The 56,954-nt window shown below is 48.8% G+C and carries 61 protein-coding genes, 1 other RNA gene and 1 pseudogene (1 of these 63 running past the window's edge); 56 read left to right on the top strand and 7 right to left on the bottom strand.

All coding sequences use genetic code 11. The features are described from left to right. The 3 genes from rnr to ssrA all read left to right on the top strand — a co-directional run. Positions 1-21, top strand: the end of a protein-coding gene (gene rnr, locus AAV90_RS08615; RefSeq protein ID WP_046497807.1) for a ribonuclease R. Its footprint begins 2,094 nt before the window's first position; only the last 21 of its 2,115 coding nucleotides appear in the window; its start codon lies beyond the left edge, outside the window; the stop codon is at positions 19-21. A gap of 199 nt (positions 22-220) precedes the next feature. Beyond that, positions 221-694 carry an SsrA-binding protein SmpB gene (smpB, locus tag AAV90_RS08610; protein ID WP_046497805.1) on the top strand — a complete coding sequence of 158 codons (474 nt, stop codon included), beginning with the start codon at positions 221-223 and terminating at the stop codon, positions 692-694. A 93-nt stretch (positions 695-787) separates the two neighbouring features. Further along, positions 788-1,139, top strand: a transfer-messenger RNA (tmRNA) gene (ssrA, locus tag AAV90_RS14470). A 315-nt stretch (positions 1,140-1,454) separates the two neighbouring features. Here the strand turns inward: ssrA and AAV90_RS08605 are convergent. Genes AAV90_RS08605 through AAV90_RS08590 form a run of 4 tightly spaced genes read right to left on the bottom strand, consistent with a single transcriptional unit; the run spans position 1,455 to position 10,866 of the window. Continuing rightward, complete coding sequence (locus AAV90_RS08605; protein ID WP_046497802.1) at positions 1,455-4,619, bottom strand: DEAD/DEAH box helicase family protein; 3,165 nt, start codon at positions 4,617-4,619, stop codon at positions 1,455-1,457. Between the two features lie 12 nt (positions 4,620-4,631). Beyond that, a complete protein-coding gene (locus AAV90_RS08600) occupies positions 4,632-7,757 on the bottom strand; it encodes a site-specific DNA-methyltransferase (RefSeq protein WP_046497800.1) in 3,126 nt (1,041 codons plus the stop codon). 1 nt (position 7,758) lies between these two features. Next, positions 7,759-10,605, bottom strand: coding sequence for an SNF2-related protein (locus AAV90_RS08595; RefSeq protein WP_046497797.1), 2,847 nt, complete (start codon positions 10,603-10,605; stop codon positions 7,759-7,761). A 51-nt stretch (positions 10,606-10,656) separates the two neighbouring features. Next, positions 10,657-10,866, bottom strand: coding sequence for a helix-turn-helix domain-containing protein (locus AAV90_RS08590; RefSeq protein ID WP_046497795.1), 210 nt, complete (start codon positions 10,864-10,866; stop codon positions 10,657-10,659). A gap of 165 nt (positions 10,867-11,031) precedes the next feature. Between AAV90_RS08590 and AAV90_RS08585 the strand changes: the two genes are divergently transcribed. The 12 genes from AAV90_RS08585 to AAV90_RS14465 all read left to right on the top strand — a co-directional run bounded on the left by AAV90_RS08585 (position 11,032) and on the right by AAV90_RS14465 (position 23,241). Next, the gene (locus AAV90_RS08585; protein ID WP_046497792.1) at positions 11,032-12,933 is read left to right on the top strand and encodes an ImmA/IrrE family metallo-endopeptidase; all 1,902 of its coding nucleotides are present in this window, start codon (positions 11,032-11,034) and stop codon (positions 12,931-12,933) included. Positions 12,934-13,158: 225 nt separating this feature from the next. Continuing rightward, the gene (locus AAV90_RS08580) at positions 13,159-14,607 is read left to right on the top strand and encodes a DEAD/DEAH box helicase (protein ID WP_046497790.1); all 1,449 of its coding nucleotides are present in this window, start codon (positions 13,159-13,161) and stop codon (positions 14,605-14,607) included. Further along, positions 14,607-15,023 carry a gp33 family protein gene (locus tag AAV90_RS08575; RefSeq protein WP_046497787.1) on the top strand — a complete coding sequence of 139 codons (417 nt, stop codon included), beginning with the start codon at positions 14,607-14,609 and terminating at the stop codon, positions 15,021-15,023. Before AAV90_RS08580 ends, AAV90_RS08575 begins: the two co-directional genes overlap by 1 nt. Positions 15,024-15,149: 126 nt before the next feature. Continuing rightward, entirely contained in the window at positions 15,150-15,908 is a 759-nt protein-coding gene (locus AAV90_RS08570) for a hypothetical protein (protein ID WP_046497785.1), read from the top strand. A gap of 67 nt (positions 15,909-15,975) precedes the next feature. Beyond that, positions 15,976-17,898 (top strand): bifunctional 3'-5' exonuclease/DNA polymerase, encoded by a 1,923-nt coding sequence (locus AAV90_RS08565; protein ID WP_046497782.1) that lies wholly within the window; start codon positions 15,976-15,978, stop codon positions 17,896-17,898. 17 nt (positions 17,899-17,915) lie between these two features. After that, on the top strand, positions 17,916-18,740 hold the full coding sequence (locus tag AAV90_RS08560; protein WP_046497780.1) for a phage antirepressor: 825 nt from the start codon (positions 17,916-17,918) through the stop codon (positions 18,738-18,740). Positions 18,741-18,779: 39 nt separating this feature from the next. Continuing rightward, positions 18,780-19,130: a DUF7768 domain-containing protein gene (locus AAV90_RS08555; RefSeq protein ID WP_046497777.1), complete on the top strand. Its 351-nt coding sequence runs from the start codon at positions 18,780-18,782 to the stop codon at positions 19,128-19,130. Then, positions 19,115-21,628, top strand: a complete 2,514-nt coding sequence (locus AAV90_RS08550) for a phage/plasmid primase, P4 family (protein WP_046497774.1) — start codon at positions 19,115-19,117, stop codon at positions 21,626-21,628. Before AAV90_RS08555 ends, AAV90_RS08550 begins: the two co-directional genes overlap by 16 nt. Before the next feature lie 211 nt (positions 21,629-21,839). After that, positions 21,840-22,124 carry a VRR-NUC domain-containing protein gene (locus AAV90_RS08545; protein WP_046497832.1) on the top strand — a complete coding sequence of 95 codons (285 nt, stop codon included), beginning with the start codon at positions 21,840-21,842 and terminating at the stop codon, positions 22,122-22,124. Positions 22,125-22,129: 5 nt separating this feature from the next. Then, positions 22,130-22,366, top strand: a complete 237-nt coding sequence (locus tag AAV90_RS08540) for a hypothetical protein (protein ID WP_046497772.1) — start codon at positions 22,130-22,132, stop codon at positions 22,364-22,366. Next, positions 22,356-22,808 carry a DUF1492 domain-containing protein gene (locus AAV90_RS08535; protein ID WP_046497769.1) on the top strand — a complete coding sequence of 151 codons (453 nt, stop codon included), beginning with the start codon at positions 22,356-22,358 and terminating at the stop codon, positions 22,806-22,808. Before AAV90_RS08540 ends, AAV90_RS08535 begins: the two co-directional genes overlap by 11 nt. A 79-nt stretch (positions 22,809-22,887) precedes the next feature. Next, positions 22,888-23,241, top strand: a complete 354-nt coding sequence (locus AAV90_RS14465; RefSeq protein ID WP_046497765.1) for an HNH endonuclease — start codon at positions 22,888-22,890, stop codon at positions 23,239-23,241. Between the two features lie 39 nt (positions 23,242-23,280). Here AAV90_RS14465 and AAV90_RS08525 read toward each other — a convergent pair whose 3' ends face one another. Further along, on the bottom strand, positions 23,281-23,571 hold the full coding sequence (locus tag AAV90_RS08525) for a type II toxin-antitoxin system RelE/ParE family toxin (RefSeq protein WP_046497762.1): 291 nt from the start codon (positions 23,569-23,571) through the stop codon (positions 23,281-23,283). Next, complete coding sequence (locus tag AAV90_RS08520) at positions 23,571-23,912, bottom strand: AbrB/MazE/SpoVT family DNA-binding domain-containing protein (protein ID WP_046497831.1); 342 nt, start codon at positions 23,910-23,912, stop codon at positions 23,571-23,573. Before AAV90_RS08520 ends, AAV90_RS08525 begins: the two co-directional genes overlap by 1 nt. Before the next feature lie 245 nt (positions 23,913-24,157). Between AAV90_RS08520 and AAV90_RS08515 the strand changes: the two genes are divergently transcribed. The 41 genes from AAV90_RS08515 (at position 24,158) to AAV90_RS08325 (ending at position 56,466) form a co-directional block, all read left to right on the top strand. Further along, positions 24,158-24,736, top strand: a complete 579-nt coding sequence (locus AAV90_RS08515; RefSeq protein WP_046497760.1) for a P27 family phage terminase small subunit — start codon at positions 24,158-24,160, stop codon at positions 24,734-24,736. Between the two features lie 6 nt (positions 24,737-24,742). Then, positions 24,743-25,978, top strand: coding sequence for a site-specific DNA-methyltransferase (locus tag AAV90_RS08510; RefSeq protein WP_046497757.1), 1,236 nt, complete (start codon positions 24,743-24,745; stop codon positions 25,976-25,978). Between the two features lie 66 nt (positions 25,979-26,044). Continuing rightward, positions 26,045-26,704: a hypothetical protein gene (locus tag AAV90_RS08505; protein WP_046497754.1), complete on the top strand. Its 660-nt coding sequence runs from the start codon at positions 26,045-26,047 to the stop codon at positions 26,702-26,704. Continuing rightward, positions 26,701-26,928, top strand: a complete 228-nt coding sequence (locus AAV90_RS08500) for a DUF4314 domain-containing protein (protein WP_046497750.1) — start codon at positions 26,701-26,703, stop codon at positions 26,926-26,928. The genes AAV90_RS08505 and AAV90_RS08500 overlap by 4 nt, the downstream gene beginning before the upstream one ends. A gap of 142 nt (positions 26,929-27,070) precedes the next feature. Next, a complete protein-coding gene (locus AAV90_RS08495) occupies positions 27,071-27,970 on the top strand; it encodes an amidoligase family protein (RefSeq protein ID WP_013843505.1) in 900 nt (299 codons plus the stop codon). A 38-nt stretch (positions 27,971-28,008) separates the two neighbouring features. Continuing rightward, positions 28,009-28,458 carry a gamma-glutamylcyclotransferase family protein gene (locus AAV90_RS08490; RefSeq protein ID WP_013843504.1) on the top strand — a complete coding sequence of 150 codons (450 nt, stop codon included), beginning with the start codon at positions 28,009-28,011 and terminating at the stop codon, positions 28,456-28,458. A 5-nt stretch (positions 28,459-28,463) separates the two neighbouring features. Next, positions 28,464-28,652 carry a DUF5049 domain-containing protein gene (locus AAV90_RS08485; protein ID WP_013843503.1) on the top strand — a complete coding sequence of 63 codons (189 nt, stop codon included), beginning with the start codon at positions 28,464-28,466 and terminating at the stop codon, positions 28,650-28,652. 84 nt (positions 28,653-28,736) lie between these two features. Continuing rightward, positions 28,737-30,338, top strand: coding sequence for a terminase TerL endonuclease subunit (locus AAV90_RS08480; protein ID WP_046497747.1), 1,602 nt, complete (start codon positions 28,737-28,739; stop codon positions 30,336-30,338). 81 nt (positions 30,339-30,419) lie between these two features. Continuing rightward, positions 30,420-31,028, top strand: coding sequence for a GIY-YIG nuclease family protein (locus tag AAV90_RS08475; RefSeq protein ID WP_046497744.1), 609 nt, complete (start codon positions 30,420-30,422; stop codon positions 31,026-31,028). Positions 31,029-31,225: 197 nt separating this feature from the next. Continuing rightward, entirely contained in the window at positions 31,226-31,585 is a 360-nt protein-coding gene (locus AAV90_RS08470; protein WP_046497741.1) for a DUF1413 domain-containing protein, read from the top strand. Then, the gene (locus tag AAV90_RS08465; RefSeq protein WP_046497738.1) at positions 31,585-31,953 is read left to right on the top strand and encodes a hypothetical protein; all 369 of its coding nucleotides are present in this window, start codon (positions 31,585-31,587) and stop codon (positions 31,951-31,953) included. Before AAV90_RS08470 ends, AAV90_RS08465 begins: the two co-directional genes overlap by 1 nt. 13 nt (positions 31,954-31,966) lie before the next feature. Further along, positions 31,967-32,482, top strand: coding sequence for a hypothetical protein (locus AAV90_RS08460; protein ID WP_046497737.1), 516 nt, complete (start codon positions 31,967-31,969; stop codon positions 32,480-32,482). Between the two features lie 67 nt (positions 32,483-32,549). Further along, positions 32,550-33,773 carry a phage portal protein gene (locus tag AAV90_RS08455; protein WP_157609526.1) on the top strand — a complete coding sequence of 408 codons (1,224 nt, stop codon included), beginning with the start codon at positions 32,550-32,552 and terminating at the stop codon, positions 33,771-33,773. Then, a complete protein-coding gene (locus AAV90_RS08450; protein WP_046497734.1) occupies positions 33,770-34,477 on the top strand; it encodes a head maturation protease, ClpP-related in 708 nt (235 codons plus the stop codon). The genes AAV90_RS08455 and AAV90_RS08450 overlap by 4 nt, the downstream gene beginning before the upstream one ends. Positions 34,478-34,493: 16 nt before the next feature. Beyond that, positions 34,494-35,693 carry a phage major capsid protein gene (locus AAV90_RS08445; RefSeq protein ID WP_046497732.1) on the top strand — a complete coding sequence of 400 codons (1,200 nt, stop codon included), beginning with the start codon at positions 34,494-34,496 and terminating at the stop codon, positions 35,691-35,693. 9 nt (positions 35,694-35,702) lie between these two features. After that, positions 35,703-36,032, top strand: a complete 330-nt coding sequence (locus AAV90_RS08440) for a head fiber protein (protein ID WP_046497729.1) — start codon at positions 35,703-35,705, stop codon at positions 36,030-36,032. A gap of 21 nt (positions 36,033-36,053) precedes the next feature. After that, positions 36,054-36,326, top strand: coding sequence for a head-tail connector protein (locus AAV90_RS08435; RefSeq protein WP_235811051.1), 273 nt, complete (start codon positions 36,054-36,056; stop codon positions 36,324-36,326). 2 nt (positions 36,327-36,328) lie between these two features. Then, complete coding sequence (locus AAV90_RS08430) at positions 36,329-36,667, top strand: phage head closure protein (RefSeq protein ID WP_046497724.1); 339 nt, start codon at positions 36,329-36,331, stop codon at positions 36,665-36,667. After that, entirely contained in the window at positions 36,657-37,040 is a 384-nt protein-coding gene (locus AAV90_RS08425) for an HK97-gp10 family putative phage morphogenesis protein (RefSeq protein WP_084691523.1), read from the top strand. Before AAV90_RS08430 ends, AAV90_RS08425 begins: the two co-directional genes overlap by 11 nt. Then, entirely contained in the window at positions 37,037-37,405 is a 369-nt protein-coding gene (gp17, locus tag AAV90_RS08420; protein ID WP_046497722.1) for a tail completion protein gp17, read from the top strand. The genes AAV90_RS08425 and gp17 overlap by 4 nt, the downstream gene beginning before the upstream one ends. Before the next feature lie 3 nt (positions 37,406-37,408). Then, positions 37,409-38,293, top strand: a complete 885-nt coding sequence (locus tag AAV90_RS14460) for a major tail protein (RefSeq protein ID WP_076982628.1) — start codon at positions 37,409-37,411, stop codon at positions 38,291-38,293. Between the two features lie 48 nt (positions 38,294-38,341). After that, a complete protein-coding gene (gene gpG, locus AAV90_RS08410; RefSeq protein ID WP_046497719.1) occupies positions 38,342-38,638 on the top strand; it encodes a phage tail assembly chaperone G in 297 nt (98 codons plus the stop codon). Positions 38,639-38,688: 50 nt separating this feature from the next. Continuing rightward, entirely contained in the window at positions 38,689-38,844 is a 156-nt protein-coding gene (locus AAV90_RS15265; RefSeq protein ID WP_207642054.1) for a hypothetical protein, read from the top strand. Positions 38,845-38,859: 15 nt separating this feature from the next. Further along, a complete protein-coding gene (locus AAV90_RS14115) occupies positions 38,860-42,003 on the top strand; it encodes a phage tail tape measure protein (RefSeq protein ID WP_052729691.1) in 3,144 nt (1,047 codons plus the stop codon). Then, positions 41,996-43,408, top strand: coding sequence for a hypothetical protein (locus tag AAV90_RS08400; protein WP_046497716.1), 1,413 nt, complete (start codon positions 41,996-41,998; stop codon positions 43,406-43,408). The genes AAV90_RS14115 and AAV90_RS08400 overlap by 8 nt, the downstream gene beginning before the upstream one ends. Positions 43,409-43,412: 4 nt before the next feature. Next, positions 43,413-44,024 (top strand): hypothetical protein, encoded by a 612-nt coding sequence (locus AAV90_RS08395; protein WP_046497713.1) that lies wholly within the window; start codon positions 43,413-43,415, stop codon positions 44,022-44,024. A gap of 11 nt (positions 44,025-44,035) precedes the next feature. Beyond that, entirely contained in the window at positions 44,036-44,377 is a 342-nt protein-coding gene (locus tag AAV90_RS08390; protein WP_046497709.1) for a hypothetical protein, read from the top strand. Position 44,378: 1 nt separating this feature from the next. After that, positions 44,379-44,789, top strand: a complete 411-nt coding sequence (locus AAV90_RS08385) for a hypothetical protein (protein WP_046497707.1) — start codon at positions 44,379-44,381, stop codon at positions 44,787-44,789. Positions 44,790-44,801: 12 nt separating this feature from the next. After that, entirely contained in the window at positions 44,802-45,533 is a 732-nt protein-coding gene (locus AAV90_RS08380; RefSeq protein ID WP_046497704.1) for a hypothetical protein, read from the top strand. Then, positions 45,533-46,057, top strand: coding sequence for a hypothetical protein (locus AAV90_RS08375; RefSeq protein WP_046497701.1), 525 nt, complete (start codon positions 45,533-45,535; stop codon positions 46,055-46,057). Before AAV90_RS08380 ends, AAV90_RS08375 begins: the two co-directional genes overlap by 1 nt. A gap of 20 nt (positions 46,058-46,077) precedes the next feature. Next, entirely contained in the window at positions 46,078-46,458 is a 381-nt protein-coding gene (locus tag AAV90_RS08370; protein WP_046497698.1) for a hypothetical protein, read from the top strand. 114 nt (positions 46,459-46,572) lie between these two features. Next, entirely contained in the window at positions 46,573-46,974 is a 402-nt protein-coding gene (locus tag AAV90_RS08365) for a phage holin family protein (RefSeq protein WP_046497695.1), read from the top strand. Beyond that, positions 46,967-47,680, top strand: coding sequence for an N-acetylmuramoyl-L-alanine amidase family protein (locus tag AAV90_RS08360; RefSeq protein ID WP_046497691.1), 714 nt, complete (start codon positions 46,967-46,969; stop codon positions 47,678-47,680). The genes AAV90_RS08365 and AAV90_RS08360 overlap by 8 nt, the downstream gene beginning before the upstream one ends. An 84-nt stretch (positions 47,681-47,764) precedes the next feature. Next, on the top strand, positions 47,765-48,211 hold the full coding sequence (locus AAV90_RS08355; RefSeq protein WP_046497688.1) for a helix-turn-helix domain-containing protein: 447 nt from the start codon (positions 47,765-47,767) through the stop codon (positions 48,209-48,211). Next, entirely contained in the window at positions 48,208-48,369 is a 162-nt protein-coding gene (locus AAV90_RS15140) for an SHOCT domain-containing protein (RefSeq protein WP_198142839.1), read from the top strand. The genes AAV90_RS08355 and AAV90_RS15140 overlap by 4 nt, the downstream gene beginning before the upstream one ends. Before the next feature lie 57 nt (positions 48,370-48,426). Beyond that, positions 48,427-49,737, top strand: coding sequence for a recombinase family protein (locus tag AAV90_RS08350; RefSeq protein WP_046497685.1), 1,311 nt, complete (start codon positions 48,427-48,429; stop codon positions 49,735-49,737). Further along, on the top strand, positions 49,734-51,332 hold the full coding sequence (locus tag AAV90_RS08345; protein ID WP_052729690.1) for a recombinase family protein: 1,599 nt from the start codon (positions 49,734-49,736) through the stop codon (positions 51,330-51,332). Before AAV90_RS08350 ends, AAV90_RS08345 begins: the two co-directional genes overlap by 4 nt. Then, the gene (locus tag AAV90_RS08340) at positions 51,329-52,531 is read left to right on the top strand and encodes a recombinase family protein (RefSeq protein WP_052729689.1); all 1,203 of its coding nucleotides are present in this window, start codon (positions 51,329-51,331) and stop codon (positions 52,529-52,531) included. The genes AAV90_RS08345 and AAV90_RS08340 overlap by 4 nt, the downstream gene beginning before the upstream one ends. Further along, positions 52,443-54,029: a recombinase family protein gene (locus tag AAV90_RS08335; RefSeq protein ID WP_052729688.1), complete on the top strand. Its 1,587-nt coding sequence runs from the start codon at positions 52,443-52,445 to the stop codon at positions 54,027-54,029. Before AAV90_RS08340 ends, AAV90_RS08335 begins: the two co-directional genes overlap by 89 nt. Positions 54,030-54,188: 159 nt before the next feature. Continuing rightward, positions 54,189-55,886, top strand: a complete 1,698-nt coding sequence (locus AAV90_RS08330) for a DUF262 domain-containing protein (protein WP_046497681.1) — start codon at positions 54,189-54,191, stop codon at positions 55,884-55,886. A 112-nt stretch (positions 55,887-55,998) separates the two neighbouring features. Further along, complete coding sequence (locus AAV90_RS08325) at positions 55,999-56,466, top strand: hypothetical protein (protein ID WP_046497813.1); 468 nt, start codon at positions 55,999-56,001, stop codon at positions 56,464-56,466. A 320-nt stretch (positions 56,467-56,786) separates the two neighbouring features. On the opposite strand, the pseudogene AAV90_RS14915 reads toward AAV90_RS08325, so the two are convergent. Continuing rightward, a pseudogene (locus tag AAV90_RS14915) lies at positions 56,787-56,954 on the bottom strand (IS5/IS1182 family transposase); the annotation flags it as partial.

Here is a 56,954-nt window from a genome sequence, read left to right as displayed (position 1 = left end):
ATCGACTTCGAACTAGCCTGAACAGAGGTACAAGGAAGGTCTTATAGACAGACATTTGACAAATAACTGGAACTGTTCTATAATGAAGACCGTTGCAAATGAAGATACACCCTGGCTTTGGAGTAATATTTATACCCGAGGCGAGGGTTTCTTTCACTAAAGCGTATTATTTTTTTCAGCTTCTATTGGTGGTCAATGACTACTGCGTTGAGGTGGTTAAATGGGCAAAAAAGCAGGGATCAAACCGGTAGTGGACAACCGCCGGGCCAGACATGATTATCATATAAAAGACGTTTATGAAGCCGGCATGGTTCTGGTCGGCACAGAGGTAAAGTCTCTGCGAGCCGGCAAAGCCAATTTAAAAGACGCCTATGCCGTGGTCAAAGGAGGGGAAGTGTGGGTAAACAACTTCCATATCAGCCCCTATGAGCAGGGCAACCGCTTTAACCATGAACCACTAAGGCCCAAGAAACTCTTGCTGCATAAAAGCGAAATCAATAAACTCCTGGGAATACAGAAGGAATCCGGCTATACCCTGATTCCGCTCAGGATATATTTCAAAAACGGCCTGGCTAAAATGGATCTGGCGGTGGCGGTCGGCAAGAAAAACTACGATAAACGTGAAGACATTGCCAACCGCGATGCCAAAAGAGATATAGAAAGAGCCATAAAGAGCCGCAACCAAGCATTTTAAACTGAGTAAAAAAGGCTGCGCAATAAATAAATACCTGCTGACAAAGCCAGCTAATGGTATTATTATAGTATGGCAGTTAATCATTTATATTTAGGGGGCGTAAAGGTTTCGACGGGGGCTAGGATGGGTCGAGTAGCGAGCCGAGTTGTCGCCAGCTCGTTAAAAAGGTGAAAAAATCAAATTAACTGCAGAAGATAATTTTGCACTAGCCGCTTAATGCGGCTCGTCCGGCCAGGTTTCCTAACGGCCTGGTGCAGGGCGTCACTTAGTTAGGGTACCCATAAGCCTTTTTTCTCGAGGGGTTAATGGGGAAATTAATCGGGGATAGCCGAAGGGAGCCTGTTCGTGGGCGCCCGGCTGGCGAAAATCAAAACACGCACTGCGCTCGGAGAGACTGGGCTGGTCTTACTTTCGGACGGGGGTTCGACTCCCCCCGCCTCCACCAAATAAGTACGCAAAGATTGATACAATGTAAAATCCCAGTATTAGCGGGGTTTGCGTAAAATTTGCGATAAGATAAAGCACCGTTTGCGGACGGTGTTTTTTGTTTTTGGCACACTTTCGTTAAAAGATGCACACCCCCTTTATGGGGGAAAAGGGGAATCGTTAAAAGGTTTAGGAATCGTTGAAAGGTTTGGGGTACACATCACATTACATCACATCAGCCCCACAACCTGTATCTATCTGGCGAATGGGCGAGATGTTCTCTTAAAATGGAAGAAAACGCCACTTTGCGGCTTTGGCAAAGCGGCATTTTGCTTTAGCGGATCTTTTTAAAAAGCTGGTCAATAAAGTCATCATCTTCCATGAAGATAACATTGCGATTATTCCAATCGGCTTTAGGGATATGCTTGTTAGCCATCTCCAGGTGCTTGGTAGGCGTTAGGATTAATGAATTTAAAATAATATCTGAGTTGGCCAGGGATGATTCGATGTCCTTAATTTTCTGGCAAAGCATTACCTTTTCGTCCTCAAATGACATATCCCTGGTTCCGTGCGGTTCAATAAAGGTTATATACTGCTTGCCGGCTGTCACCAGCCACATGATAAAATCGGGGTAAAAGCCGGCTTCCTCGAAGAAACCGATGCCCTTTTTGCTGACATTGCGGATTATATACAGTTCTTTATCAGCGAAAAAGGCTTTTTCCCGTCCCACATAAAGGCGCAAGGCCTGGATAAAATCAACCTCGCTTTCATTAAGGGGCACCGGCGAGATGGCGATATCGATGCTGTTTTTCGCCAGGTACATGACCGGATTATACAATGAAGCCGGGAAGGCTACCGCCATAAGCTCATCTTTTGACTTCACAAAGTCCACCAGGGAGCGGGCTTTTTTGGCCGCCTCCATCTCCTTGGCCAGGTTTTCGATAAATATTCTGGCCTCTTCATGCAGCTCCACATTACTAATACTGACCATATATTCGTCCTCTTTGATGAAGTTATCATTCTCATCATCCACCGGCTCATAGGTGAGGAGCGGCTTTTCCCAGGCACTTTTCTGTACATAGTAATAGCGCTCGCAGTATTTTTTCAAAAGGGCGATGGCAATTTTCGTCCAGCGTGAAAAATCGCTGTAATCGTTAAGCGTGAGTTCCTCCTGGGGGATAAGCAGCCTGTACCAGCTGTTGTCTTTAAGCAAGGGTTTAATATCATTCCTGGCTATATTCAGGTTGTACCAGGCTTTTTCGTTTTTATATCGCTGCAGTTCAAAGTAAATCTCCTCATAATCAAGCCCTTCCAGGTGTATTTCACTAAAATAGCCGGTCTGTTTGGTAATCTCGGACAGAGCAGCCTGCTTTTTGGAGGATTCAAACTGTACCTTGGCATAGCAGTCCAGGGTTATGACCCCGGTATACTTTTTCTCCGCTAAGGTAGGCTTGGGTCCATGTTTTTTATAGTTCAGATCGCCGCGCACTTTTAAGGCCAGAATTTTTGATCTTTTATACTGCTTATTGCGGATTACCGGCAGCTTGATTATATAAGGCGGCTCTTTATCGGTAGGCACCCCTTCCTCCTCAAGGTATTCCCTGAACTGCTTCATGTAATCGGCCCGTACGCCAAATATGTTCAGGGTCTCCAGTATGGAAATGTAGGGCGGCACCTTGACTGACGGATTGTCTTTTATATAAAAACTGCTACGCTTCAGCGACATGCCATAGCCTTTGAGACGAACGCCCCGGCCGAAAAGCTGGATTATTTCGCTGCCTTCGCTGCGTCCCACGTTCATCAGCCCCATGGTGGAAACCCGCCAGCAGTTCCAGCCCTCGGTGAATTTTTTCGAGCCGATCAAAAGGTTGATGGTCGAGTCGGGCCGGGTAATGTTTTGAAATAAGGATTGGGTAAAATCAACACTGGCCGTGTGCAGGCCGTTTTCAGCGCAGAGCTTGAGCAGGGCACTGTCATCACCGACATTGATCACCCCGAAGGGGTCGTTTTCCCCCAGGCGCAGGCGGATTTCACCCGGTATGCCTTTCAGGTTCTCAATGTGCATTGTCGCACCGCTTACCGGACAGTTGAACACCACTGATAAAAGGTCGGCGTAGACCGCCTCCGCCGGCATATGGAGACTGGACAAAAAAGTGAAGGCGTTTCTGAATATGTCGGCGTTGCGCTCGTTTGTTAATCCGGTATTCCCCGTTTGGATGCGGTTAATCATGGAAATTGTGGTGCTGCTTTTCGTGATAACGTCCGAGATGAACAGCAGTATATCCACAACGTCAGAAACCTCTCGTTTGTTTTCTTTCCTTACGGCATTGACGCTGCCGCCGACAAAGACCAGGAGCGGGTTTTCCACGTTGAACGGCTCAAACTGCTTCTTGCTGGCCAGATAGAGTTTCTTCTGCTGGTAATAGGTCAAGAGGCAGGCCGTAAGGTATAACTGCCGCTTGTGCTCATCACTGTCATCAGCCAGGTTGAGGATATTGTAATCCTTGCCGTAACCATCGCTGTAGAAGTATTTATAGGAATAGTCAAACAGGATGCATTTGGCGTATTCCTGGGTCAATTCTTTATTATTGGCGACCTTGACCGCCTGGCCGAAGGTGGCGGAATACTCGAAGGAAAAGCCGTTCTCACAGAGCATGTTGCGGTATTTGTACCAGGTATCGCCGGAAGCCCCGCGGTGGCCTTCATCCACAAAGACCACATTTTTATTGCCGAAACGCGCGGCGGCTACCGTTTTATCGCCGTCTTTGTCGCCTAGTTTGGTGTTCTCCAGGATAGCTATTTCATCAGCAGGGGCAAACATCCTGCTTCCGCCTTTTTGGTAGATGGCAGCCGGGATGCCGGAGGCTCTGAAATCGTCAACGTGCTGCAGGGATAAGCCTTCCTTCGGGGTTAAGAGGATAAACGAACTGTCCCCGCCGCGCAGTCTTCCCCGGGCATAATGACGGTACTGGTGGTAGTTGATATGCATAAGCAGGGTCTTGCCGCTGCCGGTGGCGTTCCAGAAGGCTATCTTGTTAAGGTCGCCTTCTTTGTATGGTTCTATCCGGTTTACCGGCTCCTGACGGCTGTTAAATTCCGCCACATAAGCGTTTAAAGCATCCACCAGGCGCTGGCGGTTATTGAAGTATTCGTCCAGGTAGTATTCCGTAAATAGCAGGGATAGGTACTGGAAATACTTTAAAGTAATCTTCTCATCGCGTTTTTCGTTGATTTTGCGGATATGACTGACGATATTCAAGTCATATTGGGCAAGCCGTTCTGCGGAAATCTTCAATGTGTCATGATACTCGGTAATCAGACGCTTATAAAAACCGCTTACGCCTTCGCTGTCGACCGCCTCATATTGGGGCGGCTTCAGCGTCCGGGAAAGCTCGTCGAATTTTTCTACCCCAAACTGTTTTAAGAGGTACTGGTTTAAAACCAGCTTTTTATAAAACTCCAGCGGGGGAGCAGCAGCTTTAGTTTTCTTCTTGGCCATTTTAGCTTCCCCCTATATGTTTTCAACGCTGAACATGCGTTTTTTCATTTCTTCCTCGATGAGGACGACTTTCCAGCTTTCCTCATCGGTTCGCAGGTTGGGCAGGTTGTTGTCGCCGTTGACATAGATTTTTTTATATTCAAAATCGGTGGTGCTGATCTTCTTGCGCTGGAAAAAGGCGTCCAGGACTGCGTTATCCTTGATTTTGTCCCCGGTGAGATCGCGCCAGATGACCAGCACCCGGTCGCCGCTCAAGGTAGTGCCTTCCACCATTTTGAAGCGGTAGGTGGAACCGCTTCTCAGCCTGGCGGTAACCGCGCCGTATTCGCCGGTGGTGAATTCGGCGTCAAAGCCCTGCCGGGCAAAGCTCCGCTCCACCTTCAAGCCGATCAGGTAGTTGAAGGTCTCCACCAAATCGATAACGGTCACTTTGCTTTCCTGGCGGCGGGTGATGTTCATGGCGTAGTCGAAGGGATGATCCAGCATGTCAATATTGAGCAGGCTCAGGCTGCCCCTGGTTTCATCGGGCAGTAGGTAATGGAGCATGTACTGCTCCTTGACCGCCGGGTTGGTGAGGAACTTCAGCGTGCCTTCCTCTATCTCGATATTGTTTAAAGTGTCCTCGTAGCTTTCCAGGCGCAGGTACTTGAAGGCGTGGCTTATGCCTTTGCGGGATACCGGCTTGCCGTCCTTCCAATCCTCGCTGTATATAACCTTTTGTACGCGCGGCTTTGTGACCGTGTCAAAATACTCACCCATCTCCACCAGGATGTATTTGCGATTGCCGCCGTCCTCGCGGTTGAGGTTGATGACGGCGTGGGCGGTAGTGCCGGAACCGGCGAAGTAGTCGAGTATTGTGGATATCTTATCTGTTGTTGCGCCCACTAATATCTCATAGAAAGAGACAGGATGGCAATAAGGAAATTCGACACCTAATTTATCAGTGTCAGCTTTTCCTTTCATTCCATTTTGTATAACTGAAGTCATTTGGCGTTTTGTATCAATTGATAGGAACATTTTTTGCCTAGGTTGCGTCGTTTCATCTTTTCCGAACAGAATTTCTCCTTTTTTTATCATGTCTTGTAGTGTTTCAGGTGTTCTTGAAAAACCATTAGGTGGGATAGCACAAGGCTTCTTGGTTATCGGATGAATAAGAGGCTGAAAAAACTTGGGATCAGTTCTTGGCTCCGGGGCACGTAAGCTTACACTCTGGTATATTCTACCCTCGTCGTCAATATATCTATATGCCTTTTCACCACCAGTTAAATTTGGGTTTTGATTAATCCAATTTGTGTATTCTTTACGTACATCTTCATTTACCTCACCATACTTTGATATAAGTTCTCTTACATAATCAACCATATTTTGAACGTTATCGTTATTAAGTCTCAATGTTACCGTATTTTTACTCCGCCATATAACATATTCATGTTGTGTAGCTAAACCAGTTCCTCCTGTCATTGGGTTTCGTTTATCCCAAACAACTGTTCCAACGTTAAGCAAAGACGATTTTTCAAAAACATTCCACAAACGTTCATATTCATTTTCATCAATATGACATGCAAATGATGCATTATCAGACATAATCGGTACCGAAAGATTAAGTCTGTCAAACATCATTGACATCCAACTCGAGTGCCTATAATTATTTTTATATAAAAAACCACTTGTTTCTGTGTTGTAAGGAGGATCAATATGGATAAAATCTATTGAATCCGCATACCTTTCCTGCAGCAGGTTTAACGCCTGGAAATTCTCGCTGTGGATCAACAGCCCGTCCAGGTTCTCGTCGAGATTGTCGATGCTATCAATAAGCTGTTCCTTGAATTCCGGAGGGAAAAAGCCGGTGTCCAGCACCAGGTAAGGATTTTGCTCCAGGAATTCAATGGTGAGCGGATCGGAGAAGCCGGCTTTGGGGGCTTCCACCAGATTGGGCTGACCCGGCGTTATTTCGTCAATGGCAAACAGCCGCACCCATTCCTCGACCTGGGCTTTATTCTCTATAATCTGCGGGTAGAGCTTTTTGGGCACCCGGTCCAGGGTAAGGCAGTAATTGGTCTCCACCACGAATTTCTTCTTCAGCCACAGCATCTTCTGGAAGTCCTCGATCTGGGCCAGGAAGGCGATGATCTTTTTGCCGATACTGCGGATTATTTTGGCTTTCAGCAGGTATTCTTTGGTTTTCCGTTCGTCCTGCTCGTCTATATCGTCCAGGAAGATGACCTCGTTCTTTATGTAAAAGTCCAGCTCCCGGTTTAAAAATTTGCCCAGATCTTTATGGATAAAATAGTCAAAGGTATTGCGGGCGGTGTAGCGGTTAAGCTGCCTTTCCAGGAGGCTCTTGCCATCGGTTACATTGAGCAGGGAGGCAAAGTCTGGATACTGCGCCGAAGCCTTGGTAAACTCCGCTATTACTGCCGCGTTGTAGTCGGCCTGCTTTTTCTTGTCCCCGGCCTTGTATTCAAAGTAGATAAAAAGCTCGCCGTTTTCCAGGGCAAAGGGCGTTTCCTGATGGAGCTGGAAAAAACGTTTTTCATTGCTTTTGTTGTTGTCCTTTTCCGTTTCCGCCTCCACGATCTTGAAGTGCACCGTCTGGCCGTAGGGGGTTTTAAAGGTATAGTCCTTAAAATACTCGCTGGTTTTTATATAATACTGGTCGGCGTTGGCCCAGTGCAGCTTCACTTCCTCGCCTTCATAAGGGATAGCGTATACCCCGTCTTTGTAGCGCCGCTGGGAGATAAAGTCCCCTTCGTCGTAGTAGCGGGAGAAGAACTCGGTGAGGTGGGAATAGATATCGGCTTCTACGGCGGCAATATCGGTATTGACGGTGTAAGCCGCCTTCTTTTCCCGCAGTTTTTCTATCATGCTGGCTTTGGTTTCCTCATCCAGATCTATGGCCTGGGCGTTTTTTATGTCCTTTTCGATCTTCTCCAGCTCGGCCTTGTTGCTGCTCCGGGCAAGCACCGCGAGCTTTTCTGAAATCTGGGACATTAAATCGTTTTCCAAAAAGCGCCTTATTTCATCGCGCTTGTAGTTCATGATCCGGTAGATGCCAAAATCCAAGTCGGCCTGGTCAAACTGGAACATTTCCGTCAGTTTGTCCATCAGCTTCTTCTGGTTCTCGGTTAAACTTGCCATTTTAAATGACCTCCCATTCTACGGTGAATAATTCCATCAGCTCGCACTGGGCCTCTGAACGCCGCTTGATATCATCAATCAAGGCCCGCCGCCGCTCTTCGATTTCTTCTTCGTTATCCTCCAGCCGCGCCCGCATATTGCGCTTCTTGCGGTTAAGTTCGCTTAGCTTTTCATTGAGTTCAGCGTGTTCCGCGGTGGTGGCAGCCAGGCGCAAGCGGCGTTCAGTTTCGCGGATTTGCAGCTTCACATTCTCCAGTTCCTTTTCCAGGGCCAGGACCATGTCCTTAGTCCATTTATCCAGGCGTTCCTCTTCCTCACGGATATAGACCAGGTTCTGCTGGTTGGCTCTTTCCAGGGTTGCGCCGGCATAGATATCAATTTCCGCTTTTAATTTCTTTTTAATGCCGGGCGGCACCTGGTAACTGGTATCGGCAAAACCTCCGCACTCAAAAAGTTTCTGGCATTGTTCGGCGGCAAGCGGGCTGCCGTCTTTAAGAAAACCCGCAAAGAGCAGAAATTCCTCGCTGTCAAATGATGATATTATGTATTTATAAAGGGTAAGATAACCGCCTTGTCCCTTTAACTGCTCCACCTGGCTGATGCGGTAGCCGGTATGGCGGGAGATGTCAAACGTCACTTTGCCGGAAAACACAGCTTCATTTAATGCCTGGTTTAATACATGCTGTCCCAGCGGGTGGGACATACGGTATAGTATTCCACTCGTTTCTTCCGTTCCCTTTTTTATCAGGCAGTATCGTCCCGGCGGGGAAGATGCGACTTCATCCAGCAGCTCAAACGTATGGCTTACGTTATCGAATACCGCCTGGGGGCCTAACTCAAACATGGTCAAGGACCAAAAATGCCTGGTATAACGGTCAAGATACTTATTTACGCTTAATTTGAGCCGTTCATGCACATCGGCGTCGAAGTTTTCAAAGAGCGTATCCCTCGCCTTTCGCAGGGAGCGCTGGATTTTATCCTCCAGTTCCTTTTGCAGCCGGTTAAACTCCTGCTCAATCTCCTCTACAGTACGGCACTGCTGATAGATTTCCAGAATGCGTTTTTCAAAATCGACCCCCGACTCGACTGTTCCCAGGACCTCGTCGGAAGAACCGAACACTCCCTTAAACAGGCTGAATTTCTCGTCCAAAAGCTCATGCACCCTGACATCGGCGTAATTCCGTTTGTTGATGAAGTTGATAACCACCACATCGTTTTTCTGGCCATAGCGGTGACAGCGCCCGATGCGCTGCTCTATACGCTGGGGATTCCAGGGCAGGTCATAGTTTATTACCAGGGAGCAGAACTGCAGGTTGACGCCTTCGGCGGCGGACTCCGTGGCGATCATAATGTCGGCGGCATCCCGGAAATATTCTATTAATGCGTTGCGTTTATCAGCCGTGGGAGAGCCGCTGATCCTACCGGTATATTTGTTTTTTTCCACCCATTCTTTGTAGATCCGCGTGGTTTCAGGGCCGGAATTGCTGCCGTTGAATAGAACAATCCTGCCGGCGTAACCGTTGGCTTCCAAGAAGCGTTTCAAATAGTCCTGGGTACGGCGGCTTTCGGTAAAAATCAGGGCTTTGCGGTTGGCGCCTTTTGACCGCATCTCTTCAAATCCGGTAGCAAGCGCCTCCAGCAGGGTAGTGGATTTGGTATCGGTATCAATGCTCCCGGCAATTGCAATAAAGGAGTTTAACTCGGCTATCTCTTCGTTTAACTGCTTAACGTCGAAATCCGGTTCGTTGTATGGGAGTGAGTCATCATCCTCAGTTTCATCTATTATTTCTTCAATAAGTGCATACTCATCCTCGTCAAAAAGGTTTGCGAGGTCGCTGTTGGCATCCAGCACGCCTTCACGAATGCTGACCAGCCGGTCCCTGATGGTTTCCAGGGTCTGCAATAAGGCCCAGGTGGACGAGGCCAGCAATTTGCGGATGATCAGGGTTGTAAGCTGTTTCTGCCGGTAAGGTATGGCGTAGGTATTATCCCTCTGCAGAAAGGCGGAAACCATATCATACAGCTTCTGCTCGGCATCGGAGGCGGTGAACTCCTTTACAATTGCCAATCGTTCGGTATATTTTACATATTCAACGACATCCTTGCGCAGGGTGCGTTTGCAGAAGTTAGACAGCCGCTCTTTCAGATCACCAAAATCCGGGTCGTTAATATAATTGTCCCGGAAGGATTTCAGGTCGCCGAATAAGTGCTCGTCAATCATGGTGGATAAGCCGTAAAGCTCCACCAGGTTATTCTGTAAAGGAGTGGCAGTCAGTAATAATTTTCTTCTTCCAGCGGTTGCTTGTTTAATTGCTTGTCCCATCTTGTTGCTTGACCGGTAAGAATTGCGCAGTTTATGGGCCTCGTCAATGACCACCATATCCCAACTTATCCCATTGATATCCGGATGCATTTTGCTGGCGTAATTGTAGGAAACAATTACAATAGTCGGCTGATCGAAAGGGTTTTGGGCCCCTAGCTTCTGGTATTCGTTATAGGTTCTGCTTTCCAGTATGGCCGAAGGGAGATTGAACTTTTCCAGCAATTCCAAGCTCCATTGTTTTCTCAAGGCCGCCGGGCAAATAACCAGCTGCTTGCGTTTGCGTTCGGCCCATAGCTGACACATGACCAAACCGGCCTCAATCGTTTTGCCCAGGCCGACTTCATCGGCTAGAATAACACCCTTTGATAGCGGGGATTTAAAGGCAAACAAAGCCGCGTCAATCTGATGAGGATTTATGGCCAGGGCAGCATCAAAAAGGGATGAGGATATCCGTTCATTACTGCTGTATGATTTTCTATGTAAAAGCTCGTTTGCGTAGTATTTAGCGTGGAAAGGGGTAATCATGACAAAACCTCTCCTCCGGGGGCTGTAAAAATGCTATTAGCCTGGACTCTACTATTTCGTCTCGTTTGTAATTTCCATAATATCCGAGATATCGCAATTCAAAGCTGTACATATCTTTGCGAGAATCTCGGTGTTGACGTTTTCATTTTTGCCCAGTTTCGTTATAGAGGCTGAGCTAATCCCTGCCAACTTCTGCAAATCTTTTTTCTTCAGGTCTTTATCAATCAAAAGTTTCCACAGTTTTTTATAACTGATAGCCACAGTGCTCACCTGCCTGGTAGATTGAATATGGTCAAAGCATAACAGACAAAAGCAAATATAACAAGAATTATTAATGCGATAGCAGGAGAAATTGGAGCGTTCTATTGAATTATATCATATCTATTGATATGATCCATATATTGGGTTGTATTGGGGAGGGGTGTTATGGCAGGACTAAATTCGTTCAGAGATGTCATCGAAGACATGTTTTATAACGATATCTTTAACGCTTTATCAGCATTTGTTGAAGACAACCCCAGCCGACTGGAAAACAATTCATACCGTGTCCAAAATCCAGATGAAGCCGCGTTATCTGATTTTAAAGTCCAATTTGTAAATATTACCGAATCCGAGGGAAACGAGGTTCTCTTTGACGTGGTGGTATCCGCGGAGGTCGAGATAGCGGAAACGGTCAGGAGAAACCGCGAGACCGACGGTATAGAGCAGTGGTTTCGGGTTTCCTGCACCGCCGAATTGGAAGACGGAATTCAGGATTTTCGGATATCCGACATACAGATATATAGCAAAAACAGGAGGAGCACACAGAACAACCTGTCCGAGTATTTAGTCCCCATTATCTATAAGGAGCACCTGGATAATGTCGCGGAGAAATTTCTTGCCAAATATTACCCGGAAGCGTTAACAGGGCCAATGCCCGTCCCCTCTCGTGAAGTCGCCAAGCGAATGGGGCTTGACGTTCAGGAAGTACATATTACAAAAACTTGTTCTGTTTTCGGGCAAATATACTTCTCTGATTGTGAAGCGCGGCATTATGACAGTGACACCAGGGAATATAAACCGTTGGCGGTCAAAAGAGGAACAATCCTGATTGACCCAAACGTGTTTTTTATGCGCAATGTGGGGTCCGTCAATAATACAATCATTCATGAGTGTGTTCACTGGGACCTGCACAAAAAGTTTTTTGAGCTGGAAAAGCTGTATAACAAAGAAGCGCGGTCCATAAGCTGCCAGGTTCAAGAAGGGATAAGACCGGAAAGGAACCGGACACCGCTGGACTGGATGGAATGGCAGGCCAACGCGTTAGCGCCAAGAATACTGATGCCTATAAGGCAGGCACGGCAAAAGATAGAAGAACTCATAGAGAAAAATAAGCGTGTATTGCAGACCGAAAACATGGCGGATATCATGGAATCCGTGGTTTTCGAATTATCCGATTTCTTCGAGGTGTCAAAGCAGGCCGCCAAAATCCGCATGATTGATCTGGGTTACACAGAGGCTATCGGCGTTTTCACTTACGTTGACGACCATTATATCTCCAATTATACTTTTGAGCGGTCCGCGCTGAAAAACAACCAGACTTTTACCATTGGGACACAGGATGCCCTTGTTGAATATGCTCTGAACCCGGATTTTCGCCAATTGATTGACTCAGGCAAATATGTCTATGTTGACGCCCACTTTTGCGTTAATGACACCAAGTATATCCGCCAAAACGAAAGCGGTTACGCGGAACTGACTGATTACGCGAGGCAGCACATTGATGAGTGCTGCCTTATTTTCGATATTAAGGCTCGCCGGAATGATAGATACGGCGCCAAGTACTATACGGAATGCGTGCTTTTTAGAAACATTGTATCCGATACGATAATTGAGGCGAAATACAGCAGCTCCCCTCAAAACCAGCGGACCGAGGCCAGGGCTGTTGAATTAAAGAAAATCAGCAACGAGGCCAAGCGAACGGCAAATATTATGCGCGGCCTCCCCGCCACCTTTTCTGATACTCTAGTGGCCCATATGGACCGATTGGAAATTACTGTGGAGAACCTGGAAGAGAAGTCGCTGGTAAATGCCAGGACGATACAGCGCATGAGAAACGATGAAAGATACCAGCCAAAGCTAGGAACGATAGTGGCGGTCTGCATAGGCCTGCAGCTAAACCCTGTGTTTAGCGCTGATATGATAAGGAAGTCCGGCAATACGTTCAGGGCCACCGAAGAACACATAATATATCAAATGCTGCTGAATTCGTACTACCAAAACTCCATTTATGAATGCAACGAGATCTTGCAGGCTAATAACTGCAAGCCGCTAACCAAAGAAGAATAAAAATTAAATTCCCGCCGGACATTTTTTGTCCGGTTTTCTATTGCCTAAAATAAAGGCTCCCTGTGGATGGCGATATCGTTTCGCAGCCCACAGGGGGCCTTTTTTGCTGTAAAAACGGACATTTCATGTCCGGGGCAAATGGGGATTTGAGCGGTAGCATAAAGCCATGGGTTGGCCAACCCCTGATCAAAGAACACCTAATCAATCGGCAAGGAGACAAAGGGAATGACAATCAACATGCCCATCAAGGTTACTCCATATCAACATCAAAAAAACGCTTTCCAATTTACCTGCGGCAATTTTGGATTGACAGCGCCATACAGAATCATCTCCCGCGGAACGGCTCTTTTAATTGAAATGGGGCTAGGAAAAACCCTAATCGCCATAGCTGTTGCCGGTGCCCTTGAACAGGCTGGAAAGATCAGACGTGTCCTAATCGTTGCCCCGCTCTCCATTCTTGGTGTGTGGCAGGAGGAGTTTGGCAAGTTCGCGGATTTTGATTTCGCACTGGCGGTTCTGACCGGCAGCACCGCCAAGAAGGCTGATACCCTGCGGCATATGCAGGGCTCCCCATTGCAGGTGGCGGTGGTGAATTACGAGTCAGCCTGGCGGCTGGAGAAGGATCTGCTGGTTTGGGACGCCGACCTGGTCATTGCGGACGAGGGACATAAAATAAAGACCCACAACATAGCGGCATCCAAAACCATGCACAAGCTCGGCGCAAAAGCGCGATACAAGCTGCTTCTTACCGGGACGGTTATCACCAACAAAGCCATCGATGTGTTCAGCCAGTACAAGTTCCTTAATCCGGAGATCTTCGGTCAGAGTTTCTATGTGTTCCGCAACCGCTACTTTGACATGGTGGGCTACGGCAATCATACCCCGGTGCTGAAAAAGTCCATGGAGCAAGATTTGATGCGTAAGCTTCACAGCATCGCCTTCCGGGCAACCAAAGCCGAATGCCTGGATTTGCCGGAGACTACCGATATCGTGCGGTATGTGGATCTGGAGCCGAGCGCCATGCGGGTTTACCGGGACCTGGTGCGGGACAGTTACGCCGAGCTGGGCAAGGGAGGGGTCACTGTAACCAATATTCTCACCCGGCTGCTTAGATTGTCACAGCTTACCGGAGGGTTCATCAGGGATGATGACGGCAGCGCCCCGCAGAGAATCAGTACCGCTAAACAGGCGGCGCTGGAGGATATTATCGAGGATGTTTTGCAGGGAGGCAAAAAGCTGGTAATTATCGCCCGCTTCATACCGGAGATCGACGCCATCTGCCGCATGCTGGACAAAAAAGACATCAAGTATTCCCTGGTCATTGGCAGCGTCAAAAACCGCGAGGAGCAGGTGGCGGCGTTTCAAAACGACCCGGAGGTGCAGGTATTTGTCGGCCAGATAGCGACCGCCGGTTTGGGTATCACTCTTACCGCCGCCAGCACCATGGTTTTTTATTCACTGGATTACTCCATGAGCAATTTTGAGCAGGCCAAAGCCCGGATCCATCGCGCCGGGCAGCGCGAGAACTGCACCTACATTTACCTAACCGCCAAAGGCACCGTTGATGAAAAGGTATTAAAAGCATTGCGGAGCAAGGCCGACCTGGCCAGGACACTGGTGGATGACTACCGCGGCGGCAGCAACCCGTTTGCGACGCGAGGAGGTGAAAAGTGATGAGCAGCGAGCGAATGTTTGAACTGGCGGACAGGCTTAAAGAGCTTAGGGAAGCCAAGCAGCGGGCCGAGCAGGAAGTCAAAAATTTAAACGCCCAGATCGACGAGGTTGATTATGAGCTGTCGGAACTGATGGCCGAAACCGAGACCCAAAACTTTACCCGCGGCGGGACTATGTTCTGCCTGACCACCACCACAAGAGCGTCGGCGGCCGCCGGCAAGAAGGACGAGCTTTACAGCCTGCTCAAGAGAAACGGCTACGGCGATCTGGTGTATGAGACAGTTAACGCCAACAGCCTGTCCGCCTTTGTCAAAGAGCAGATGGCGGAGAACAATGATTTATTACCCGATTGGCTTTCCGGACTGGTGAATGTCTACGAAAAGACCTCCGTCGGGGTCAGAAAAGCCGCGAGATAGGCTTATCTGATGCGAAGAACTACGAGCAATAAGCCAAGGACAAGGAAACTATGAGGAAGGAAACAAGGCACTAAGCTGCTTTGATATAGATTAACCTAAAAAATTAAATTACGGAGGGTTAAAGATATGGCTAAAAACGATAAGGCTTTAGAGGTTCAAAAATCAGGATACCTGCAGCTGGCGGATTTCAACATGAATGAAGCCATGGCGGAGGAGCTCGACGGTTTGGACGGTGGTTTTGAGCGGATTAAAATCCCTTCCGCCGGGAGCACAGTTTTTGAGGTGCCGGGCGAAAACCCCAACGAACCCGACGCGGTCAAAGAATTCTCAGCGGTGATTCTCTATCACCATCCTTTATTTGCCTACTACAAGGACAAATACACCGGCGGCAGCAATCCCCCAGACTGCGGGAGCTTTGACGGTGTTACCGGGGAGGGCAATCCCGGCGGAAGCTGCTCTAAGTGCCCATATAACCAGTTTGGCAGCGGCGAGAACGGCAGCAAGGCCTGCAAGAACCGCCGCCGGATCTATGTGCTGCGCGAGGGGGAGATTTTTCCGCTCTTGCTTTCACTCCCGACCGGATCGCTTAAAGAGTTTTCCCGCTACATCAAACGTCTGCTCTCAAAGGGTAAAAAGTCAAACAGCGTGGTGACCAGGTTCTCCCTGAAAAAAGCGGTGAACAGCGGCGGCATCGCCTATTCCCAGGCCCAGTTCGCGGTGGACCGCAACCTCACCGCTGAGGAATACGCGCTCATTAGCAGGCTCTCCGAGCAGGTCAAAGCCTACAGCAAGCATATCGGCTATGAGGTGGACAGCGGCGCGGAGGCGGCGGATGAACTTAACGTTGACCCCGAGACCGGCGAGGTTATACAACCTTTGAAATAAGGATCAGGCTTTTGGCGGTGGAGCGGGCTAACACCCGCTTCCCGCTAAAGCCGGAAAGGACAAGCCTATGGATTACAGACGCGTGACCACGCTTAAAGAAATACAGGATTACCTTGGCGCTTCGAATCTGATTGCCTTCGACTTTGAGACCGCGCCGCAGGATGAGTACCGCCACGATGATAAGGCGGCCCTGGATGCTCATAAGGCGGTTATTGTCGGGGTAAGCCTGTCAGTTTCCGAGGGGACAGGCGTATATGTGCCGCTGCGCCACCGGACCGGCGGGAATGCCGATTCACCGGAAAAGATCATGGACTGGCTGGTTAAAGCCGTTTTTACCAACAGCGCTATCATCAAGGCCGCCCACAATCTGAGCTTTGAGGCCATGTTTCTCTACGCCTTGGGCATTGTCGTCCAGCCGCCCTGCTACGATACCATCGCGGCGGCGCAGATGACTCTTAAAAATAACACCGAATTCCGTTCCCTGGGAGACAGCGGGCTAAAAGCACTGGTACCGGAGCTGTTTGATGTGGATCTGCCCAGCTTTGAAGCGGTAACCGCCGGTCGGTATTTCGATGAACTGGACCCGCGGGATACCGAGATCATCCGCTACGCCTGCGCCGATTCGGATTATACCCTGCGCCTGTATCACCTGTTCAACAACTGGTTTGACCGCTACCTGCCTAAACACCGCTACGTGGTGGAGGAAATAGAATCGCCCACCGCTGTCTACGTCGGCCTGATGAAATACAACGGCCTTTTGGTGGATAGGGAACTTATGCTTAAGAAGCAGGCCGAGGCCGAAGCGAAACTGGCAGAGCTGAAAAATGAAATCGCTTTTATGATCGGCGACGTTGAAATCGGGGCCAACGCCAGCACAGCGGCGTTTAAGAAATACCTCTATGAAGACCTGAAGCTGCCGGTACTTAAAACCACCGCCAAATACCAGGAAGCGGCAGATGATGAGACCATGATCCTGCTCTCTGACTGGAGCCGGGAAAACCGGCCGGAGCTGGCGCGACTGTTTGAACTGGTTCAGGAATACCGCAAGTGGGGCAAACTCAAGAGCACCTATATTGACGGGTACCTGGAGCATATCAATGCGGCCACCGGTCGGATTCATCCCGAGATGTTCCCGCTGGGCACCGAGACCGGGCGCTTTGCCAGCCGCAGGCCTAATCTTCAAAATATGCCAAGGTCAGATACAGACAGCATTGGGGTTCGCAATTTTATTATCGCTCCTCCCGGCAAAGCGCTCTTGTCTCTTGATTTTTCGCAGATTGAGCTGCGGGTGGGGGCCTTCTACTGCCGGGATGAAAAGATGCTTGAGACTTACAAAACCGGCGGGGATATTCATGCCCAGACGACCAGCGTTATTTACCACATACCTTTTGAGCAAGCGGCCAGCAAAAACGCCGAGCATTACAAGGAACGGCGTTCTATCGCCAAAAACTGCAACTTTGGCGTTTTCTACGGCCTATTTTCCAGAGGGCTGCAGCGCAATTTGAAATTCAAGGCGGGATTAAATACATCGCTCGCGGAATGTGAGGAAATCATCCGCAATCTCAAAGCCGGTTATCCCCGGCTTACCCAGTGGCAGGACGAGGTCAGGACAAGGGCAGGCTTTCGCAAATATACCGAAACGTATCTCGGCAGGCGGCGCTATCTGCCCAATATCGCCTCAACCGACTGGGGCAAGAGGTCTTTTGCCGAACGCTGCGCGCTCAATACCCCGATTCAGGGAACGGCGGCGGATATTTTAAAGCTGGCCCTGGTACGTATCATAGTGGGCTTATCAGAACGAATGTGGCTCAAACCCTTGCTGCAGGTGCATGATGAATTGGTGTTCGAACTGCCGGAGGACAAGGTGTCTGAGGCGGTGGGATTCATCAAGGCCTGCATGGAAGCCCAGCCCTTTGCCGCTTTTGATGTGCCGATTGTGGCCGAAGCCTCAATTGGAGCGCGTTTTGGCGAGATGAAAGAAATAGATTAATGAAAGGAAGGATTTGCATGACCAACAACCTGCAGGTTTTTAAGAATACAGAGTTTGGCGAGCTTGGCGTGCTCGTTATTGATGGCAAGGAATATTTCCCAGCCAGTGAATGCGCCCGCATTTTAGGATACAGTAACCCGCGCGATGCCATATTACGGCATTGTAAACCAGAGGGGGTCGTGAAACACGACGGGGTCTCCCTTACTACCAACCAATATGGGATCTCGACAGAACAGATGGTTGAAAAGACCTATATTACTGAAGGGAACCTTTACCGGCTGATTATCAGGAGCAAGCTTCCCGCCGCCGAGCGGTTTGAACGCTGGATCTTTGACGAGGTGCTGCCGACCATCAGAAAACATGGCCTGTACGCGACCGAAAAGGTGCTCGATGAAATACTCGCCGATCCTGATTACGGCATCAGGCTGTTTTCCGAGCTTAAAGCTGAGCGCGAAAGAAGAAAAGCGCTGGAGATGGAAAACGCCCAGCATAAACAGATCATCGGCGAGCTGCGCCCCAAGGCGTCCTACTACGATCTGATATTGCAGAACAAAAGCCTGGTGCCCATCAGCAAGATTGCCAAGGACTATGGCATGTCCGGCAAGGCTTTTAACAAGCTGCTGCATGAGCTGGGGGTGCAGTACAAAATGGGGGATACCTGGCTTTTGTACCAGCAGTACGCTGACCAGGGCTACACCCAGTCCAGGACCCACGCCATTGACGCCGAAAAGAGCAGGATGCACACCTATTGGACGCAGAAAGGCAGGCTGTTCCTCTATGACCTCCTGAAAAACCGCAGAGGGCTGCTGCCGATGATAGAAAGAAACGGCAAAACGGCTTAAACTGGGTATCTTCGATACCTTGAAAGGAGCGGGTTTTAATTGGATAAAGACAAGCCCTTTATATATATCTGCTCCCCGTTACGGGGAGACATTGAGCGAAATATCCAGCGCGCCGTTGGCTACAGCCGGTTCGTGTTCGGCATGGGGGGCGTTCCCCTGGCCCCCCATGCTATCTTTACCGCGTTTCTGGACGACAATATTCCCGCGGAGCGTGAAGCCGGGCTTGAGCTGGGCCTGCAGCTGATGAGGCGGTGCGACGAGCTGTGGGTTTTCGGCTCCAGGGTAAGCGCCGGCATGGCCATGGAGATAGAAAACGCTAGGAGACGCCGCATGCCGATTAAGTATTTTAACGACCGGTGCGAGGAGGAGCCTTTATGCTTAAAGTCTTGAATATCCCCCTGGAGGAATTCCTGCGGCCCTTCTTTGACCCGGGAGAAACAGTCTGCATCAGAATATTTGACGATAAAAAGACCGGCGCCTTCAAAGGGGCCAAGCTGGAAACCACAGTCGGCCAGATCGACAAGATGATGAAAACTTTAAATAAGCACAACGCCAAGAACCGCGGCATCTATTTTGTGGTCAACTACGGCGGCCATGAGGACAGCGATATAAGCAGGATCAACGCGCAGTTCGTGGAGTGTGATGACCTGTCTTTCGGTGAGCAGATGGAAAGAATTAAAGCCTTTCCTCTCGAGCCGTCGCTTATCGTAAAGACCCGGAAGTCACTGCACACCTACTGGCTGGTAAAGGACGCTGACGTCAGCTCTTTTCGCCGGGTGCAAAAGCGTTTAATCACCCAGTTTCAGGGGGACAAGTCCTGCGTTAACGAGAGCCGGGTACTGCGCCTGCCGGGGTTTAACCACTGCAAGGGTGAGCCGGTCATGGTGGAATGCGTCAAATTCAACCCGGAACTCAGGTACACCCAGGCCGAGCTGGAAGCGGTACTGCCGGAAATCGAGGATGAACCGACAGGAACAGAGGCGCCAATACCAAAGGGCTCCCGCAAAGGTCTTACGCTGGTTACGCGGCGCTGTAACTTTATCAGGCACTGCCGGGATAACGCCGCCGCCCTGCCGGAGCACGACTGGTACGCCATGATCACCAACTTGGCGGTTTTCGAGGGCGGCGACACCCTGATTCATGAGATGTCAAAGGACTACCCTAAGTACCAGCGCCGGGAAACCGAAAACAAAATCCGCCATTTCTTAGAAAGCGGCACCAAGCCCATTACCTGCAAAACCATCGCTGAGAAAGGTTTTCAGTGCCCCAGGATTGACGACGGGAGCTGCGTGGTTAAAGCCCCGGCGGCGTTGTGCTACCAGCCGCTTATGGTCGAGGAACTGCGCGCCTTTTTAGCTCAAGCCCCGGTCAAAAAAGCGGCGGTGGATGATATCCAGACCGCCCAGGACTTTGTGAGGGAGTACCTGTATAACGTCGACGCGGTGGTCGCGGAGACCTTCATCAACTATGAGCTAAAAGAGCACTTTGGCTTTAAAGCCTACGATGTTAAGCCCCTGGTTGCGCTGCATAAGGATATCTTGAAAAAATACTTGGAGAGCAAGGAAACCAAGCGCGAGACCTCAGACTTTGAGCTGCCGGAGTGGTATGAGGTCACCGAGCATGGCGGCATCAGGTTTATTTCCGGGCTTTTAGCCAATTATATGGCGGCCAATGTTAACGCTTTCTACGGGGCCGGCAGCTATTATTACTACGAGCACGGGGTATATAACGCCAGCGAGGATTTGTGGGCGGCGGCCAAGGTCAGGGAGTTTATGATCCCGCGCTACGCCAGCATGACAGCGATCAATGATACGGTTGGCCAGTGGCGGATGCTGATTCGAAAGCCGGTCAGGGAAATCAACTGCAACCCTTTTATTATCAATGTCAAAAACGGCCTGTATAACGTTTTGGATGACAGTTTCAAACCCCACACGCCCAGGTATTACTCAACGGTGCAGATCAACGCCTCCTACCAGGAGGACGCCAAGTGCCCGAAGTTTCTAGCGTTTTTAAAGAGCGTCCTGCCGGATGAGGAAATCCATCTTCTGCAGGAGATATTCGGCTACCTGCTCATCCCGGTAAACAAGGCCCAGAAGTCTTTTGTCTTTGTGGGCGCTCCCAACGCGGGCAAGTCAACCCTGCTCTCGGTGGCCCAGGAGATCCTTTTGGGGAGCGAAAACGTATCGAACATACCCTGGCAGAGCCTGGGGGACCGCTTCAACAAGGCCGAGCTTTTCGGCAAGCTGGCCAACATCTTTGCCGACCTGCCATCAAAGAACATTGATGATAACGGTATGTTTAAAGCGCTTACCGGCGAGGACTATATCACCGGGGAGAGAAAAAACAAGGACCCGTTTTCCTTCAGGCCTTATGCCAGGCTTTTGTTTTCCTGCAACGAGATACCCAGAAACTATGGGGACAGGAGTGACGGGTTTTACCGCCGGCTGATTATTATCCGTTTTGACAACCCGGTGCCCAAGCACAAGCGCGACCCCAATCTGAGGGAGAAGCTGGCGGTGGAGCGCGACGGGATACTCATGTGGTCAATCGCCGGTCTAAAGCGCCTTATCGCCAACAGCTATGAGTTCAGTGAAACCGACCGCACCAGGGCGGAGCTTAAGCGCTACCGGGTGGAGAGCAACAGTGTCCTATCCTTTGTGGAGGAATGCTGCGAGCTTGATGAGGACAAAGAATCTGTGCGCGACGATCTGTTTTCCAGGTACAAGGAGTATTGCGGCAACGCGGGAATGAAGCCGGTCTCCCAGGCCAATTTCAACAAAGAAATCGAGGCTAGTTATCCAGGCGTTAAGCGGTCAAGAGATAGACTCTCCAAACGCAGAACCTGGAAGGGTATCGTTTTTTGTGAAGGAGGAAAGGAGCAGGAATGAGTGGTTGCGACCGGCTTGACCGGGTTGGGACCAGGTTTATGACCGGGGAAAAAGCGGGCCAGTTGGGTCTTGGACCGGGATGACCGGGTTTTTTCTATTCTTCGCGTTATAACCATGGTGAGATATATGTAGTAGAAAAAATAAAAATATATATAAGGACTCTATTTTACCCGGTCATCCCGGTTCCGCTGGTCATACGCCTGTGGATATTATGGCCGAAAAACAAATAGTAGCCGCGATAATGCGGCATCTAAAGACTGTTCCGGACTGCTTCTGCTTTAAAGAGCATGGCGGCATGTACGGCACAGCCGGTCTCCCTGACATCATCTGCTGCATCAGCGGGCGGTTTGTCGCCTTTGAGGTTAAACAACCGTCGGGGAATCTGACTAAGCTTCAGGAAGCAACGATACAAAGAATCAAAGACGCAAAGGGCAAAGCCTACAAGGTTTCAAGCGTCGAGGAGGTTAAATCCATTCTCGCCAACTTGGAGGTGTAGCCTTTATGGAGAATAAATGTTTTGCTTTAGGCGGCCATAACCGCTGCCGGATACTCACTGTTTATGAATGTCCCGGATCTGACTGTTCCTTCTTTAAAACCCCAAAGGAAGCGGCGGAATCCCTAAGAAAAGCCAACGCCAGGCTGGCCAGCCTGGACAAAGATTACCAGAAGCATATCGCTGATACTTATTACCGCGGCAAGATGCCCTGGCTTCAAGGCGGTGACGGCAATGACTGTTAAGGAGTACCTGACCCAGGCTTACCGCATCGACCAGCGCATTAACAGCAAGCTGGAGCAGGTCGCCTCCCTCAGGGAACTGGCGTCCAAGGCAACGGCAACCCTGTCCGATATGCCCCACAAACCCAATAGAAACACCGGCTCCATGGAAACCATCATCTGCAAGATGATTGACCTGGAGAACGAGATCAATCATGACATCGATACCCTGGTGGATTTGAAACGTGACATCGTGACGATGATTAAAAGGATTGAGAATCCGGAATACCAGACACTTTTGGAACTTCGCTATCTCTGCTTCAAGACGTGGGAGCAGATTGCGGTTGATATGGGTTACAGCCTGCAATATGCCTTCAGGATGCATGAGAAAGCACTAAAATGCATCGAGTCTTGCAAAGAGGAGAGTAAAGTTGATAAAAAGAGAGTTGCGATGGTGGTAAAATAGTATCGTAAAAGAGTATAAACAAGCCTTCGCGGGATGAACTGGCGAGGGCTTTTTTCATGCCTGAACGGAGATGAGCATATTGCCATATAAACCGAAACGGCCCTGCAGCTATCCCGGCTGCCCGAAGCTGACGGAGGGACGCTTCTGCGAGGAACATCAAAAAACAATAGATGACCATTACAACAAATACGAGCGCGATCCGGCCACTCGCAAACACTACGGCAGGAGATGGAAGCGAATCCGCGACAGGTTTCTAGGTGAGCACCCGCTCTGTGAGAGGTGCCAAAAGGAAGGCAGGCTCACGCCGGCGGAGGAGGTGCACCATATTATACCGCTGTCAAGGGGTGGAACCCATGCAGCGGATAATCTCATGGCGTTATGCACTAGCTGCCACTCAACCATAACAGCTAAGGAAGGCGGTCGCTGGGGGTAAAGAGATATATCACAAAGCGATGGTTAAGAATTGGCATCATTACTTCATGTGCCGCTTCAGTTCTTCATAGAAGTTTTCGCGGGTACCCGCAAGTACCACGACTACGGTTTCATCATCTTCTTCAATAATGGTATAGGCCAACTCGTAGTTGGTTTTATTGTGGAAGACATCACAGCAATATACGCCGCTAAGATCACCGGTTTTAGGTTCACCAAAATAGGGATCTAGCAGAAGCTGGTCAATGACGGCTTGAAATTTGTCTTTCAGCGGTTTCTCTTTTAGCTTTTTGAAATAGCGGGCGGCGGGAGGCAGAATGACTAATTTGGTCATCAGTCTGCCTCCGGGCCAAAAACATCTTCATAAGTTTTGCTCGATGCTTGGCCCTGAGCAGCAAGACGGGCTTCATCAAGCAAGCGTTCCACAGCGGGACGGATTTGGCGGCGGGTTTCCTTAAACTTATCAAGCAGTTCTTGTCCTGACAGCCCTTGAGCTATTAAATCGGCCAGGATCTGTTCGTCAAATTCTCCGCTGCTTTCCCGAACGGGACGGATGACGATGGCATTGTTTTGGACATAGCATTCTACTTCCTTGTCAATGCCGAGGCTGTTATAGAACTCAATCGGTATGGTTATCTGGCGTTTCTGAGATACCGAGATACGTTTTTTTATCATAGGATTTTCTCCTTTAATTTTTACTCGCGGCACTTGTACTCCTCCTTTGGTATTATATGTTAATCCAACAGAAAGCATACAAAGAATCTTTGATTAAATACTATCAAAGAAACAAAGAAAACTCAAGGCTAGGGGGGTCAAAATCTCTACAGCCCTGCCCCGGAGAACGGGCGGCCCCCTTCGCGCGTAAAAATCACGGTTCAAACGGGGGATTAAACCCTGCCACAGCAAGGAGGTGAAGGCTTGTGGCAAAAGACGGAACCAATAGGGGCGGCCGCAGGGTCCGCGCCGGTGACAAGCCGCTGCCCCTGGCTGACAAAATCTCGGCCGGAAAGGCCGCAAAAGTTTTAGCAGCCCCGGAACTGCATCCCGAGTCGATGCTTGAAGCGGACGACCTTGATGATGCAGCCGATTTATACGGAGAAGATATGCCAACGCCCAGCGATTACCTCAGCGCGAGACAGAGAGATGGTAAGCCGCTGGGCGCTGACGATCTGTTCAAAGAAACCTGGAAATGGCTTAAAGAGCGCGGGTGCGAAAAATTCGTTAACCCAAGATTGATTGAAGCCTATGCCCAGGCTTTCACTCGTTACATCCAGTGTGAGGAAGCTATCAGCACCTACGGGCTTTTGGGCAAACATCCGACCACGGGCGGCGCTATAGCCAGCCCCTTCGTACAGATGAGCCAATCCTTTCAGAAGCAGGCCAACCTCATCTGGTACGAGATTTTTGACATTGTAAAACAGAATTGCACTACAGCCTTCGTCGGCAACCCGCAGGATGATATTATGGAAGCCCTGCTGTCAGGCAGGAAAGGACGGTAGGAATAGATGAACACAACCGAGCGTTTTGAAAAAGTTAATATTGACCGGTTAGTACTTTATGTTCGTAATGCCCGCACCCATAGCAAGGAGCAAATACTTCAGCTTCGAGCATCACTAAGGGAGTTCGGCTTCGTCAACCCGGTCATCGTAGATAAAGACCTCAATGTTATCGCGGGACACGGGCGCATCCTCGCTGCCAAGGAGGAAGGTATTACTGAAGTACCTTGTGTGTTCGCAGAACACCTGACTGAAGCCCAGAAGCGGGCCTATATTATAGCCGACAACCGCCTTGCCCTGAACGCTGGCTGGGACGCGGAGATGCTCTCGGTAGAGCTTGCCGATTTGCAGGCGGCCGATTTTGACGTATCTCTTCTCGGCTTTGATGACGCGGAACTGAACAAACTACTGGGCGGTGCCGAGGACGTTAAAGAAGACGACTTTGATGTAGAAGGCGAACTGGCCAAGCCCGCTCTAACTAAGGCAGGTGACCTCTGGTTGCTGGGGCAGCACCACTTGGTCTGCGGTGACAGTACCAAAGCGGAGACCTTTTCCCTGCTTATGGACGGTAAACTTGCCAACCTGGTGGTGACAGACCCTCCCTATAACGTCAACTATGAGGGTACAGCAGGCAAAATTAAAAACGACAACATGGCGGACCAAAAGTTCTATCAGTTTCTGCTGGAAGCTTTCACCCTGACCGAAAAGGCGATGGCCAAGGACGCAAGTATCTATGTGTTCCACGCCGATACCGAAGGACTGAATTTCCGCAAAGCCTTTTTAGAAGCAGGATTCTATCTCTCGGGGACCTGCATCTGGAAAAAGCAGTCGCTGGTACTGGGGCGCTCGCCATACCAGTGGCAGCACGAGCCGATCCTGTTTGGCTGGAAGAAAGCGGGCAAACACGCCTGGTACTCCGACCGTAAGCAGTCTACCATCTGGGAGTTTGACAAACCCAGGAAGAATACTGACCACCCGACCATGAAACCCGTGCCGCTGGTAGCTTACCCGATACTCAACTCCAGCATGACAGGGTGTATTGTTCTTGATCCGTTCGGTGGTTCGGGCAGCACCCTGATCGCCTGTGATCAGACCGGCCGGATTTGCTACACTGTGGAGATGGACGAGAAGTTCTGCGATGTTATTGTGAATAGGTACATTGAGTTTAAGGGTTCCGACATTGATGTTTTTCTTATGCGCGATGGTCAGAAAATACCCTTTGAAAGCGCGAAAAAACTGATGTAAAGGCTTGCTATTCCACAGCTTAAGAGTGATGTATATGACTACCAAAACAGAAAGGTGGTCGATCCTATGGAATTTAAGTTTAACATTACCGGCGCTAGGCGCAAAGAACTGGTTAAGGCGATCAGTGAAATCCTGAATACTGCGCCGGAATACAAAGGTGCACCGACCTTTGCTTATGTCATAGGCGGATTTACCGTCAACAAAGAAGGCACCCTCAACGCCAGTGAAAACAGCAGTGAAGAAGATCTTGAGCAACTATTAAACGATCTTGATAAGCGCGGATTTCAATTTGAAGCGCCAAACGAACTGGTTATTGAGATGCCCAGGGAAGGTTTTACCGAAGCCGCCATTGCCAATCTGGAGCGGCTGGTTAAGAGCAAAGAAACCCTTATTAAAAAAGCCCTGGACACAGACAGGCTGCCAATTGAACTGACCGAGGACAGGCTGTGTTTCCCTTGGTTCTCCAGAAGCCTTGCAGCGGAAGAAGTCAACGCCTATGCCCGCTTCATCGGGGCGCTCTGCGCCATGGCCAAGAACCAGAAACGGGTAACCGCCACCGAAAAGGCTTATGATAACGAAAAATACGCTTTCCGCTGCTTCTTGCTGCGATTAGGATTTATCGGGCCGGAATACAAAGAGGAACGAAAAATCCTGCTCTCCAGGCTAACCGGTAGCGCCGCTTTCAAAAACGGCCAGCGTGTCCCAGAGGAGGTGCCGGAAGCATGAAGCAGGTTCATCCGGAAATGCTAAAGGCGCTGAGGTCATATTATCCCCCGGGTACGCGAGTCGAACTGGTCCGCATGGACGACCCGTACACCAGGTTAAAGCCCGGCGACCGGGGCAGCGTATCCTTTATCGACGATACCGGCACGGTGTTTGTTGACTGGGACTCGGGCAGCAGGCTGGGGGCAGTTTTCGGTGAAGATGAAATCAGAAAACTCGAAGAATAACCGGGGGTAACCGCCAAGATTAAAGCCAATATTTATGCGGGTTTCAGCCATTTATTTTGCTTAAATCCCTTGCTATATAGCCCTTTCAGAGTGATATATGTACACACCAAAGAAAAACACACCTGAAAGGAGCTTGGATAGCATGTTTAACGCCAAATTTGGGATCGAGATTGAATTCACCGGGATTACCAGAAGCCAAGCCGCTGAGGTTGCGGCGCAGTTTTTAAACGGAAGGATTGAAAACTGCCGGGACAGCTACGACACCAAAAAGGTACACACACCGGACGGGCGAGCCTGGAAGTTTATGAGCGACGGGAGCATTCACCGGGAAGTAAAGGTGAACGGCAGAAGGATCAGCGCCGAGCACGAATACAGCGTTGAACTGGTAAGCCCAGTGCTTACCTACCGTGAAGACATTACTACCCTGCAGGAACTGGTCAGGAAACTGCGCAAAGCGGGCGCCTTAACCAACCCCTCCTGCGGGATACATATCCACTTGGATGGCTCAAACCATACACCAAGAAGCATTAAAAACTTCATCAACATCATCGCCAGCAAGAACGACCTTTTTTACAAGGCCCTGCAGATAGAGCCGGAACGGATGAGATTTTGCAAGAAGATGGATAATGCTTTGGTGGAAAAGATAAACGCCAGAAAGCCGAAAACCATGCGGGAACTTGAGGAGCTCTGGTACGAAGGCTACTTGGAAAGCCGCAGCCGTCACTACCATGAGAGCCGCTACCACTTTTTGAACCTGCACAGCTTTTTTAACGGCAACCATACGGTCGAGCTAAGGGGCTTTAACAGCGAACTGCACGCGGGCAAAATCAGGAGCTACATAGTTTTAGCCCTGGCCATAAACCACCAGGCATTGACCCAAAAAAGCGCCAGCGCCAGGAAGCCCCAGGTTGAAAACGAAAAGTTCGCCATGCGGACTTACTTGAACCGCATCGGCTTCATTGGCGACGAGTTCAAAAACTGCCGCGAGCACCTTTGCAAACACCTGGAAGGCTCAGCGGCATGGAGGTTTCGGGCGGCTTAAGCCGCCGCCGAAGCCAGTTAAAAAGGAGGATACCCTTTATGGATAAGAATAACAAACTGTACATTGCCTACGGCTCCAACCTGAATCTTGCGCAGATGGCTGGCCGATGCCCAACCGCCAGGGTAATCGGCAAAAGTAAGATGAAAGACTGGCGGCTCCTGTTTAGGGGTTCGCGTACGGGCGCGGTAGCAACGGTGGAGCCTAAAAAAGGAAGCAGCGTCCCGGTTCTGGTTTGGGAGATAACACCCGCCGACGAGGCGGCGCTCGACCGCTATGAAGGCTGGCCGTTCCTCTACTGTAAGGAAACGGTCAAGGTGAAGATTAACGGCAAGACCGTCAAGGCCATGGTGTACATCATGAACGAAGGCAGGCCGCCGGGCCAGCCCAGCTGCTACTACTATTCAACAATACTGGAGGGTTACCAGGACGCGGGCTTTAATATGGATATCCTGCGCCGGGCAGCCGCCGAATCTGTAGAAATGGAGTAAGCCAAATGAACGAGAACATACGGATGCAGATTTTAGCCATCAGGGAAAGCGGCGTCACGAATATGTTTGACATTCCCCGTGTTACTCAGGAAGCATACTCCCGAGATTTTCACGAACTGGTTAATTACCTTAATGACCACAAGACCGAGTACGCGCGCTTTATCCTGACGGGCGAGGAAGATGAGAGCAAATAACTGAAGGCCAATAAATATGCGGTTAACAGAGCTTCTTATGAGGCTCTTTTCTTTTGTTCGCTTTAAGAAAGGAGGCGGCCAATCATACGCAAACTCAAGAAATATAAACCAACACAGTTTATGGCACCGGATTCAAAATACAGCAAAGATGCCGCCGACTATGCTGTGGCGTTCATCCAAGCCCTGTGCCACACCAAAGGCTCCTGGGCTGGCAAGCCCTTTGAACTTATCGACTGGCAGGAACAGATTATACGCGATATTTTTGGGATACTGAAACCCAATGGCTATAGGCAATTCAATACGGCTTATGTGGAGATTCCAAAGAAAATGGGTAAGTCAGAATTAGCGGCCGCCATTGCCTTGCTTCTCACCTGCGGGGACAACGAGGAACGTGCTGAGGTTTATGGCTGTGCCGCCGACCGCCAGCAGGCATCCATTGTGTTCGAGGTCGCCGCCGATATGGTGCGGATGTGTCCCGCACTGAACAAACGTGTTAAGATCCTGGCTTCCACCAAGCGGCTAATTTACCTGCCGACCAATAGCTTTTATCAGGTGCTGTCGGCTGAAGCCTATTCGAAGCATGGTTTCAACATCCACGGCGTGGTGTTTGACGAGCTGCATACCCAGCCTAATCGGAAATTGTTTGACGTCATGACCAAAGGCTCCGGAGATGCAAGGATGCAGCCGCTCTACTTCCTCATCACGACAGCGGGCGATAACGTCAACAGTATTTGCTATGAGGTGCATCAAAAAGCCAAAGACCTGCTGGCCGGTCGCAAGCATGATGCTACGTTTTATCCTGTAATCTATGGAGCGGAGGAAGATGACGACTGGACTGACCCTAAAGTGTGGGAAAAAGTTAATCCGTCGCTGGGTATAACCGTAAGTATCGACAAGATTAAAGCTGCCTGTGAAAGCGCGAAACAAAACCCCGCTGAGGAAAACAGCTTCCGGCAGCTTAGGCTTAACCAATGGGTCAAACAGTCAGTGCGCTGGATGCCCATGGAGAAATGGGATAAGTGTGCTTTCAAGGTTGACCCGGAAAAATTAAAAGGCCGGGTTTGCTATGGCGGGTTAGACTTATCCAGCACTACCGATATAACAGCTTTTGTGCTGGTTTTTCCCCCGGTTGATGAGGACGATAAATTTCATATTCTCCCCTACTTCTGGATACCGGAAGAAAACCTCGACCTCAGGGTTAGGCGCGATCATGTAAACTACGACCTGTGGCAAAAGCAAGGTTTTCTGAAAACAACCGAGGGCAACGTGGTGCATTACGGATTTATCGAAGCCTTTATTGAGGAGTTGGGTACCCAATACAACATCAAAGAAATCGCCTTTGACCGCTGGGGCGCGGTTCAAATGACACAGAACTTGGAAGGGCTTGGTTTTACGGTAGTGCCGTTTGGCCAGGGGTTTAAGGATATGTCCCCTCCTACCAAGGAACTAATGAAACTGACCCTGGAAGAAAAGATCGCCCATGGCGGTCATCCGGTTCTGCGCTGGATGATGGATAACATTTTTATCCGCACAGACCCGGCTGGCAATATCAAACCCGACAAGGAGAAAAGCACCGAGCGGATTGATGGTGCGGTGGCGCTTATCATGGCGCTGGATAGAGCACTACGTTGTGGAGCAGTAAATAATGGCTCTGTCTATGATGAACGTGGTTTGTTGATGCTTTAATTGTTCGCATTTCATGATACACTAAATTTGGTAACTTTTTATGTATCCGGTACTGTTAAGCTTTGTAATGTGAGGTGTGGCATGCCTACATATGTAAAACAATTATTCACTGATTCAGGGAAAGAAATTCTCGGCCAGGTAAAATGGGGTCAAAAAGTTAACTGTAATTATCCGGGAATTTATGTGGTTGCGATTACTGATTCGGCTGAAAAAATTGTCTGCTCTGTTGATGCGCCTATATCAGTGAAAATCGTTCAAGATTGGATAACTTATGTACCGAAGCTTAACCTTGATGGTAAGCGCCCTAGATATGAAGATTTAGTGAATAGGCTCAAAGAATTCTGGATTCCTGATGAGACAATATTATATATAGGGAAAGCCGGTACATCATTAAAAGACAGGGTTAACCAATATTATAATACTAGGCTAGGAGATCCCAAACCTCATGCAGGAGGCCATTGGATAAAAACACTAGAGAACTTGAGTGATCTTAATATATTCTGGACTACATCTGTGGGGGAAAAAGCAAAGGATGTTGAAGAGAGATTTATAAAGAATTTTATCCGTAACGTATCTAACGAGAGTAAACAAAAATTATTTGATCCTGAATATCCTTTTCCTTTTGCCAATCTAGAGTTTCCAAAAGGGACGAGAAAAAGACATGGCTTACAATGCCAGGTAAATAGATAAATAATCATATTCACATACCAGAAGCACCTGCAAATAGGTGCTTCTTTCATGCCTTATATATTAATGAAGGTTTGTTGACCACTTAAAAATAATATAAACCATGTGAATATTAATAAAAACCTATTGACCATAAAATACCTATTGGTTTATAATAATAACCACGAGGTTAATTATTATAAATAAAGGGGGCACATTTTATGGCAAGCAGGGTAATCCAGATTTCGTTTAGTGATACTGAATATACTCATTTACAGGCTAAAGCTAAAGCCGAAGGAATGACAATCGCACTTTATATAAAGAACAAAGTATTGGAGGATACTGAATTTAAAAAATGGTTTCGTGAACTCCTTGAGCGGGTTTCACGTATTAGGCCAGGGACTACATTTAATATTAAAGCGGTAATGTCAACCGACTGGGTTAACATTGATCGTGGGGTTCGTCTTGCGATGGGTCGTGCATTTTATAATTATGTAGTAGCCAGCAAAGTTGAAGGAGTTAGGCCAACTCATAAGGATAGCGCGAATGTTCAATGGTATGTGACAGGAGGCGGACAATAATGTTGTATTCAGTTGAGACAGGAAAATATGTTAAAAAACTGCCACACAAACGGGACTTTGATCGTTGGATGAAGAACATTTCTGCGCCAGATTATCAGAAAATCATTGATACTTTGGATGAGAAGATTGATGCAGCCGATATTAACACATCAAGCTGGATGCCGGGAAATGACTGGACAGGGACTGTATATGAACCGCTCTATCACGCTTGTGGAAACAACAAAGAAGCATCTGGCTTATTCTTTGGATTGGTTCTATTTAATCACTTAATGGAGAGGAAAGATGCAGTCTGGGGTTTTGGCAGATATGAGAAGGACGGAATCCCTATTAAAGGAATGACCTACTTTAGGCTAAAGAATATTCCGTAAGGGTGGGGAATGTATGGCCAATACAAATTTATTGAAATCATTAGTCGAAAAAGAAATGATAAGTACTTTTTGCCAAAAACATCAGATTGAACTGCTACATCTTTCAACTAAGCAGATACATAGTATATTTAATGATATGGAGCCTGATCTAATAGGTTACCAGCCTTGTCAAAAAGCTCTGTACATTGGCGAAATTACTACCTCGGGGTTTTTGGGTCAGCGTGGAAGAGATTTTCATGTGGGTGCAGTTAAGAAGGTATTTGAAGCCTTTTCAAAATTTTATCTTTTTCATGACGATGCGGAAAATATTATCAAGAGGACTAATAGACATTTCTTGGAGGTGAATATCGAATCAATAAAATGTTTCTTCATAGTTCCGGAGGGAAGTAAATTTATTAATGCCCTTGGTTATAGAAAACGGCTATTCGATAAGGGGTACATGACTTTAGAGACCATAGAACTTACTAAAGATACACAAGATATTATGATAAAGATTTTAATGGACTCACGAAATGAAAATAAATTATAAACAATAAAGTATCAAGGCATCTCGAAAGAGGTGCTTTTTTCATGCCCATTTTTAGGAGGAGCGTTTAATGAAAATACCCGTATTATCAAGATTATTAAAGCCCCGAGCCAGTCCTAAAAATCGTCTGTATGGCAGCACATACAGCTTTTTCTTCGGCGGAACCGCCAGCGGCAAAACCGTCAATGAAAGAACGGCCATGCAGACCACCGCGGTATATGCCTGCGTTCGCATCCTGGCGGAAACCATAGCCAGCTTGCCGCTCAATGTTTACCGATCCACGGACAATGGCAAGGAGAAAGCCACAGACCACCAGCTATATTATCTGCTCCATGATGAGCCTAATCCGGAGATGACTTCATTTGTGTTTCGAGAGACACTGATGAGTCATCTTTTATTATGGGGCAACGCCTATGCTCAAATTATCCGAGACGGGCGGGGCAAGGTACTGGCCCTCTATCCCCTTTTGCCCGACCGGATGATGGTGGATCGGACAACCGAGGGGCAGCTATATTACGAATACCGCAAGGACACCGGATATGTAATCTTAAGGCCGGAAGATATCCTGCATATTCCCGGGCTTGGTTTTGACGGATTGGTGGGCTACTCCCCCATCGCCATGGCCAAGGACGCCATCGGCATGGCAATCGCCACCGAAGAATATGGGGGCAAATTCTTTGCCAATGGAGCCAGTCCGGGCGGAGTTTTAGAGCATCCTGGAGTAGTCAAAGACCCGGCCCGAATCCGGGAAAGCTGGAACGCGGTCTACCAGGGCAGCGGCAACGCCCACCGGATAGCGGTGCTGGAAGAAGGTATGAAGTTCCAATCCATCGGTATACCGCCGGAACAGGCGCAGTTTCTTGAAACCAGAAAGTTTCAGACCGAGGAGATTTGCCGTATCTTTCGGGTACCGCCCCATCTGGTGGCCAACTTGGACAAAGCCACTTTCAGCAACATCGAGCATCAATCTATCAGTTTTGTAGTCCATACCATCCGGCCCTGGCTGGTAAGGCTCGAGCAAGGAATGAATAAAGCTCTGCTTAGCCCATCCGAAAAAGGCCGGTATTTTGTGGGTTTTGTGGTGGACGGACTATTGCGGGGCGACTATGCATCGAGGATGCAAGGCTACGCCATAGGTATTCAAAACGGCTTCTTAAGCCCCAACGATGTAAGAACCTTAGAAAACATGAACACCATCGAGCATGGCGATATTTATGCCATGAACGGCAACATGCTGAAGCTTGAAGATGTGGGCGCGTATGCCAATACCAACAGAAAGGAGGTCAGCCAATGAGCAGAAAGTTTTGGAACTGGCTTAAAAACGAACAGGAGCGAACCCTCTTTTTAGATGGGTATATCGCTGAGGACAGCTGGTTCGACGACGATATTACCCCCAAGCAGTTTAAAAACGAGCTCTACGCTGAGGATGGTGATGTGGTGGTGATGCTCAACTCTCCAGGCGGAGATGTATTTGCCGCCAGTCAAATCTACACCATGTTAAAAGAATATCCCGGACACATCACTGTCAAAATCGAAGGACTTGCTGCCAGCGCGGCTTCGGTAATCGCCATGGCGGCGGACGAGGTTCACATGTCTCCGGTAGCCATGATGATGATCCATAACCCCGCCACCGTCATATTTGGGGAAATATCTGACCTTAAAAGCGGTATTTCCATGCTGTCCGAGGTTAAAGAAAGCATCATTAATGCCTACGAGCAGAAAACCGGTTTATCAAGAGCCAAAATATCGCACATGATGGATGCCGAAAGCTGGTTTAACGCCTGGAAAGCAGTGGAGCTGGGCTTTGCCGACAAAGTCCTATACACAACCGAAGATCACCTAACCGAGCCGCCCAGTGCGGCTTATCTTTTTGACAAAATGACGGTTACCAACGCGCTGGTAAGAAAGTTTCCGCTGCCCCAGGTTAATAACCCTAAACCGCCGACTGGCACCCCGCTTAGCTACCTGGAAAAGCGGCTCAGCCTATTAAAACATTAGAATGGGAGGAATAACCATGAGCAAAATCTTAGAACTGCGTGAGAAAAGAGCCAAAGCCTGGGATGCCGCTAAAGCCTTTCTGGACAGCAAGCGCGGCGCTGACGGGCTCCTTTCCGCCGAGGACGTTGCCACCTATGAAAAGATGGAAGCCGATGTGGTCAATCTCGGCAAAGAAATCGATCGGCTGGAGCGTCAGCAGGCATTGGACGCGGAGCTTAATAAGCCCGTCAATACACCTATTACTGGCAAGCCCGGCCAGCCCAACCCTGAGAATAAAACCGGCCGGGCCAGTGACGAGTACAAACGAGCCTTCTGGAACGCCATGCGCAGCAAGACAGCGGGATACGAAGTCCTGAACGCGCTGCAGGTGGGAACGGATTCCGAGGGAGGCTACCTGGTGCCGGACGAGTTCGAGCGTACCCTGGTCGAAGCCCTGCAAGAAGAAAACATCTTCCGCACCATGGCCAAGATCATCCAAACCGCCAGCGGCGACCGCAAAATACCGGTCGTAGCATCCAAAGGAACCGCTTCCTGGGTAGATGAAGAAGGCGCTATCCCGGAATCAGACGATGCCTTCGGGCAGGTTTCCATAGGGGCCTACAAGCTAGCGACCATGATCAAGGTATCCGAGGAATTGTTAAATGACAGCATCTTTAATCTGGAGTCATATATCGCCCGGGAATTTGCCCGCAGAATCGGTGCCAAGGAAGAGGAATCCTTCTTCATCGGTAACGGAACCGGCAAGCCAACCGGGATTTTCAATGCTACCGGCGGAGCGGAACTGGGTGTAACTGCTGCCTCGGCAACAGCTATTACGGTGGATGAGATCATGGATCTGTTCTACAGCCTTAAGTCCCCTTACCGCAAAAACGCCGTATTTGTAATGAACGATTCCACTGTCAAAGCCATCAGAAAATTAAAGGACGGCAACGGCCAGTACCTGTGGCAGCCCTCCATTTCTGCCGGACAACCGGATACGATTTTAAATCGTCCGGTCAAGACTTCAGCCTATGTACCAGCAATTGCAGCAGGGGCTAAAACTATCGCTTTCGGTGATTTCGGCTACTACTGGATTGCTGATCGGCAAGGCCGTTCCTTCCAAAGGCTGAACGAGCTTTATGCGGCAACCGGTCAGGTAGGATTTAAGGCAACCCAGCGGGTGGACGGCAAGCTGATTCTCTCTGAAGCCATCAAGGTACTTAAGATGAAAGCGTAGGTGTGAGTTATGAGCAATGTAAAAAACTACACTGAGCAAGGCGGCGAGAAAACCGTCATTAGCGGATCGCTTGAGATTGCGGCCAGCGGCAAGCTGACAATTGCGGAAGGTGCAACAATTGAAGGGATCTTATCCGTCCCGGTGGTTGATGCCCTTGACTCAACCTCAGCTACCAGCGCCCTGTCGGCTAAACAGGGCAAGGTTTTAAATGATGCTATAGCTGCCAAGACCGCTGCCAATCAGGCCGACAGTATTGCAACCGAAGTGGCCGAATTGGTAACCGACTTTAATGCCCTCCTCGCTAAGCTTAAAGCCGCGGGACTTATGGCAGCCGAGTAATGAAAGGCGGTGGGCGTATTGGTGCTTTCTTTGGAGGAAGTAAAACTGTATCTAAAAGTAGACGGTGATGAAGACAATACGCTCATCACCGATCTCATAGGTGCCGCCGAGGAGCTATGCCAGGACATTCTGCGCTTTCCCCTGACCGAATTTACCGAGGTGCCGGAAACAGTTAAACAAGCCCTACTCTATGCTATCGGCAATCTTTATGAACTACGGGAAGCAGTCGACATGAAAGCATTAATTGAGTTTATGACCAGGCTCTTATTCGCCTACCGCCGAGAAGGGTGGTAATTATGAAGAAGCGCGATTTAATAGGTCAGATGCGACAGCGTATTACCTTGCAGGCCAGGACTATCACCAAATCAGAAGGCATCCCCCTGGAAAACTGGACTACAGTAGCCATAGTGTGGGCAGCAGTATCGGACATATCGGGTAAAGAATACTTCCAGGCGGGGGCCTTGCAGTCGGAGGTCACCACCCGTATTAAAATCCGCTACCGCACCGGGCTAACTACTTCCATGCGGGTACTATATGGCTCCCGGGTATTTCAAATTCTGTCGGTAATCGATAAGGATGAGCGGCACTACGTAATAGAACTGATGTGCAAGGAGGTGATCCCCAGTGGCGGGTAATCTGACCCTGGAAGGTATGGATGAGATTTTAGATAGGCTAAAGGAACTGGGGCAAAGAGCCGCTCCGGTAGAGAACCAAGCCCTCTATGCCGGGGCCAAGATCGTCCAGGAAAACGCCGGCCAAAAAGCGCCGCGCAGTTTAGAGGCCAAGGAGCATCTGGCCGACAATATCGTGATTTCCGAACCAAAGCAGGATGAAAACGGCAAATACGTTGAGGTGGGGCCAACGGCTCCCTTTTTTTATGGCAAATTTCTGGAGTACGGCACCTCCAAGATGACCGCCCGCCCTTTTATGGGTCCGGCTCAAGCCGAAAGCAAAAAACAGGTGCTGGAAACCATCAGGCAGACCCTGAAAGCGGGGCTTGACCTATGATCAATGTCAAACCGGAAGTCCTGGCGGCTTTGGAGGAAAACACAGATTTACTGTCTTTATTGGGCGGGCCTCATATCTACCAGCTGAAAGCGCCGGAGGGTTTAGATAAATACATTACTTTGTTTGAGTTAACCAATTTCGATTCCGCCTGGGCAGACGGCACTGCCTTTATGGCTGAGGTGCACGTGCAAGTGGATGTGTGGGTAAAAGCAGCCAGCACCTCCCCTATTGCCGCCGAGGTGGACAAAACCATGAAATCTTTAGGCTTTAAAAGAACTAGCAGCGCCGATCTTTATGAAGACGATACCAAAATATTTCACAAAGCGCTCAGGTATGTGACTGAGCGGGAAGTTGAAGGAGGTTAGAAAATGGCAGGAGTACAAGTAGGCTTAAACAGCCTGTATTACGCGGTTCTTACTAGCGATACGCCTTTAGCAGCGACATATAACAGCCCGGTGGCCATAGCCGGGGCTATCAACGCCAAAATAAGTCCCAAGAGCAATACAGAAACCCTGTACTGCGACGACGGGCCTGATGAAACCGTCACCTCGCTGGGGGAAATCGATGTGGAGTTTGAGGCTAAAGACATTGACCTCAACACCCAGGCGGCCCTTTTGGGGCACAGCGTCACTGGCGGGGTGCTGGTCAAGAAGTCAACCGACACCGCGCCTTATGTGGCTTTGGGGTTCAAGTCCAAAAAGAGCAACGGCAGCTACCGCTATGTATGGCTGTATAAAGGGAAATTCGCCCTGCAGGAGCAAGAGTACCAGACTGCGGAGGATAAGCCCAAATTTCAGACCCCCAAAATCAAGGGGACATTTATCAAACGCACCTTTGACAACGCCTGGCAGAAGATCGGCGATGAGGATCATCCCGATTGGACAGCTTCAACCGGCACAAATTGGTTCACGGCGGTGGACGGAGCGGCCCCCGCCCCTTTGACGGTGACAATAAGTCCGGTGGATGGTTCCAGCGGAGTGGCAGCAGACGCTAACCTGACCTGGACCTTTGCCAACGCCATCCAGGCTACCGATGTAACCGCCGCTAATTTTATCTTACTAAAGGCTGATGATGGGTCCTTAATTGCCGGAGTCCTTAGTATCAATTCAGAACACAAGGTGGTGACTTTTAATCCGGCCAGCAATTTAGCCCCTGGCGCGGATTACATCATGGTATGCACGCAGGGTGTCAGGGATATTTATGGCCAAAACCTGGCCACGGCCTCAATCGGCAGCTTCACCACCGCCGTTTAAGCCAATCAGGGCGGTTTTTGTACCGCTATCACACAGGGAGGGATATCGATGGAGAACCCCAAGATTACCCTTAAAGGAAAGACATACACCGCGCCGCCGCCCAAGGTCAAGCTCTGGCGCGAAGTGACCAAATTCAAGGATAAATTCGGCGATAAAGAGCAAGGCGATGAGGAAGCTCTAAGCGAGATGGAACGCCTGATCGCTGCTGCCTTTAACCACCCGGAAATAACCGCTGAGGCTATTGAGGAGGAACTGGACCTAGATGAGTTTGTCCCCCTCTTTTACCAGATTGCTAGCTGGGTGGCCGAGGCAGTCAGCCGAAAGATGACAGAACTCCCAAAGTAAATCACGCCGACGGACCGGATCTAAGCCATCTGTCGGCTTATCAAATGGTGGTGTATTTCTATTTGAGCCTGGCCCAAAGCTACCACTGGCTCCCGGAGCAGATTGACGCCATGGCGCTCGATATGTTCTGGGATCTGCTCATTGTTGGCTCTGTAGTTAACGAAGCCGAAAACAATCCTAGCGGGTACATTGATGACATTTGGTGAGGGAGGTGAGGACAATTGGCAGAAACCATCGGTGAACTGCTGGTCAAAGTCGGCCTGGACAACACCGGCTTTAATCAGGGCATGAAAGAATTGGATCAGTCGCTTAAGCTGGCTAGGGCTGAATTTCAGGCAGCGGCCGCCAAGATGGGTGATATGGGTAGCGCCGCCGACCAACTTAAATTAAAAGTTGAATACTTAAACAAGCAGGCTGAGGTGCAAAGGCAGAAAGTTGCCGCCTTAAAAGATGCTTATGACAAAGCGGCGGGCAGCACTGAGCAGGATACGGTGGCGGTGGAAAAACTGCAGATCAAAATGCTGCAGGCCGAAAAGGTTCTGGCCAATATGGAACACTCCCTAAAAAATACGGCCAAGGAACTGGAACTGCAAGCTTCCGCCTGGACCAAGCTCTCTAAAAAGGCCGAAGAAGCAAGCCAGAAATTAAAAGCAGCGGGCAGCAGCATCACCAGTGCCGGTCAGGGAATGTCCCTGGCGGTTACCGCACCGCTTGCAGCCGCCGGAACCGCTGCGGTGAAACTGGCCTCAGATACCAATGAAGCTCTGAACAAGGTGGAAGTAGCCTTTCAGGATAACGCTGAAGGCGTTAAGAACTGGAGCGATACCACCCTGGAACGCTATGGCATCGCTAGGGGCACTGCCCTGGATATGGCTGCTACCTACGGGGACATGGCTACCAGCTTGGGGCTTAACACTGCGCAGGCAGAAGAAATGAGCAAAACCCTGGTGGGTTTGGCCGGAGATCTGTCCAGTTTTAAGAACATCAGCATCGACATAGCGGATACCGCCTTAAAGTCGGTATTTACCGGCGAGACCGAATCTTTGAAAGAATTAGGCATTGTTATGACCCAGGCCAACCTGCAGGAATACGCCTACAGCCAGGGGATTAAAAAGAAGATCCAGGATATGAATCAGGCGGAGCAGACCCAACTCAGGTACAACTATGTCCTGGCCATGACCAAGAACGCCCAGGGGGATTTCGAGAGAACCGGGGCGGGAACGGCTAACCAGATGCGGGTTTTCTCCGAAAGCATAAAAGAGCTAGGGGCTACCATGGGACAGCATATCCTGCCGGTTATAACCCCATTAATCCAGAGATTAAATGAACTGGTGCAAAGATTCGGCGCTTTAAGTCCCAGCGCCCAAAAAACCATTCTGGTTGTGGCCGGGGTGGCTGCCGCCATAGGCCCGGTTGTCCTCATTATCGGTCAGCTGGTCACCGCCGCCGGGGCCATCTCCGGTGTAGTCAGTACAGCTGCGGCTGCCATCGCCAGTGCCGGTGGGGTTACCGCAGCTTTGGGGGCGGCTTTTTCCGCCTTAACCGGTCCTATTGGCATCGCCGCAGCCGTTATTGCCGGGCTTGTCTTAGCCGTCAAGGAGCTTTGGCAGAACAATGAAGGATTTCGTAATACGGTCAAGGAGATCTGGGCGGATATTGGAAGCATTATCGCCAAAGCCGGAACCGCCATTAAAGCATTCTGGGACAATTGGGGCAAAGATATCATCGCGGTTCTATCGAACATTTGGAACATTATCAAGGCGGTATTCCAGACCGCGGCGGAAGTGATTGTAAATGCCTTCGGCTTTTTCCTGGATGTCTTGCAGGGAGACTGGCAAGGGGCCTGGGAGCATATCAAAAACATTTTTATCTCCCTGTGGAATGGGATTAAGACAGTGGTGGTCAACGCTTTCGAGGGTCTAAGAACCCTGCACAATACGCTGCTGGAAATCGGAGCTCATATTATGCAGGGTTTGATCGACGGGATTAAAGGCCGGATTGAGAGAGTCAGGGAGATCGCCGGGGAAGTTGCCGAAACGGTAAAAAACAGGATCAAAGAAGCCCTCTCCATCCGCTCCCCCTCCCAGGTCATGCGCGAATATGGCCTTAATATCAGCGAAGGCTTGAGCACCGGCATGCAAGAAGGAATGTCCTTTATAGAAGGCTCGGTATCCGACATTATTGCCACTCTCGTCGATATGCGAAATAACCTGGAAAAGATAGCGGCTGAAACCAACGCCAAGCTGCTGGAAGCGGAAAAAGAGTACGCCGACCAGTGCCGGGAAGTCAAAACTAAACTAGCCCAGGATGAAATCGCTTTGCAGCAGGAACTGTCAGATAAATTAGCCGCTATTACGGCAGCAGGTTTAGAGAAAGAAGCCCAGGCCATCGAAGCTTTTGAGCAGAGCTATGCGGCCAAGGTGGAGTCCATCAAGAACCAAATTGGGCTTTTTGATGAAGTAAAACCGCAAAAAGTATCGGGCAAGTCCTTGCTTGGCAATCTGGAGGACCAGGTTCAAGAGTTCGACAGCTGGCAGGCCAACTTAAAGTCACTGGCCGCCAAAGGGGTTGACGCAGGGCTGATTGACGAACTTAGGCAGATGGGGGTCAAGGCGGCTCCCCAGGTCGCGGCTCTAAATACCTTGACAACCGATGAGCTTAATAAATACGTTGGCCTTTGGAAAACCAAAAACGCCCAGGCCCGGGCGGAGGCCAATATCGAAATGCGCCAGGCCCGGGTTGAGCTAAGCCAGCGCTTAAGTGAGATCAGGATGGAAACCCAGAATCAACTGGCCCAGCAGACCCTTGAAATGCAGAACAGACTCATGGAGATGAAAGCCAAGGCCGATGAGGAGCTGGCCAAGTACAAAAAGGCCTGGGAGGAAAAGAACGGAGAAATTAAAAAGAACGCCGCCGAAACCATCGCCACCATCGAAAAGAAGTATGAAGAAATAGTCCAGAAATCGGCCGGGTACGGCATCCAGGCCATGAGTGAGTTGATCCGGGGTATAAGGTCCAGGATGAGCGCCTTGCAAAGTGTCATGGACGAAGTGCGAAGCATCATGGGTTCCGGTATGGACCCCAATCAGCGCAATTCCCCTTCTTTAGTAGACAAGATAAAAATCGGGGTGGCTGATATTACGGCTGCCTACAGCAACCTAAAAAACAATTTAAGTGGCCTTGACTTAAAGAGCGCTTTAGCAGGAGTTGCACCTTTAGCCTTGGGTGCGGCTGCCGCTAATACAACCAGTAACAGCTCGACCACCATCAACCAAATCAGTATAACGGTCAATGGCGGCACTGGTGACGCGGGCGAGCAGATTTACCGGACGCTCCTGGCCAAGGGGGTGCGTTTCAGTGGCTAAAAGCCTTAAGATTGCCGGGATGGAGCGCTGGCCGGACTATCGCCGGGGGAGTCTTACTATCAGCCAAATCCTTACCAGTCAGGTAGACAGCTGCTCATTTGCGATTAAGGGAACAAAACCTCTTGAAGGCAGTGAGGTCATCATCGAGGATAGCGCCCTTACAGAGCCCCGGCTCTTTGCTGGGACCATCGACCGGGTGGAACTGGTGAATTATAAGGCTCCACTGGTGTGGAAAGTTGACTGCCAGGACTATACCCTGCAGATGGATAAAAAGCTGGTGGTGGAAACGTATCTGGGATGGAGCGCTGACGCCATTGTGCGCGATATCCTGCTCAAATATTGTCCGGGTTTTTCGGCAGCAGGAGTAGCAAGCGGGGCACCGGCAATCGAGTCTACCGGCACCGAATTCAACTACAAAATGCCGTCGGAATGTATGAAGTGGCTGTGTGACTATATCGGCTGGCAGTGGTATGTGGACTACTACAAGGTGGTCCATTTTTTTGATCCTGCCCAAATGGGCACCGTTGCCCCCATGACCTTGCAGCCCGGGGGCCGATTTAGCAACTTCAAGGTAAGTATCGACCACCAGGGACTGCGCAACCGCATATATGTCCTGGGCGGCAGTATGCTGTCCGATCCGCAGACCATCGAATGGAAAGCGGACGGTGCGGCTCGCATCTGGGTGCTCCCCTGGGTTCCTAATGAATGCAGCTTGCAGGTGGGCGGTACCGTTCAAAACGTCGGGGTTGAGGGTGTGGATGAAGAAGATGTAAAGGATTATCTGGTAAATCTGGGCGACGGCTACCTGCGCTGTTCAGCTGATACTGATACGCCCGAGAGTGGCGTGACCATTTCGCTTACCGCCCGGCAAAGCATTGATGTTATTACCGTGGTAGATGATTTGGCCAGCCAGGCTTCCATTGCCGCCCTGGAAGGCGGCGATGGGGTGTATGAGCACTATATCAAAGACGATACCCTAATCACCATTGAAGCGGCTGAAGCGGCCGGAAATGCCGACCTTAGACAGTGGGCTAATCCCAAGACAAGCGGCAGTTTCATCACCGCAGTGCCGGGATGGGAACCGGGACAGGTAGTAAGCATTGAGCTTCCCGAACGAGGTGTAAACGCAGTTTTCCTGGTACAAAAGGTGACCATCTCCTTAAGTGAGGCAGGTCTTTGGATATACACCATAGAATACGGCGGACGTCTCTTAGGGATAGCCGATTTTCTTAAAGCCCTGGTCTCAGCCCAGCAGAAGAAAAAAATGAACGACACCATGCTGATCCATAAGTTTGTCTATGGTACTGAAGCCATAGCGATAAAAGACGCGCTGCTTACGGCGGGCAGAAATCGTCCCTGGCTGGTCGAGGGCTGCGCAAGCGGCGCGGTGATGATAGGAGGTTGATGTAATGGCTGGCGGATATATTCAAGTCCCGCCCGACAGCACCGGGAAAAAGTTAAACGCGCGCTACCGGGCGATTGAAGGCACAGCGGGTTATGAGCAGTATGTGGCCTGGCATGGGCTGCCTACCTTTTATTGTTTAGCACCCAGCGTGGCCCTGGCGCAGAACAAACACTTATTTTCTATATATAACGATGCGGGCAGCGGGTATCTAATTCGTGTCCCCAGGCTGTCTATTGTCAATATGTCACTGACATCGGTTTCTGGCGTAGGGGTGGAACTGGATTTTATGCGTACCACCAGCCAGAGCGGCGGTACGGTTATAACCCCGCAAAAAGCTGATACTGCGGATGTTAACCTGACAGCGGCAATTCGCATTGCCACCGGGGCCACCATTGCCGAAGGTGCCTTGCTGTGGCCGGTGACTCTTAATAACGATGAAATACCCCTGACCCTTAATGCCACTCCTTTGCTGGATTTCAATATGATCCCCCGGGGAATGGATGTCAAACCTCTATGTATACGACCGGGGGAAGGTTTCAGCATCAAACAGATAACCAACACCAGTGTCGGCCTATGGTCAATACTGGCGGTGATTACGGCTGAGGATGTCGCATAGGGGGTTTGGCTATGTCTATGATCTGGGAAATGCACAAGTGGGGGCTTGAACACATCCCGCAACCGGAAAGCCAAGCCGTACCAACCATTGGCAGCCTGGCCCGCATCTATCCCCAGACTCAAGCTATGTCACTGCCTAGGGGGCTGCAGATATCGACGAGTATTGATGGCAGCCAGTGGAGCCAATGGGCGGATGTGGACTTTTCCGAAGCTGTAACAGTACCTTTCCCGGGCTTTATCAAATTCAGGACCTATCAAAAAGCCAACGTGCAGGTCTTTAACTACAAATCGCCAGATGAAGCCGACTCGCTGGTTGGCCTGACGGTGGTATTAGGCCAGTATGGAGTGGTGTGACATGAAAGATACTATCAGCTTTAAATCAGAATGGTATTTGGAATACGGGGATGGCAAAGTTATCGGCCCCTTAAAAAACTATGTTACCAGCGCAGGCTTAAGTATAGCTGCTCAGAAGCTGGCCGGGCTATCCAGCCCCTATCTTGTTATTGGTGATGATACAGCCGAAGGGGATACCATATCCGAAGTTTACCGCAAGGCGGTATCGGTGGTGACCCAGTCCGGAAACATGATCCGCTTCAGGACGATACTCTTGGCTGGAGAAGGCAACGGGCAGCACCAAAAGACCTGTATCTTTACTGACGCCAGCGATGCCCCAGGTTCAGGTATTATGTTTAACCTCTTAAAAGTGCCCTGGGGCAAGGAAAACCAGATGATTTTGACAGTGGAATGCAGGCTTACTCTGCAGTAGGGGGTGATTTTTGTGTTGTTTGCAGCTGAAAGCGGCCGAACAGTAATCGATGAGAACCTGGCTAATGCTGCTATGATGATGCAGGAATTTTCGCATATTTATGAAGGCACCGCTTTTGGTGGCAAAACCGGAGCGGGCATAGCTGAATTTGACTGTGCCGGTTATGACCACGCGGTGCGGTTTAAGGCTGACTCCGCCGCTGAGATAGCCCGGGTCGCTTTTGATCTTATTAAGCATGGCCAGGGTGCAGATCTTTTGGTTGAACTGCGGGAAGGTTTTAATCCGGACGGTTCAATGTTGGGTTCTTTGCTGAGATATATGGTTCTGCCCAAAGAGTTTATTCCCACCAGCAAGGCATATTTCAGCATCCCCATAGATATATCGGACCTGGTGAGCGGCGCTTACTACTGGCTGATTATTAAAAAAGCCGGGGATGCCGACAACCACTTTCACCTGCATGGTGAAACCATACAAGACTCCTTATATCCTACTTACAGAAGAGCGGGAAACAGCGGAGCCTGGACAGCAGAGAACGCCATCCACTTTGAGGTATATAACGGGGAAACGGGCAACCTTTTGCATGGCATCTATGGCTACAACGCCGTCACCTGGCTTATATGGGACGGCGATTTAATCTCCAAAGCCTATCGGTACCTGCCCCCCGCCTCCGGTTTTTCCGGTGGGGTCAGACAGATCAAAACCTATCAATGGTCAGGCGAGATATTAAAACGGGGGGTGGTGTAATGTTTGGCTCAGAAGAGATACTAGCTTTTATCCGCAGGCAGATCGGAGTCAGGACCGATACTGATGATTCGGCGGGCAGCCTGCATGCCAAAATCGGCAACCTAAAGGAAGTTATGCAAAATTATATAAAGAACTACACCATCATGCAATTAAGCACTATATCGTCAAACACCAGCAGCTGGAGCAGTACTGAACAAAGTGTAACTATTTCCTACAATGGCGCAGGCATATTGCAAAACATATATATACAAGGCAGCGGCACTACATGGACCAGCTCTTGCAGGGCTACTATTACCATCGATGGTATAGCTGTTCCCGCATTCGGCTCCGCGTCTGGAAGTGTAGCCTGGCCAGGATCCAATGTATATTTGTTCTCTGATTCAACTGGAAAACTCAATGTAATCAGCAGCCGAGCTAATCTAGGCATCCCCTTTCGTTCATCTCTGTGTGTTACCATATATTTTTCTGTTTCCGGTGGAAGTGGTGGTTCTATGGTGGGCAACGTAGAGATTTACAAATATTAACCGAAGGGAGGCAGGGCTTAATGTTTTTGGTATATAACAAGAACGACGGTTTAGTAGTGCAAGCATCTGAGACCGAACCAGTGCTGACTCCGGGACAGGACTATGTCTTTGCCCATGACCCTGAACTTAATTTATCCAATTATGAAGCTATACGGGTTATCGCTAAAGAAGGCTGTCATTTGGAGTTAAAGCCTACTGCCGAATGGCTGGCTAGAGTAAACGGCAGCAGTAATATCACGCTGGATGAAAAAGTTGCCAGGTTGGAACATTACAACCTGGTACTGATGGAGGCTGTAGCCAAACTTTCGGAAGCAACTCCCGGCACGATCAGCCCGGATTTGATGGCTGAATTGGTGCTGGCGGGAAGGAGAACGATTGATCAGGTGCCAGCTGACATATAAAAGGAAGTGTCAGGCAGGATTGCATCAGCTAGCGAATTATAGGCAGCTAAAGTTATTTTTTAACAATGGGCCTTGGGGCTCTTTTTTATTGCCGATTTTAAGGAGGACGAATTAATGAAAAGCTCAATTCAAATCGCCTTTACCGCTTTTGGCGGCTGGCTGGGCTGGGTCTTGGGAGGCTGGGACGGCTTTTTATATGCGCTGATCACCTTTGTGGTTATTGATTACCTGACCGGCGTCATGTTGGCCATACTGGAAAAACGCCTGTCCAGTGAGGTCGGGGCCAGGGGCATCTTTAAGAAGGTGCTGATTTTTGCCCTGGTGGCGGTGGGACACATTATCGACACTCAGGTTATAACAAACGGCAGTGCTGTCCGTACCGCAGTCATCTTCTTCTATTTATCCAACGAAGGAATCAGTATTCTGGAAAACGCAGCCAAGATCGGCCTGCCTATTCCGGAGAGACTCAAACTGGTTTTGGACCAGCTGAATAAGGAGGAAGAGATTAATGGCTAGATTATGTTTAGACTACGGTCATGGCGGCAATGACCCGGGCGCAGTATATAAAGGAAGAAAAGAAGCTGATGATGTGCTTAGCCTAGGTCGGGCCGTAGCAGCAGTGTTGAGACGCCATGGAGTAATCGTCGATGAAACCAGGGCGGCTGATGTTAGTTTAAGTCTGAAAGCTAGATGTGATTTTGAAAACATGGGCAGCTTTGACTACTTCATATCCTTTCACCGCAATGCTTTTAAGCCGGAAACGGCCGCCGGGGTTGAGACTTACACTTATCTAAACCCTTCGGCCAAGTCAAAGGAGATGGCCGAAAATATTCAAAGCTCCCTTGTGCGGGTCGGTTTTGTAAACCGGGGAGTTAAAGAAGCCAATTTTCACGTATTGCGAGAAACAAAAGCCCCCGCCATTTTAATCGAAATCGGCTTTATTGATAACAGCCAGGACAATGCACTGTTTGATGCCAAGAGAGATGAAATTGTCAAAGCAGTTTCTGGCGCTATCCTTTCCCAACTGGGGTTAGCATACATAGAAGAAAGCCAGATTGGTCTGGAAGGAGCTTTGGAGGTGCTGGTCAGAAACGGCATACTTAAATCCCCCGAATATTGGTTGGGAAACGCCCGGGAAGGCAAAACCATCAAGGGCGAATACGGCGCGTTGCTTATTGAGAGAATGGGTGAATTTATTCTATCCAATCTGTCTGAAACTTGACATTGGTTGATTGACAAGTGACTAACAGCCAAGAACCCGCAGAGCGACATCTGCGGGTTTTCGTTTTCCCAAAGGAGTGATCCTATGACCTCTTTTCAAAAGGAACAGATACACCGTATGCGTAGCGCCGGCATGGGCTATGCCAAGATAGCGGCCAGCCTCGGCATATCGGAAAACACCATAAAATCATACTGTAGAAGAAACAACCTCGGCGGTATCATGGCTGCCTCGCAACCAGCACAGCGGGACGATGAAAAAGAAACCTGGGCGTTTTGCCAAAACTGCGGGCAGCCTTTAAAACAGCGCCCTGGCGTGAAGCCGCGTAAATTCTGCTCTGACGCGTGCCGCGCGGCCTGGTGGAAAAACCACCCGGATAAAGTGGCAAAGAAGGCTATTTATCAATTGGAGTGCGCGGGCTGCCAGAAACCTTTTGCCAGCTACGGCAACCAACACCGCAAATACTGCAGTCATGCCTGCTATATAAAGGAAAGGTTCGGCAACCATCAAGCGGGAGGTGATAGGCAGCTATGACCCAGGAGCAGTTCGAGCGTGAGAAAGCCTATCACATTACCTTGTGTATCGCCAGAGCCATGTTTCAATGCGGGCTGATAAACGAGCGAGAGTACAAGAAAATTGACACCATGATGCTTAATAAATATCGCCCTATATTGGGTAGCTTACTACGCTGATTAACTTGATAAGTCCGAAAAACCAGAGTTAACATGTGGTCTGAAAGGAGGGGTTATATGGAGCGGGTTGTAAGGAAAATAGAACCGCTTGCGCCGGTAATCCCTAAGAAAAAGCTGGTGGCCGCTTACGCCAGGGTATCCAGCGGCAAGGATGCCATGCTTCATTCACTCTCTGCTCAGGTCAGCTATTACAGCGATTATATTCAAAAACATCGGGAGTGGCAATTCGCGGGGGTTTACGCCGATGAGGCGCTGACCGGCACCAAGGATGACCGGGCCGAGTTTCAGCGGCTATTAAACGACTGCCGGGACGGTAAGATAGATATGGTGATTACCAAGTCCATATCACGGTTTGCCCGAAACACCGTAACCATGCTGGAAACCCTGCGAGAGCTGAAACTGATCAATGTGGATGTGTATTTTGAGAAAGAGAATATTCATTCCCTAAGCGGGGATGGCGAGTTAATGCTTACCATCCTCGCTTCTTTCGCCCAGGCGGAAAGCCTTTCAGTGAGCGAAAACTGTAAGTGGCGCATCCGCAAGCGCTTTCAGGCTGGTGAAATTGCCAATCTGCGGTTCATGTACGGCTATAACATAAAAAAGGGTGAAATAACCGTCGACCATAAAGAGGCGGAAATCGTCCGCATGATTTTTGCCGATTACATAAGCGGCATGGGGTGTGAAAAGATAGCCAGCAAGTTAAATCAATTAGGCCTCAGAACAATCAGGAACAATGCGTGGAATGACAAACGGGTGGCGGATATTATAAAGAACGAAAAATATACCGGCAACGCGCTGCTGCAAAAAAAATATGTCACCGATCACTTATCGAAGAAGCTGGTTTTAAATGAAGGCAGGCTGCCCAAGTATTATGCCTATGGAACTCATGAACCGATAATCGATCTGGCAACCTTCCAAAAAGCCCAGGAAGTTATGGCCGCGCGCCGAGGAAGAAACAATAACGGGCCAAAAACCATTAACAACTATCCGTTTACCGGTATGATAAAATGCCCCCGTTGCGGTCGGAACTACAGAAGGATCATTAATAAGGGACGAGCTGCCTGGAACTGCCCCACTTTTGTCAAGCATGGCAAGGCGGCATGCCATGGCAAGCAGATTCCGGAAGATATTCTGCTGGAATTGACCGCGGAAGTATTGGGATTGGCCGAATTTAATGAGGGTGTTTACCGGGAAAAAATCAAACAGATGATTATTCCGGCCCCAGGTCGGGTTTTGTATATATTCAATGATGGGCGTGAAAAAGAGGCTTACTGGCAAAACCGGTCACGTAAATTTAGCTGGACCGAACAAGCCAAGCTTGAGGCGCGGGAAAGGGCGCTCGCCTATCGGAGGGGGTTTAAGAGTTGAACACCGCAAGAGCAGTAAAAGTTATTCCGCCCAAAGTCAGCCAAATTTCTCCGCTTGCTGTCAACAGCATAGCGAAGAAACGTGTCGCGGCTTACGCGAGGGTATCGACCGACAGTGAGGAGCAGCTTTCCAGCTACGAAGCCCAGGTCGATTATTATACCAGGTACATAAAATCCAATCCGGAGTGGGAATTTGTTGACGTCTATACCGATGAGGGAATATCGGCAACCAGCACCAAGAAGCGGGACGGATTCAAGCGCATGGTGGCCGACGCGCTGGATGGCAAAATAGACCTGATTATTACCAAGTCGGTGTCCAGGTTCGCCCGCAACACGGTGGATACTCTGACCAATGTGCGGAAGCTCAAAGATAAAGGCGTGGAAATATATTTTGAGATAGAGAATATTTACACCTTCGACAGTAAAGGAGAGTTAATGCTGACAATTTTATCCAGTTTAGCTCAGGAAGAAAGCCGGTCTTTGAGCCTCAACGTCACCTGGGGCCAGCGCAAGCGTATGGCTGATGGCAAAGTCAGCCTACCCTACAAGCGGTTTCTGGGCTATGAAAAGGGCGAGGACGGCCTGCCTCAGATCGTGGAAGCGGAAGCCAAAATTGTGCGCCTGATTTACAAGATGTTCTTGGAAGGCAAGACCCCGTCAGGCATTGCCAGCTACCTTACCAATAAGGGCATACCCACACCATCCGGCAAGCAAAAATGGCAGCACAGCACGGTTAAAAGTATCCTGACCAACGAAAAATACAAGGGCGACGCTATCCTGCAGAAAAGATTCACAGTGGACTTTCTAACCAAGAAGATGAAGGTCAACGAGGGCGAGGTTCCCCAGTACTATGTGGAAAACAGCCATCCCGCCATCATACCGCCGGAGACATTTGAACTGGTGCAGGAAGAATTCCGAAGACGAGAAGCCGGAGGACACTACACCAGCGGCATAAGCTGCTTTGCCAGCCGAATCGTATGCGGCGATTGCGGCAGTTTCTACGGCAGGAAGGTGTGGCACTCCGGCAGCAAATACGAAAATATAATCTGGCGGTGCAATAAAAAGTTCAGCAAGAAAGAATTCTGCACCACTCCGCATTTGAAAGAAGAGCAGATTAAAAAAGCGTTTGTTGATGCTTTCAACAGCCTTATAGAAAACAAAGCCGAGATTTTGAAAAACTACGATGACATCATAGCCCAGATAACCGACTGTAAGAGGCAGGAAAAAGAAATCGCCAAGATCGATGAAGACTGCGCGTCCATCGAAGTGTTAATAAAAAAGCTCATTGCCGAAAACGCCCGCTTAAGTCTCGAGCAAGGAGAGTACAACCGCAGGTACAGCGGGTACGTGGCCAGGTATAACGAACTGCAGGCCAGGCGTCAGGAATTAAACAATGACATAACCATGCTCCATGCGCGGCGCAACCAGATGAAAGCCTTTATCAAGGAATTATCCAAACAAGAGCGGCTTTTAACTGAGTTTGACGAGAGCCTGTGGGCGGCCACCCTTAACGCCATGGTGGTGAAATCAGATAAGGAAGCTGTCTTTCAGTTTAAAGACGGAACCGAACTGCCCTGGAGACTGGAATCGAAATGAGAAACATCACCGAAATCACCCGCCGGCAACTTCCCCTCCTCATTCCCGCCAGGCTCAAGGTCTGCGCTTATGTCAGGGTATCGACCGACCACCGGGAGCAGATGAATTCTCTCGAAAACCAAACCCAATATTATAAACACTTAATATCATCCAACCCAGACTACGAATACTGCGGCATATATTCCGATGCCGGCATATCCGGGGCCAAAGAAAACCGCCCCGGATTTTTAGCCATGATGGAGAAGGCTAAAAACAATGAGATTGATCTTATCATCACCAAATCCATCTCCCGCTTTGCCAGGAATACCTTGATGCTGCTCAAATACGTGCGGGAGTTGAGGGATATGGGAGTAGGGATCATATTTGAAGAAGAAAGGGTCAATACCTTGAAGTCTGAAGGAGAGCTCCTCCTTACGGTCCTGGCCGCGGTCGCCGAAGAAGAGCGGAAGTCAGTGCGCGGCAATGTGCGGTGGGCGATGGAGAATAAGTGCAAGCGCGGCGAGGTCATGGTGGATGCCAACCGTCTGTTGGGCTATGACAAAGATGCCCAAGGCAATTTGGTAATAAATGAAGGACAGGCAGCAATTGTACGCCAGATTTACCGGCTGTACCTTGAGGGGATCTCCGGGTATAAAATTGCGCGGATACTTAATGACCAGAACATCCCCACCTATACCAAAAAGCCCTGGAGCTCACAGCGAATTTTAAGAATTATAGGTAATGAAAAATATATGGGCGACTGTCTGATGCAGAAGTCCTTTGTAAATGACAACGGCCGACAGATCATAAACCGGGGACAGAGGGCCAAGTACCTCATAGAAAACAACCATCCCGCCATTATAGACCGTAAGGACTGGGAAGCAGCCCAGCAAATCAGGGAGAGCAGGCGCAAGAAGGCCTATCCCTTGAGCAGCATGCTGCGCTGCCCCTTTTGCGGCGCTTCTTTAACCAGGGTGGTCCATGAGCGCAGGTGGGTGAGCTGGATCTGTGCCACTTATCTGCGTAAAGGAAAGGCCAAGTGCCCGGGGATGCGGATAGCGGATGGGGTTTTGCAGGAAATAGTAAAGGATACACCAGTTACTGAACCGGTGGTGGTAGAGGGGGTTATTTATGGCAAGGGTCGAAAAAAGAGGTCCCAAGAGGATTTCCGTCTTATACCCGCTGCCCAGTACGGCGGATTTAAGCGCAACCGGGAATGACAAGGCTAAGAAACGAGTAGCCGCCTACTGCCGGGTATCCTCCGGCAGCGAGGAACAGATGGGCAGCTTAAATGCCCAGACCAGTTACTACGAGAGATATATTAAAGAACATCCTGATTACATATTTGCCGGTATCTATGCTGATGAAGGTATCTCCGGCACCGACCTAAAAAAGCGGGAAGCGTTTAACCGGCTGATGCAGGATGCCAGAGATGGTCATATAGATATGATCATTACCAAAAGCCTGTCCCGCTTTGGCAGGAATACCCTGGACTGCTTGAAAAGCCTAAGGGAACTGAAATCATTAAATGTAGACGTATTCTTTGAGAAGGAAAACATACACAGTTTGACCAGCCAGGGGGAAGTAATGATCTCCCTAATCTCAGCTGTGGCCCAAACTGAGAGTCTGGCATTGTCGGAAAATGTTAAATGGGGCATACGCCGCAAGTATGAGCGGGGCCATGTTCAGAGTATCCCCAGCGGCAAATTCCTGGGCTATGACAAGGATGAAGATGGCAACCTGGTTATTAACGAGGAGCAGGCGGCTATAGTCAGAAGGATCTATCAGGAGTTTCTGGACGGGTACGGTACCTTCCAAATCGCCAGGAGGTTAACCGCTGAAAACGTACCTACAGCTCATGGCGGGAAAGAATGGTGCGCCAGTCATATCCTAAAGGTTCTAACCAATGAAAAGATGAAAGGCGATACCAGGTGCCAGAAGACATACAACGCCGATTATCTAACAAAACGGCGGGTCAAAAACAAAGGAGATCTGCCACAATATTATTATGAAGATACCCACCCGGCAATTATTGACAAGGAAACCTGGGAGCTAGTGCAGCTAGAACTGGAAAGGCAGAAACGATACTGCCAGGACCATCATATATCCACATACCATAGGAGTAATGAGAAACACCCGCTGTCAGCAAAGATAATCTGCTCGACCTGTGGGTGTACTTATATGCTTTTAGAATCAAAGAAAATTGGAGAAGAGGGGCAGAAGTACTGGCGCTGCAGCACCTTTAAGGGGAAGCGGGGAGCGGAGATAGAAGGGCGGATGTTTACCCCGGAACCGATGTACCGGCCTTCAAATAAGCCTCACAACATTAAACGAAGAAAAGACCCTGAGGAACGGCACATGCTATGCACCGATATCCGGATTCCAGCCGGTGAGCCGGAGCGGGCTTTCATTAAAGCATGGAACCGGCTGGTTGATAATAAAGAAACTTATTTACCGGAGTGGCAGAAGATTGTGAGAGGTGACGATTTGCTCAAGGCTTACCGTACCAGGGAATTGATAGGACTAGTTGAGCGGGTCAGGCATATTGAATCCATACCCTATGGGCTGATGCTTAAGACTCTGGATCATATAGAAATTGGAGTGGATGGCAGTATGATGGTTGTTTTCCTTGCAGGAATCATGGTTCAAATTGATGATATTATATCCCACGAAGCTGGCTTGGAGCTTAATCTACAGCCTCAATACTTAGTGGAGTAAATTTGCTGATATATACACAAGAGTATCAAGTCTACCGAAACAGACAATTTTCGACAAAGGAAGATCGTAATACTTGGCGAAATCATAAGAAAAGATTAGAAAAATCTTTCTTATTATTTATCTATCCTTGAAATTTCTACAATGAGGAAGTGTTATGAGATGCCGCCAGGTACTATCGACGCAAATAAAGAAATACTGCAGAAAATCTTCTCGGAAGATTTCTGGTTTATTATTCCTGAATATCAAAGATCCTATGTATGGCAAACGGACAATGTTAATGAACTTGCAGAGGACTTGTTTTTCGCTTTCGAAAACAAACCAGATAGTGAATATTTTTTGGGATCCCTGGTATTGAAAAGGTTGATTAGTAGCTCCTTTCCTGAATATGAAGTCTTGGATGGCCAACAAAGGTTAACTACGTTTTTTATTATGATGGCAGTCCTTCGAGATCTGATCCAGAATGAAAAAGCCAAGAATACGATTCATAAGAAGATTTATCAAGAAGAAGATATTTTGGAAAATGTGCCTGCGAGGATGCGTATCACATATAAAATACGTGATAAAGTGGAGGATTTTATAAACAATTTTATTATTCTAAGAGATGGCACAACCAAAATTGAGGAACTGGAGCAATATAGGGAAAGCGATAATCTCTCTTTAATGAATATGGCCAATGCGATTATTATCCTAAGAGATTATTTTGTTGAAAAACAAGAACATATCGATTTACAGCTATTTGTCAAGTTTATCTTTAACAAAGCTCTTTTTATCTATGTTTCGACTGACAATACAGAGGATGCATTCAGATTGTTCACAATTTTAAACAATAGAGGAATTCCTTTAACCAACGCAGATATACTGAAATCCCAAAACATAGGCGCATTAAAAAATGACAAGGAAGTCACAAAATATGCCAGAATCTGGGAAGAAATTGAAGGCAAGCATGGCGATGACTTTGATCGTTTCCTTCAATTTATTAGGACTATTTTAGTCCAGGATAAAGCCAGGACAAATTTACTTGAAGAGTTCAATGACAAAATATATTACTTAAAATCGCCAACCAAATCGAAGTTGAAGCTGGGGAAGGAAACGTTTGAATTAATAAATCGATACAATACCATATATGAAGAAATAATCGATCTGCAAAATGATGATTTAAGTAATGAGTTTAAAAACTTAGTTACCGTTATGAAGATCGGCATGCGCTCCGACGATTGGATACCCCCGATCATGCATTATTACGCAAAGTTTGGTCTTAATAAAATTGATACTTTTCTAAAGTGCCTTGAGTATAAATTTACTGGGGACTGGGTATGTGGGATTACTCCCACTGCAAGATTGGAAGCAATGAATAACATCTTAAAAGCCATAGATAATACTGATGCCAGCAATATAAATAGGCTATTAGACAACAAGAAATTATTTAAGATAGATGAGACTGATTTTAGAGGTTACATTCAAGGTAACGTATACGGCAAACAGTATTGCAGGTACCTGTTACTAAAAATTGAGTGTCTTCTTAGTGATAATACAGTGCATTTATCCGGTTATAAGTATATAACTGTCGAGCATGTTCTCCCTCAAAATCCTAAGGCTAATAGTCAATGGAGAAATGATTTTAACGATGAGGAGAGACAGGTATGGACAAATAAACTAGCTAATTTAGTATTAATTAGCCAGAAGAAAAACAGTGCGCTAGGTAATCTCGATTTTGAAGAGAAAAAAAGCATATATCTGAAAAAAAGGATAGATGCATTCCATGCTAACAAAATATTTATAGAACAGAATAAAAAATGGAACCCTGCAACACTGGAGAAAAGACAAAAAGAATTGGTTAACTTGCTTATTGGCAACTAATGGAGTAAGTACTTCAAAGCAAAGATTGCTATGGCAACAAAAGGAGACTGCTTTTGCAAAATAACCATTTATTGGTTGGATGCGTGTTTTCAAAGAGGGAAGGGGAATAAAAATGGCAAAGCTAAAAGAGGCGGATTTCTACTATGGTGCAATGCTCTCAACCTTGTTCAATAATGGTATCTGTCCAATGTTGATTGAAGGAGGCAACGATAGGCAGGTATATGAATTTACGACCAACAAAGAGGACTTCCGATTATTTGTTAAATACCGTTCATTACCGATAGCTACCAAAAGGGAGGATTACTTAAGTTGGCAGTTTGTTTTTTCCGATGACGATCTCAGAGAATTGATACAATACCTAGGTGATAAGAAGCACCTTTCTTTAGGCCTTATATGTGGAAAAGAACAGCTTAATTCCAGTGAGTTTGCTGTATTACATAAAGAGGAGATTCAGCAAATTATTAATGCAGGTAAGAACTCGTTGACGATTAGCCGAAAATCGGGTGAAAGAGCCTTCCGAATATCAATGGGTGGGGGTAGAAATAATGCTCTGCAAATTAAATCCAATCGGCTATATTAAGATTTATTATGTAGGATTTGTGGGTAGTTGAACTTTATTGAAGGTTGTTTAGAAGAAATAATCCCATTGGTACTACCAGACAGTGGGCCTTTCGACTAATAATCCAAAAGGAAATAAATTCAGCACAGCAGTGAACTTAAACCAAAGAAGGAGTTAAAACTCCCACACGAGGGATTTATGCACCCCCTTTTCAAAAATGCACACCCCTAACAGAGAACTCGGACAAATCGTTAAATTGTATCAATCATTGAGTCATTAGACAAATATTCTACCATCTGGTGTCAAGGGGACGGTTCGAGATCACTGAAAAAGCAACCCTTTTAAGCCGCCCTGGCGGCTACCCACAGCCCATCAGGTAGGTTAATCTGTAACCGGCAGGATAAAAACCTCAAAATAAACGAAGATAACCCTTTTGAAGCGGATACCAGTTTGGCTATCCGCTTTAAGTTTACCGCCAGGGCTGTTAGTTTGGCCTGAATGCGGATGCT

The organism is Syntrophomonas zehnderi OL-4 (assembly GCF_000983115.1).
Taxonomy (GTDB): domain Bacteria; phylum Bacillota; class Syntrophomonadia; order Syntrophomonadales; family Syntrophomonadaceae; genus Syntrophomonas_B; species Syntrophomonas_B zehnderi.
This window is presented reverse-complemented; position numbering and strand designations above follow the sequence as displayed.

What these genes read in the sequence shown, in the direction of transcription:
- smpB (WP_046497805.1), top strand. Translation starts at nt 221, where the DNA reads ATGGGCAAAAAAGCAGGGATCAAACCGGTAGTGGACAACCGCCGGGCC.
- AAV90_RS08605 (WP_046497802.1), bottom strand. Translation starts at nt 4,619, where the DNA reads ATGGCCAAGAAGAAAACTAAAGCTGCTGCTCCCCCGCTGGAGTTTTAT.
- AAV90_RS08600 (WP_046497800.1), bottom strand. Translation starts at nt 7,757, where the DNA reads ATGGCAAGTTTAACCGAGAACCAGAAGAAGCTGATGGACAAACTGACG.
- AAV90_RS08595 (WP_046497797.1), bottom strand. Translation starts at nt 10,605, where the DNA reads ATGATTACCCCTTTCCACGCTAAATACTACGCAAACGAGCTTTTACAT.
- AAV90_RS08585 (WP_046497792.1), top strand. Translation starts at nt 11,032, where the DNA reads ATGGCAGGACTAAATTCGTTCAGAGATGTCATCGAAGACATGTTTTAT.
- AAV90_RS08580 (WP_046497790.1), top strand. Translation starts at nt 13,159, where the DNA reads ATGACAATCAACATGCCCATCAAGGTTACTCCATATCAACATCAAAAA.
- AAV90_RS08575 (WP_046497787.1), top strand. Translation starts at nt 14,607, where the DNA reads ATGAGCAGCGAGCGAATGTTTGAACTGGCGGACAGGCTTAAAGAGCTT.
- AAV90_RS08570 (WP_046497785.1), top strand. Translation starts at nt 15,150, where the DNA reads ATGGCTAAAAACGATAAGGCTTTAGAGGTTCAAAAATCAGGATACCTG.
- AAV90_RS08565 (WP_046497782.1), top strand. Translation starts at nt 15,976, where the DNA reads ATGGATTACAGACGCGTGACCACGCTTAAAGAAATACAGGATTACCTT.
- AAV90_RS08560 (WP_046497780.1), top strand. Translation starts at nt 17,916, where the DNA reads ATGACCAACAACCTGCAGGTTTTTAAGAATACAGAGTTTGGCGAGCTT.
- AAV90_RS08550 (WP_046497774.1), top strand. Translation starts at nt 19,115, where the DNA reads ATGCTTAAAGTCTTGAATATCCCCCTGGAGGAATTCCTGCGGCCCTTC.
- AAV90_RS08545 (WP_046497832.1), top strand. Translation starts at nt 21,840, where the DNA reads ATGGCCGAAAAACAAATAGTAGCCGCGATAATGCGGCATCTAAAGACT.
- AAV90_RS08540 (WP_046497772.1), top strand. Translation starts at nt 22,130, where the DNA reads ATGGAGAATAAATGTTTTGCTTTAGGCGGCCATAACCGCTGCCGGATA.
- AAV90_RS08535 (WP_046497769.1), top strand. Translation starts at nt 22,356, where the DNA reads ATGACTGTTAAGGAGTACCTGACCCAGGCTTACCGCATCGACCAGCGC.
- AAV90_RS08525 (WP_046497762.1), bottom strand. Translation starts at nt 23,571, where the DNA reads ATGACCAAATTAGTCATTCTGCCTCCCGCCGCCCGCTATTTCAAAAAG.
- AAV90_RS08520 (WP_046497831.1), bottom strand. Translation starts at nt 23,912, where the DNA reads ATGATAAAAAAACGTATCTCGGTATCTCAGAAACGCCAGATAACCATA.
- AAV90_RS08510 (WP_046497757.1), top strand. Translation starts at nt 24,743, where the DNA reads ATGAACACAACCGAGCGTTTTGAAAAAGTTAATATTGACCGGTTAGTA.
- AAV90_RS08505 (WP_046497754.1), top strand. Translation starts at nt 26,045, where the DNA reads ATGGAATTTAAGTTTAACATTACCGGCGCTAGGCGCAAAGAACTGGTT.
- AAV90_RS08500 (WP_046497750.1), top strand. Translation starts at nt 26,701, where the DNA reads ATGAAGCAGGTTCATCCGGAAATGCTAAAGGCGCTGAGGTCATATTAT.
- AAV90_RS08495 (WP_013843505.1), top strand. Translation starts at nt 27,071, where the DNA reads ATGTTTAACGCCAAATTTGGGATCGAGATTGAATTCACCGGGATTACC.
- AAV90_RS08490 (WP_013843504.1), top strand. Translation starts at nt 28,009, where the DNA reads ATGGATAAGAATAACAAACTGTACATTGCCTACGGCTCCAACCTGAAT.
- AAV90_RS08485 (WP_013843503.1), top strand. Translation starts at nt 28,464, where the DNA reads ATGAACGAGAACATACGGATGCAGATTTTAGCCATCAGGGAAAGCGGC.
- AAV90_RS08475 (WP_046497744.1), top strand. Translation starts at nt 30,420, where the DNA reads ATGCCTACATATGTAAAACAATTATTCACTGATTCAGGGAAAGAAATT.
- AAV90_RS08470 (WP_046497741.1), top strand. Translation starts at nt 31,226, where the DNA reads ATGGCAAGCAGGGTAATCCAGATTTCGTTTAGTGATACTGAATATACT.
- AAV90_RS08465 (WP_046497738.1), top strand. Translation starts at nt 31,585, where the DNA reads ATGTTGTATTCAGTTGAGACAGGAAAATATGTTAAAAAACTGCCACAC.
- AAV90_RS08460 (WP_046497737.1), top strand. Translation starts at nt 31,967, where the DNA reads ATGGCCAATACAAATTTATTGAAATCATTAGTCGAAAAAGAAATGATA.
- AAV90_RS08455 (WP_157609526.1), top strand. Translation starts at nt 32,550, where the DNA reads ATGAAAATACCCGTATTATCAAGATTATTAAAGCCCCGAGCCAGTCCT.
- AAV90_RS08450 (WP_046497734.1), top strand. Translation starts at nt 33,770, where the DNA reads ATGAGCAGAAAGTTTTGGAACTGGCTTAAAAACGAACAGGAGCGAACC.
- AAV90_RS08445 (WP_046497732.1), top strand. Translation starts at nt 34,494, where the DNA reads ATGAGCAAAATCTTAGAACTGCGTGAGAAAAGAGCCAAAGCCTGGGAT.
- AAV90_RS08440 (WP_046497729.1), top strand. Translation starts at nt 35,703, where the DNA reads ATGAGCAATGTAAAAAACTACACTGAGCAAGGCGGCGAGAAAACCGTC.
- AAV90_RS08430 (WP_046497724.1), top strand. Translation starts at nt 36,329, where the DNA reads ATGAAGAAGCGCGATTTAATAGGTCAGATGCGACAGCGTATTACCTTG.
- gp17 (WP_046497722.1), top strand. Translation starts at nt 37,037, where the DNA reads ATGATCAATGTCAAACCGGAAGTCCTGGCGGCTTTGGAGGAAAACACA.
- AAV90_RS14460 (WP_076982628.1), top strand. Translation starts at nt 37,409, where the DNA reads ATGGCAGGAGTACAAGTAGGCTTAAACAGCCTGTATTACGCGGTTCTT.
- gpG (WP_046497719.1), top strand. Translation starts at nt 38,342, where the DNA reads ATGGAGAACCCCAAGATTACCCTTAAAGGAAAGACATACACCGCGCCG.
- AAV90_RS08395 (WP_046497713.1), top strand. Translation starts at nt 43,413, where the DNA reads ATGGCTGGCGGATATATTCAAGTCCCGCCCGACAGCACCGGGAAAAAG.
- AAV90_RS08390 (WP_046497709.1), top strand. Translation starts at nt 44,036, where the DNA reads ATGTCTATGATCTGGGAAATGCACAAGTGGGGGCTTGAACACATCCCG.
- AAV90_RS08385 (WP_046497707.1), top strand. Translation starts at nt 44,379, where the DNA reads ATGAAAGATACTATCAGCTTTAAATCAGAATGGTATTTGGAATACGGG.
- AAV90_RS08375 (WP_046497701.1), top strand. Translation starts at nt 45,533, where the DNA reads ATGTTTGGCTCAGAAGAGATACTAGCTTTTATCCGCAGGCAGATCGGA.
- AAV90_RS08370 (WP_046497698.1), top strand. Translation starts at nt 46,078, where the DNA reads ATGTTTTTGGTATATAACAAGAACGACGGTTTAGTAGTGCAAGCATCT.
- AAV90_RS08365 (WP_046497695.1), top strand. Translation starts at nt 46,573, where the DNA reads ATGAAAAGCTCAATTCAAATCGCCTTTACCGCTTTTGGCGGCTGGCTG.
- AAV90_RS08360 (WP_046497691.1), top strand. Translation starts at nt 46,967, where the DNA reads ATGGCTAGATTATGTTTAGACTACGGTCATGGCGGCAATGACCCGGGC.
- AAV90_RS08355 (WP_046497688.1), top strand. Translation starts at nt 47,765, where the DNA reads ATGACCTCTTTTCAAAAGGAACAGATACACCGTATGCGTAGCGCCGGC.
- AAV90_RS15140 (WP_198142839.1), top strand. Translation starts at nt 48,208, where the DNA reads ATGACCCAGGAGCAGTTCGAGCGTGAGAAAGCCTATCACATTACCTTG.
- AAV90_RS08350 (WP_046497685.1), top strand. Translation starts at nt 48,427, where the DNA reads ATGGAGCGGGTTGTAAGGAAAATAGAACCGCTTGCGCCGGTAATCCCT.
- AAV90_RS08340 (WP_052729689.1), top strand. Translation starts at nt 51,329, where the DNA reads ATGAGAAACATCACCGAAATCACCCGCCGGCAACTTCCCCTCCTCATT.
- AAV90_RS08335 (WP_052729688.1), top strand. Translation starts at nt 52,443, where the DNA reads ATGGCAAGGGTCGAAAAAAGAGGTCCCAAGAGGATTTCCGTCTTATAC.
- AAV90_RS08330 (WP_046497681.1), top strand. Translation starts at nt 54,189, where the DNA reads ATGCCGCCAGGTACTATCGACGCAAATAAAGAAATACTGCAGAAAATC.
- AAV90_RS08325 (WP_046497813.1), top strand. Translation starts at nt 55,999, where the DNA reads ATGGCAAAGCTAAAAGAGGCGGATTTCTACTATGGTGCAATGCTCTCA.